General features: G+C 63.9%; 50 protein-coding genes (2 of these 50 cut by a window edge). 27 read left to right on the plus strand and 23 right to left on the minus strand.

Translation table 11 applies throughout. From position 1 onward, the window contains the following. A protein-coding gene (locus MOK15_RS17080; protein ID WP_242932921.1) for a penicillin acylase family protein crosses the window boundary here: on the plus strand, positions 1-2090 show its 3' portion. It extends 301 nt beyond the left edge of the window; 2090 of the gene's 2391 nt are visible here — the last part of the coding sequence; its start codon lies off the left edge, out of view; it ends in the stop codon at positions 2088-2090. Between the two features lie 9 nt (positions 2091-2099). On the opposite strand, the gene dacB is transcribed toward MOK15_RS17080, so the two are convergent. After that, the gene (gene dacB, locus MOK15_RS17085; protein WP_242932922.1) at positions 2100-3542 is read right to left on the minus strand and encodes a D-alanyl-D-alanine carboxypeptidase/D-alanyl-D-alanine-endopeptidase; all 1443 of its coding nucleotides are present in this window, start codon (positions 3540-3542) and stop codon (positions 2100-2102) included. Between the two features lie 52 nt (positions 3543-3594). Between dacB and MOK15_RS17090 the strand changes: the two genes are divergently transcribed. Further along, a complete protein-coding gene (locus MOK15_RS17090) occupies positions 3595-4869 on the plus strand; it encodes a serine hydrolase domain-containing protein (RefSeq protein ID WP_242932923.1) in 1275 nt (424 codons plus the stop codon). Here MOK15_RS17090 and MOK15_RS17095 read toward each other — a convergent pair. Genes MOK15_RS17095 through MOK15_RS17110 form a run of 4 tightly spaced genes read right to left on the minus strand, consistent with a single transcriptional unit; the run spans position 4866 to position 9022 of the window. Further along, on the minus strand, positions 4866-5882 hold the full coding sequence (locus MOK15_RS17095; protein WP_242932924.1) for a serine hydrolase domain-containing protein: 1017 nt from the start codon (positions 5880-5882) through the stop codon (positions 4866-4868). The two genes, MOK15_RS17090 and MOK15_RS17095, sit on opposite strands and share 4 nt — an antisense overlap. A 10-nt stretch (positions 5883-5892) precedes the next feature. Continuing rightward, a complete protein-coding gene (locus MOK15_RS17100) occupies positions 5893-7395 on the minus strand; it encodes a permease (RefSeq protein WP_242932925.1) in 1503 nt (500 codons plus the stop codon). Beyond that, positions 7395-8126 (minus strand): GntR family transcriptional regulator, encoded by a 732-nt coding sequence (locus tag MOK15_RS17105; protein WP_242932926.1) that lies wholly within the window; start codon positions 8124-8126, stop codon positions 7395-7397. Before MOK15_RS17105 ends, MOK15_RS17100 begins: the two co-directional genes overlap by 1 nt. Positions 8127-8131: 5 nt before the next feature. After that, entirely contained in the window at positions 8132-9022 is an 891-nt protein-coding gene (locus MOK15_RS17110; protein ID WP_242932927.1) for an N-acetylmuramic acid 6-phosphate etherase, read from the minus strand. Positions 9023-9242: 220 nt separating this feature from the next. On the opposite strand from MOK15_RS17110, the gene dld reads away from it, so the two are divergent. From dld to MOK15_RS17130, 4 genes are read left to right on the plus strand one after another with little or no spacing between them, the layout of a single operon-like run. Continuing rightward, a complete protein-coding gene (gene dld, locus MOK15_RS17115; RefSeq protein ID WP_242932928.1) occupies positions 9243-10943 on the plus strand; it encodes a D-lactate dehydrogenase in 1701 nt (566 codons plus the stop codon). After that, positions 10940-11803 (plus strand): BadF/BadG/BcrA/BcrD ATPase family protein, encoded by an 864-nt coding sequence (locus MOK15_RS17120; protein WP_242932929.1) that lies wholly within the window; start codon positions 10940-10942, stop codon positions 11801-11803. Before dld ends, MOK15_RS17120 begins: the two co-directional genes overlap by 4 nt. A 49-nt stretch (positions 11804-11852) precedes the next feature. Further along, a complete protein-coding gene (locus MOK15_RS17125) occupies positions 11853-12197 on the plus strand; it encodes an energy transducer TonB (RefSeq protein WP_242932930.1) in 345 nt (114 codons plus the stop codon). Then, complete coding sequence (locus MOK15_RS17130) at positions 12194-12886, plus strand: hypothetical protein (RefSeq protein ID WP_242932931.1); 693 nt, start codon at positions 12194-12196, stop codon at positions 12884-12886. Before MOK15_RS17125 ends, MOK15_RS17130 begins: the two co-directional genes overlap by 4 nt. 11 nt (positions 12887-12897) lie before the next feature. On the opposite strand, the gene MOK15_RS17135 is transcribed toward MOK15_RS17130, so the two are convergent. Further along, positions 12898-13749, minus strand: a complete 852-nt coding sequence (locus MOK15_RS17135; protein WP_242932932.1) for a hypothetical protein — start codon at positions 13747-13749, stop codon at positions 12898-12900. A 324-nt stretch (positions 13750-14073) separates the two neighbouring features. On the opposite strand from MOK15_RS17135, the gene MOK15_RS17140 reads away from it, so the two are divergent. Together MOK15_RS17140 and MOK15_RS17145 are read left to right on the plus strand one after the other, a co-directional pair. Next, on the plus strand, positions 14074-15270 hold the full coding sequence (locus MOK15_RS17140) for a carbohydrate porin (RefSeq protein ID WP_242932933.1): 1197 nt from the start codon (positions 14074-14076) through the stop codon (positions 15268-15270). Between the two features lie 271 nt (positions 15271-15541). Beyond that, positions 15542-17368, plus strand: a complete 1827-nt coding sequence (locus MOK15_RS17145; protein WP_278254350.1) for a rhamnogalacturonan lyase — start codon at positions 15542-15544, stop codon at positions 17366-17368. A 16-nt stretch (positions 17369-17384) separates the two neighbouring features. Here MOK15_RS17145 and MOK15_RS17150 read toward each other — a convergent pair whose 3' ends face one another. Then, positions 17385-18269 carry a LysR family transcriptional regulator gene (locus MOK15_RS17150; RefSeq protein ID WP_242932934.1) on the minus strand — a complete coding sequence of 295 codons (885 nt, stop codon included), beginning with the start codon at positions 18267-18269 and terminating at the stop codon, positions 17385-17387. 99 nt (positions 18270-18368) lie between these two features. Between MOK15_RS17150 and MOK15_RS17155 the strand changes: the two genes are divergently transcribed. Beyond that, positions 18369-19868 carry a CoA-acylating methylmalonate-semialdehyde dehydrogenase gene (locus tag MOK15_RS17155; RefSeq protein ID WP_242932935.1) on the plus strand — a complete coding sequence of 500 codons (1500 nt, stop codon included), beginning with the start codon at positions 18369-18371 and terminating at the stop codon, positions 19866-19868. Positions 19869-19888: 20 nt separating this feature from the next. Here the strand turns inward: MOK15_RS17155 and MOK15_RS17160 are convergent, their stop codons facing one another. After that, complete coding sequence (locus tag MOK15_RS17160) at positions 19889-20524, minus strand: TetR/AcrR family transcriptional regulator (protein WP_242932936.1); 636 nt, start codon at positions 20522-20524, stop codon at positions 19889-19891. An 82-nt stretch (positions 20525-20606) separates the two neighbouring features. On the opposite strand from MOK15_RS17160, the gene MOK15_RS17165 reads away from it, so the two are divergent. From MOK15_RS17165 to MOK15_RS17190, 6 genes are read left to right on the plus strand one after another with little or no spacing between them, the layout of a single operon-like run. Beyond that, positions 20607-21731: an acyl-CoA dehydrogenase family protein gene (locus MOK15_RS17165; RefSeq protein WP_242932937.1), complete on the plus strand. Its 1125-nt coding sequence runs from the start codon at positions 20607-20609 to the stop codon at positions 21729-21731. A 28-nt stretch (positions 21732-21759) separates the two neighbouring features. Beyond that, a complete protein-coding gene (locus tag MOK15_RS17170) occupies positions 21760-22944 on the plus strand; it encodes an acetyl-CoA C-acyltransferase (RefSeq protein WP_242932938.1) in 1185 nt (394 codons plus the stop codon). 16 nt (positions 22945-22960) lie between these two features. After that, positions 22961-23722 carry an SDR family NAD(P)-dependent oxidoreductase gene (locus tag MOK15_RS17175; protein WP_242932939.1) on the plus strand — a complete coding sequence of 254 codons (762 nt, stop codon included), beginning with the start codon at positions 22961-22963 and terminating at the stop codon, positions 23720-23722. Next, a complete protein-coding gene (locus MOK15_RS17180) occupies positions 23719-24504 on the plus strand; it encodes an enoyl-CoA hydratase-related protein (protein ID WP_242932940.1) in 786 nt (261 codons plus the stop codon). The genes MOK15_RS17175 and MOK15_RS17180 overlap by 4 nt, the downstream gene beginning before the upstream one ends. 3 nt (positions 24505-24507) lie before the next feature. After that, positions 24508-25668 (plus strand): acetyl-CoA C-acetyltransferase, encoded by a 1161-nt coding sequence (locus MOK15_RS17185; protein WP_242932941.1) that lies wholly within the window; start codon positions 24508-24510, stop codon positions 25666-25668. Continuing rightward, positions 25668-26663 (plus strand): nitronate monooxygenase family protein, encoded by a 996-nt coding sequence (locus tag MOK15_RS17190; protein ID WP_242932942.1) that lies wholly within the window; start codon positions 25668-25670, stop codon positions 26661-26663. Before MOK15_RS17185 ends, MOK15_RS17190 begins: the two co-directional genes overlap by 1 nt. 56 nt (positions 26664-26719) lie before the next feature. Here the strand turns inward: MOK15_RS17190 and MOK15_RS17195 are convergent, their stop codons facing one another. Together MOK15_RS17195 and MOK15_RS17200 are read right to left on the minus strand one after the other, a co-directional pair. Continuing rightward, positions 26720-27940, minus strand: a complete 1221-nt coding sequence (locus MOK15_RS17195) for a cytochrome P450 (protein WP_242932943.1) — start codon at positions 27938-27940, stop codon at positions 26720-26722. 11 nt (positions 27941-27951) lie between these two features. Next, on the minus strand, positions 27952-28275 hold the full coding sequence (locus MOK15_RS17200; protein ID WP_242932944.1) for a 2Fe-2S iron-sulfur cluster-binding protein: 324 nt from the start codon (positions 28273-28275) through the stop codon (positions 27952-27954). 96 nt (positions 28276-28371) lie between these two features. On the opposite strand from MOK15_RS17200, the gene MOK15_RS17205 reads away from it, so the two are divergent. Further along, positions 28372-29013, plus strand: coding sequence for a TetR family transcriptional regulator (locus MOK15_RS17205; protein WP_242932945.1), 642 nt, complete (start codon positions 28372-28374; stop codon positions 29011-29013). 3 nt (positions 29014-29016) lie between these two features. On the opposite strand, the gene MOK15_RS17210 is transcribed toward MOK15_RS17205, so the two are convergent. Further along, positions 29017-29799 carry an SDR family oxidoreductase gene (locus MOK15_RS17210; RefSeq protein WP_242932946.1) on the minus strand — a complete coding sequence of 261 codons (783 nt, stop codon included), beginning with the start codon at positions 29797-29799 and terminating at the stop codon, positions 29017-29019. A gap of 165 nt (positions 29800-29964) precedes the next feature. Between MOK15_RS17210 and MOK15_RS17215 the strand changes: the two genes are divergently transcribed. Next, positions 29965-30873: an SDR family NAD(P)-dependent oxidoreductase gene (locus MOK15_RS17215; protein ID WP_242932947.1), complete on the plus strand. Its 909-nt coding sequence runs from the start codon at positions 29965-29967 to the stop codon at positions 30871-30873. A 20-nt stretch (positions 30874-30893) separates the two neighbouring features. Here MOK15_RS17215 and MOK15_RS17220 read toward each other — a convergent pair whose 3' ends face one another. The 5 genes from MOK15_RS17220 to MOK15_RS17240 form a co-directional block, all read right to left on the minus strand. After that, positions 30894-32501, minus strand: a complete 1608-nt coding sequence (locus MOK15_RS17220) for an AMP-binding protein (RefSeq protein ID WP_242932948.1) — start codon at positions 32499-32501, stop codon at positions 30894-30896. A gap of 32 nt (positions 32502-32533) precedes the next feature. Continuing rightward, positions 32534-33082 carry a nuclear transport factor 2 family protein gene (locus MOK15_RS17225; protein ID WP_242932949.1) on the minus strand — a complete coding sequence of 183 codons (549 nt, stop codon included), beginning with the start codon at positions 33080-33082 and terminating at the stop codon, positions 32534-32536. Beyond that, positions 33072-33965 carry an SDR family NAD(P)-dependent oxidoreductase gene (locus MOK15_RS17230; protein WP_242932950.1) on the minus strand — a complete coding sequence of 298 codons (894 nt, stop codon included), beginning with the start codon at positions 33963-33965 and terminating at the stop codon, positions 33072-33074. The genes MOK15_RS17225 and MOK15_RS17230 overlap by 11 nt, the downstream gene beginning before the upstream one ends. Further along, a complete protein-coding gene (locus tag MOK15_RS17235) occupies positions 33965-34495 on the minus strand; it encodes a nuclear transport factor 2 family protein (protein WP_242932951.1) in 531 nt (176 codons plus the stop codon). The genes MOK15_RS17230 and MOK15_RS17235 overlap by 1 nt, the downstream gene beginning before the upstream one ends. Positions 34496-35694: 1199 nt before the next feature. Beyond that, positions 35695-36165 (minus strand): Lrp/AsnC family transcriptional regulator, encoded by a 471-nt coding sequence (locus tag MOK15_RS17240; RefSeq protein WP_242932952.1) that lies wholly within the window; start codon positions 36163-36165, stop codon positions 35695-35697. 166 nt (positions 36166-36331) lie between these two features. Here MOK15_RS17240 and MOK15_RS17245 point away from each other — a divergent pair, with 166 nt between their 5' ends. The 4 genes from MOK15_RS17245 (at position 36332) to MOK15_RS17260 (ending at position 40318) form a co-directional block, all read left to right on the plus strand. Next, on the plus strand, positions 36332-37075 hold the full coding sequence (locus tag MOK15_RS17245) for an amino acid racemase (RefSeq protein WP_242932953.1): 744 nt from the start codon (positions 36332-36334) through the stop codon (positions 37073-37075). Positions 37076-37094: 19 nt separating this feature from the next. Then, positions 37095-37535: an Rrf2 family transcriptional regulator gene (locus tag MOK15_RS17250; protein ID WP_242932954.1), complete on the plus strand. Its 441-nt coding sequence runs from the start codon at positions 37095-37097 to the stop codon at positions 37533-37535. A 325-nt stretch (positions 37536-37860) separates the two neighbouring features. Then, positions 37861-39111 (plus strand): FAD-binding oxidoreductase, encoded by a 1251-nt coding sequence (locus MOK15_RS17255; protein WP_242932955.1) that lies wholly within the window; start codon positions 37861-37863, stop codon positions 39109-39111. A 4-nt stretch (positions 39112-39115) separates the two neighbouring features. Further along, positions 39116-40318: a Xaa-Pro peptidase family protein gene (locus tag MOK15_RS17260; protein ID WP_242932956.1), complete on the plus strand. Its 1203-nt coding sequence runs from the start codon at positions 39116-39118 to the stop codon at positions 40316-40318. Positions 40319-40330: 12 nt separating this feature from the next. Here MOK15_RS17260 and MOK15_RS17265 read toward each other — a convergent pair whose 3' ends face one another. Both MOK15_RS17265 and MOK15_RS17270 read right to left on the minus strand, forming a co-directional pair. Beyond that, complete coding sequence (locus MOK15_RS17265) at positions 40331-41923, minus strand: family 43 glycosylhydrolase (RefSeq protein ID WP_242932957.1); 1593 nt, start codon at positions 41921-41923, stop codon at positions 40331-40333. Between the two features lie 57 nt (positions 41924-41980). Next, positions 41981-44782 carry a TonB-dependent receptor gene (locus tag MOK15_RS17270; RefSeq protein WP_242932958.1) on the minus strand — a complete coding sequence of 934 codons (2802 nt, stop codon included), beginning with the start codon at positions 44780-44782 and terminating at the stop codon, positions 41981-41983. A gap of 607 nt (positions 44783-45389) precedes the next feature. Here MOK15_RS17270 and MOK15_RS17275 point away from each other — a divergent pair. Then, complete coding sequence (locus tag MOK15_RS17275; RefSeq protein ID WP_242932959.1) at positions 45390-46784, plus strand: pectate lyase; 1395 nt, start codon at positions 45390-45392, stop codon at positions 46782-46784. Then, positions 46781-47179: a cupin domain-containing protein gene (locus tag MOK15_RS17280; RefSeq protein ID WP_242932960.1), complete on the plus strand. Its 399-nt coding sequence runs from the start codon at positions 46781-46783 to the stop codon at positions 47177-47179. Before MOK15_RS17275 ends, MOK15_RS17280 begins: the two co-directional genes overlap by 4 nt. 32 nt (positions 47180-47211) lie before the next feature. On the opposite strand, the gene MOK15_RS17285 is transcribed toward MOK15_RS17280, so the two are convergent. From MOK15_RS17285 to MOK15_RS17300, 4 genes are all read right to left on the minus strand, one after another. Next, positions 47212-48762 carry a carboxylesterase/lipase family protein gene (locus MOK15_RS17285; protein WP_242932961.1) on the minus strand — a complete coding sequence of 517 codons (1551 nt, stop codon included), beginning with the start codon at positions 48760-48762 and terminating at the stop codon, positions 47212-47214. 60 nt (positions 48763-48822) lie between these two features. Beyond that, the gene (kduD, locus tag MOK15_RS17290) at positions 48823-49578 is read right to left on the minus strand and encodes a 2-dehydro-3-deoxy-D-gluconate 5-dehydrogenase KduD (RefSeq protein WP_242931934.1); all 756 of its coding nucleotides are present in this window, start codon (positions 49576-49578) and stop codon (positions 48823-48825) included. A 181-nt stretch (positions 49579-49759) separates the two neighbouring features. Continuing rightward, positions 49760-50593 carry a 5-dehydro-4-deoxy-D-glucuronate isomerase gene (gene kduI, locus MOK15_RS17295; RefSeq protein ID WP_242931935.1) on the minus strand — a complete coding sequence of 278 codons (834 nt, stop codon included), beginning with the start codon at positions 50591-50593 and terminating at the stop codon, positions 49760-49762. A gap of 62 nt (positions 50594-50655) precedes the next feature. Then, complete coding sequence (locus MOK15_RS17300; RefSeq protein ID WP_242932962.1) at positions 50656-51708, minus strand: LacI family DNA-binding transcriptional regulator; 1053 nt, start codon at positions 51706-51708, stop codon at positions 50656-50658. A gap of 131 nt (positions 51709-51839) precedes the next feature. Between MOK15_RS17300 and MOK15_RS17305 the strand changes: the two genes are divergently transcribed. The 3 genes from MOK15_RS17305 to MOK15_RS17315 all read left to right on the plus strand — a co-directional run bounded on the left by MOK15_RS17305 (position 51840) and on the right by MOK15_RS17315 (position 54727). Continuing rightward, positions 51840-52625 (plus strand): fumarylacetoacetate hydrolase family protein, encoded by a 786-nt coding sequence (locus MOK15_RS17305; RefSeq protein WP_242933773.1) that lies wholly within the window; start codon positions 51840-51842, stop codon positions 52623-52625. Positions 52626-52657: 32 nt separating this feature from the next. Beyond that, entirely contained in the window at positions 52658-53926 is a 1269-nt protein-coding gene (locus tag MOK15_RS17310; RefSeq protein WP_242933774.1) for an MFS transporter, read from the plus strand. A gap of 225 nt (positions 53927-54151) precedes the next feature. Next, entirely contained in the window at positions 54152-54727 is a 576-nt protein-coding gene (locus MOK15_RS17315; RefSeq protein ID WP_242932963.1) for a hypothetical protein, read from the plus strand. Between the two features lie 39 nt (positions 54728-54766). Here the strand turns inward: MOK15_RS17315 and MOK15_RS17320 are convergent, their stop codons facing one another. Further along, positions 54767-55675 carry an SDR family NAD(P)-dependent oxidoreductase gene (locus MOK15_RS17320; protein WP_242932964.1) on the minus strand — a complete coding sequence of 303 codons (909 nt, stop codon included), beginning with the start codon at positions 55673-55675 and terminating at the stop codon, positions 54767-54769. Between the two features lie 132 nt (positions 55676-55807). Between MOK15_RS17320 and MOK15_RS17325 the strand changes: the two genes are divergently transcribed. Further along, on the plus strand, positions 55808-57054 hold the 5' portion of the coding sequence (locus MOK15_RS17325; RefSeq protein ID WP_242932965.1) for an MFS transporter. Its footprint extends 187 nt past the window's final position; the window shows 1247 of its 1434 coding nt (coding positions 1-1247); it begins with the start codon at positions 55808-55810; its stop codon lies beyond the right edge, outside the window.

A 57054-nucleotide genomic window follows, 5' to 3' on the forward strand; every position in this document is an offset into this window, starting at 1 on the left:
GCTTCGTGGCGGCGGACAGGGCGGCGCGGCTGTTCCTCTATCGCGGGGACATCGATGCGGAGCTGACGGCGCTGCCCGCCGGCGTGCTGGAATGTGCGCAGGGCTATGTCGCCGGGGTCAATGCGCGTATTGCCGAACTGGCCGTCAATCCGGCGCAAATGCCGCTGGAATATGGGATATTGAAGATCGCGCCGCTGCGCTGGGACGTGCGCGACCTGGTGCGCAATCGCGGTATCGGCATGGGCGACGCGGATGACGAGGTGCGCCGCGCGCAGATGCAGGCGCGCGGGCTGCTGGATGTCGATCAGTTGATGGCGCCCTTGCGCCCCGCCTGGTCCTTCACCGTGCCGGAGGGCCTGGACTGCGCGGCGGTGAGCGAGGCGGACCTTGGCATATTGAACCCGACCGCCCGGCCCGTGCCCTTCGACGCGATCCAGGAAGCGTCGCTTGATCGCGCGGAGCGGCGCGCCGACCGTTTCGCACAGGGCAGCAATGCCTGGACCATAGCCGCATCGCGCAGTGCGACCGGACGACCGATCCTGGCCAACGACCCGCATCTGGGGATCGGCGGGAACAGCCCGCGCCACATGATCCATCTGACCGCGCCGGGGCTGGACGTGATCGGCGCGGGCGCGCCGGGCCTGCCGGGGATCATGCAGGGGCATACCGACCGCTTCGCCTTCGGCCGTACCAATTTCCATATCGACCAGACCGACCTGTTCATCCTGCGCACATCGAAGGACGATCCGGAGCTTTACTGGCACAAGGGCCAATGGAAGCGGTTCGAGACGGTTGAGGAGGAGATCGCCGTCAAGGACGGGCCGGCGCAGCGCGTCACCCTGCGCTATGCGCAGGGGCGGCCCATCGTCGCGCAGGATACCGCGCGGCAGCGGGCGAGCGCTTTCGCCACGACCAGCATGTTGCCGGGCGCGAATATGCGCTTCGCCATCATCGCGATCAACCTGGCCAGGGACTGGGCGTCGCTGCGCGAGGCGTTCCGCATTCATGTGTCGCCGACCAATTTCCATTATGCCGATATTGACGGCAATACCGGTTGGCAGACGATTGGCTTCACGCCGAAGCGGCCCAAGCATGATGGCCTGTTTCCCGCGCCGGGCGACGGCGATTTCGACTGGACCGGCATCCTGCCCGTGGAGGAAATGCCCCATGTCTACAACCCGAAGGAAGGCTGGTTCGCGTCCGCCAACCAGATGAACCTGCCCGCCGATTATCCTTATAAGGAGAAGGTCATCAGCTTCGACTGGAGCGATCCCTTCCGTTACGATCGCATTTCCGAGGTGTTGCGCAGCCAGCCGAAACACAGGCTGGAAGACAGCATCGCGCTCCAGCACGATGTCCAGTCGTTGCCGGCGCGGGCCTTGCTCAAGCTGATCCCAGCCAAGCTGTCGGCCGATGCCGCCCCGGCGGCGGCATTGCTGCGACGCTGGGATTGCGGAATCGGGGCGGACAGCGCGGCGGCTTTGCTCTATGAAATGATATTGCCGGAATTGCAGGCCGGCTTCCGCGATCTGGTCGTGCCCCCCGCCGCACGGGCGTTCATCCCGTCGGTCAATCTGTTCGAGATGCTGCGCATCCTGGCGACGCCGGACAAGCGGCTGGGCGCTGATCCCGTCGCGGCGCGCGACGCGCTGGTCGACCGGGCGCTGGCGGCGGGGTGGAAGAAGGCGCTGGAGCAGGGGGGAGCCGATCCGGCGCAATGGCGCTGGGGCGATCTGCATCGGGTGACGATCGCCCATCCCCTGTCGTCGTTGCCGGGGATCGCGGCGGCTTTTCCCAAGATTGAAGGCGGCCGGTCGGGCGGTGACGGTTATACGCCGATGGCGCGCGGCTTCAACGCGAAGCGCGGCTATCAGGTGTCGCATGGCGCCAGCTATCTGCTGGTCGCGGACGTGGGCGCCTGGGACAATAGCCGCTTCCTGCTGCTGCCCGGCCAGTCGAACGACCCGCGATCGCCGCGCTATCGCGATTTCTACCCGCGCTGGCTGGCGGGGGCGATGCAACCGCTCTGGTTCAGCCCGGAGGCGGTGGAGCGGCACGCGGCCGAGCGGACGGTGCTGATGCCGGGGTAAGAGGGGCGGTTACAGCGCCTCCGCGATCGCCACGAGCGCGCGGTCGACCGCTGCGCTGGCCCGTGCGTCAGTGCCGTCGGGCATGTCGTTGGCAAGGGCGGAGAAGACGAGGGTCCGGCCGCTCTTCGCCACTAGATAGCCCGACAGGGCGCGCGCGGCATTGAGTGAACCGGTCTTGGCGAAGAGCCTGCCTTCCAGAGCCGTACCCTTGAAACGGCCCCGCAGCGTGCCGTCCTGCCCCGCGATCGGCAGCGTCTCGCGCCAGGCTGTACCCCAGGGTTGGCGCGCGATCCATGTCAGCAGGGTAACGGCCGCGCGCGGCGTGATGCGGTTGTAGGAGGACATGCCCGAACCGTCGGCGAAGCTGTAGCTGCCTTCGACAAGGCCCGCCTGCGTCATCAGCCGGCGCAGCGTAGCCTGCCCGTCGGCAATGGAGCCGCTGCCGCCCGCGTGCGACAGGCGGCGCAGCATCAGGTCGGCGTGGAGGTTTTGGCTCTGCTTGTTGATGATGCGCATGTCGTCGGCGAGCGGCAGGGCGGGCAATTCCGCCAGCATGTCCGGTGCGGGCGGCTGGGCGGCGGGAGCGCCTTTGCGGGTCGTGGGATCGTCCGCCGGGGCGAGTGGGCGGTGGCGCGCGGTCACGTCGCCCTTCACCGTCACGCCGCGCGCGCGGAGCAGGTCGCGCAGCCGCCAGGCGGCATAATGGGCCGGATCGTCGATGCTGAAATGGAGCGTCGCGGGTGGCGCGTCGGTCCCGATCGTGCCGGTCAGGCGGATGAGGCGGCTGCCCGGCGCGCGGTCGGCGACGATCGCCTCCCCCTTGCCGGGGATAGTCCGGATGCGGTTGTCGATCGCATAATAAGCGGAGGCGGCGACCTTGGGGCTGACACCGTTCGCGCCGGGCGCCACCACGGCGGTCATCTCATTATCGTCCAGCGTCAGCGCCGAAATACCGGTGCCATAACGCGACTGGATATTGTTCCAGCTCATCCCCGGTCCCCAGCGCTCATCAGGAAACCAGCTATCGTCGCCCACCACATTTCTGACATGGCGGGTTCGCGCCGCAACCGCATCGGCCAGCGTCTGGAGGCAGTCGGTCGCGCAACCCTCCGCACTCGACAGTCGCGCGTCGCCGCGCCCGTAGAGGATGACGTCGCCCTGATCGAGCCGCACCCCAGTACCCTTCGCCGCGTGATCAAGCGCGGGAAGATCGGCATAGGCGGTGGCGGTGGTGAACATCTTGGTGTTGGACGCGGGGATGAAACGCTGGTCGGGAGCGATGGCGAGTATCGGATCGCCTTCCAGCGTGGCTACGAACAGGCCGTAGCGGGTGTTGGCCGGTCCTTCGGCAAGAGCCTGTTCGACGGCGTGCATCAATGGAGGAACGCCTGCCTCCGGCGCTGCGGCGGCGGGGTGAGCGGCAAGGGCGAGCAGGACCAGGACGAAGCGCATGGACTAAAGCATAGACCGGAAAAAGACCGGTGTGACAGGGGTATCGATATATATGGTCCATAACCTGCGGCAATGTGCCGGGCTTGCGGTGGGGATGGTGGTGCGATTAGCCTGCTGCGCCATGTTGTCGTTGATCCTTTCGCTCGCCGCCGCTTCGGCGACGCTGTCCGTCCCAATCCGCGAACCCGTCGCCATGGTGCGTGTGACCTTCGACCGGAATGGCGTGACGGACAGCCGGGTCAAGGGGCTGGCCGATCGCGCGACAGGGCGGGCGGTGCGGGATGATGACCCGGTGCGCATCGCTTCTATATCCAAGCTGGTGGTGGCGATCGGCGTGATGCGGCTGGTGGAAGCGGGGACGCTCGACCTGGATCGCGACGTGTCCGACTGGCTGGGCTACAGGCTGCGCCATCCCGCTTTCCCCGATCGGCCGATCACGCTGCGGCTGCTATTGTCGCACCGGTCGGGGCTGACTGATCGGATCGACTATGTTCTGCCATTGGACGCGGACATGCGCATGGTGCTGGAAAATCCTGCAGCCTGGGATGCGGACCATGCGCCTGGCGACTGGTTCGCCTATACGAATTTCAACTTTCCCGTCGTCGCGGCGGTCATGGAGCGGGCGACGGGTGAACGGTTCGACCGGCTGATGGATCGGCTGGTGCTCAAGCCGCTGAAGCTCGACGCCTGTTACAGCTGGACCGGCTGTTCCGATCGAACCGCAGCCCGTGCGGTGGTTCTCTATCGCGACGGGCAATCGGTGCGGGACGACAATAAGGGCGCGAAGCCCATTTGCGCGGTGACGCCGGCGAGCGACGGAAGCTGCGACCTGTCGGTCTGGGTCGCGGGGCGCAATGGCGCGATCTTTTCGCCGCAGGGGGGCTTGCGCATTTCAGCGCGAGGATTGGCGACGATCGGGCGCCTGCTATTGGGACGGGGCGCGGTCGATGGTCGGCGATTGCTGAGCGAGAAGAGCGTCGATGCGCTGATGACGCCGCTCTGGACCTTCAGCGGCACGGACGCACCCAATGGTCTAACCGGGGAGGCTGATACGGGGGAGACGCATAGCGGTTTCACCTGCCGCTATGGGCTGGCGATTGCTTTCCTCGCCACTCCGGCCCAGGGCTGCGCCGATGATCCTTTCGGCGAGGGGGTGCGGCGCATGGGCCACGCCGGCGACGCCTATGGGCTGAAGTCGGGCCTGTGGATCGATCCGGCCAACGGCACGGGTATCGCCTATTTCGCGACGGATGTGGCGGCAGGGCGCGGGGCTGTCAGTGCCTATACGTCGGCCGAAGAGGGACTGGCACAGGGACGGTTGCCTTAACCCCCATCCCAGCCCCGGATCACCGCTTCGCCCACGGCGGGGCGCAGGATGAAGATGCCGCTGTCGGCATGGCGCGTGGGGTGGACACGGTTGGTGAGCAGGGTCCAGGCCAGGCCGCGATCGAAATCGATCCACAGGCCCGTGCCGGTAAAGCCCGTATGGCCGATCGTTTCGGCCGAACAGGCGTCGCCGCCCGACCATCCGGCAAAGGCGCGCTCCCAGCCGCAGGTGCGATGCCCGGTCTGGGCCGTTCGCGCTTCCGCCAGCATCGCCGGGGACAGAATCGATCCGTCGAGCATCGCGCGGGCAAAGCCCAATACGCCGTCGACGGTGCCGAACAGGCCTGCATGGCCCGGTGCACCGCCCAGGGCAAAGGCATTTTCGTCGTGCACCTCACCCTTCATCACGCGGCCGCGCCAGGTGCAGGCTTCGGTTGCTACCGCCGGGCCGGGCGGCGGCCCGTAGGACAAACCATCGCCCAAAGGCCAGGCGGACAGCGGCGCACCAGTGATGCGCTCGATCGCGATGCCCAGCAGGATGAAGTTGATGTCGGAATAGACCGGTGGACCGTGGCGCCATTCGCGTTGCAGCACGAAGGCGCGCAGCCGGGCGGGGTCGTCGCCATAGGTGTAGATCGGCTCGACCGCAGGCAGGAAAGTCCGGTGCGTCAGGCAATCGCGGAAGGTCAGCTTGCGCTCCGCTGCGTTCGCCACATCATATTGGCGCAGGTCGGGAATGGCGTCGGTCAGCGGCCGGTCGAGGTCGATCCGGCCCTGCTGCGCCAGTTGCAGGATCATGGTGGTGGTGGCGATCACCTTCGATACAGAGGCAAGGTCGAACCAATGGTCGCGGGTCAGCGCCTCACGCTTCGGCACGATCGCGGCCGATCCGGCGAAGCGCACGGCGCTGCGGCCGTCGGCGCTCACCACGCCCAGCGTCGCGCCGGGGATGCGGCCGCTGTCCACCGCCGCTGCCGCCGGGACGAAGGCGGCTTCGCAAATCTGCTCGATCATGTCGGTCCCCTTACGCGGTCCTGGGCCGGACGCACATGACGACCGGCAGGAAGAAGATGGCGGCGAAGCTTAATGCGCCGGACAGGAGGAAAAAGCCATCATAGCCGATCTGCTTCTGGATCGCGCCCGCCGCCCCGCCGATCAGGCGCGGCAGGAGGAAGGCGAAGCCGGACAGGAAGGCATATTGGGCGCCGGGATAGCGCGGGCTGACCAGCATGGAGAGATAGACGACGAACACCGCGCCCTCCAGCCCATGGCCGAACTGGTCGACCCCGGCCGCGACATAGAGGACGAAGGCGGACGGTTCGGCATACCAGAGCCAGACGAACACCCAATTGCCGATCGCCGAGGCGCAGGCGCCGATGACAAGCGCAACCGTCATCGGAAGTCGCGCCGCGGACCATCCGCCGAGCGCGACGCCCGCTATCGAACAGGTGAGGGCGACCACGCCATCGGCCATGCTGATCTGTTCCAGACTGTAGCCCGCCGCATTCCAGAGCGGATGGGAAAGGGTCAGCGTCAGCACATCGCCCATGCGGTAGAAGGAGACGAAGGCCAGCACCGGCAGAACGGCATAGCCATAGCGCCAGAAAATCTCGACATAAGGGGCGATGAAGCTGCCCATTTTGGCGGGTGCGTCGCTGGGCAGGCGGCGGATGCGGGGCAGGGCGATGGCAAGCGCCACGAAGGGCAGCAGCGCCACGGCCAGCACGATCGGCGTGACATTGGTCTTGGCGGAAAAGCCCGCGCCCTGGACGGCGGAGAGCAGCGCCCAGCCAATGAGCGCAGTGGCTATCCCGGTCGAGAGCAGGACGCAGAGGCTGACGGCAAGACCGCTGATGAGCGCACTCATGCGGCCTCGCATACCTTCCTGTTCCGGCCGCATGGCGGCGAGCATGGGGAAGGGGAGGAAGGCGGCGATGGCGATGGCGAGATAGGCCCAGGTCCAGTCGGCCCAGGCGGCGACCAGCACCGCGCCGCTGCCCGCCGCGACCATGGCGCTGCGATAACCCCACAGGTTCGCGGCGACGATCGGTCCCTGCTGCGCCTGCGTCGGCGCCAGTTCGATGCGCCAGCCGTCCGCCGCCACCTCCAGCGTCGTCGTCCAGAAAGCGAGCAGGATCGCGAACAGCGCGGTCAGCGGCAGGCTCTGATCGTTGGAAGTGAAGGCCATGGCGACCATCGACAGGAAGATGCCGAGCTGGGAGAGCATGATCCAGCCGCGCCGGCGTCCCCAGAAGCGGGAGAAGCCGGGCACGCTGTAGCGGTCCAGCAAGGGCGCCCAGACGAATTTGAAGGTCGGCAGCAGCGCGATCCAGGCGAAGAAGCCGATGATGACGATGTCGATGCCGTGCCGGGCCAGACGCAGCGTCAGCACCGCGTTGAACATGTAGAAGGGCAGGCCCGCCGAAAAGCCGAGCAGCAGATAGAGGCCCAAGGTCCGCATCGGCGGGCGGCTGGCGGACGGCGTTTCGTTCAGGTCCGGCGCGTCGGCGGCGATCGTGGAGGCCATCAACCGATTTCCTTGAGTTCGGTCACGAAATCATAGCGGTCGCCACGATAGACGGAGCGGGTGAATTCGACCGTGCGGCCGCTGGCGATGCGGGTCAGCCGCTCGATCCGCAACACTTCGCTATTCTGCCGGACGCTGAGCAAGCCAGCTTCGGTCGGGGTGGCGAGCGAGGCGCGGACGCGCTGCGTGCCGGATGTGGGACGAAAGCCGCTGCGGCCCATCGCATCATAGAGGGAGTCGCCGATCGTCGTGAGGTCGGGCAGGCAATCGGCGGGGATCACCGCATGTTCGATCGCCAGCGGCTCCCCGCCCGACAGCCGCACGCGGCCCAGTCGCGCCACGCGCGCGGAGGGAGAAATGGCGAGCGCCAGGGCTTCCTCGTCGGTCGGCTGGGCGTAGTTTTTCATCATCCAGATGACGCCGGGATCTTCGCCGCGCGACCGGGCGTCGCTGGTGAAGCTGGAAAGGATGGAGGCGGGCGCCTCGATCCGCCGTGCGACGAAGGTGCCCGATCCCTGCTTGCGGAACAGCACGCCCTCCTCGATCAACTGCTCGATCGCCTTGCGTACGGTGACGCGGGAAATACCCGCCATTTCGCTAAGGTCGCGTTCCGACGGCAGGGCGTTGCCGGGGGTGATGCCCCCGCTGTCGATATGGTCGCGCAGGTTGCGCGCCAGTTGCAGATAGAGCGGCGTCCCGTCCAGGCTGCGCGCGACCAGTTTCTCCCGCATCTCCCCTATCCCCCCTTGCGCACGGCCCGCATCGCGTCCGGCAGTTTCTGGCCATGGGCGTCCAGCAGATGCCGTGCCTCGTCTGCCGCCACGCCCATGGCGACGAGCACCGCCTGCTTGATGTCCTGCCCGGCTGCATCCAGCGCCTGCGCTGCGGTTCCCAGGTCCACGCCCGCAATGTCGCGCACCATGGCCTGCCCGCGCAAGCGCAGCTTTTCATTGGATATGCGCATGTTGACCATGAGGCCGCGATAGACCAGCCCCATGCGCAGCATGACGGCGGTCGACAACATGTTGAGCATTGCCTTCTGCGCGGTGCCGGCCTTCATCCGGGTGGAGCCGGCCACGATCTCCGTGCCGGTTTCCGCGACCAGTCCGTGATCGGCGGCGGCGAGCAGGGCGGTGCCGTCATTATTGGCGACGCCGATGGTGAGCGCGCCCGCTTCGCGCGCAGCGGTGATGGCGGCGACGGTGTAGGGGGTGCGGCCGCTGGCGGCGACGCCGATCACTATGTCATGGGGCCCGATCCCCGCCGCCGCGATTTCGGCGCGTGCGGCGTCGACATCATCCTCCGCGCCTTCGGCCGCCTCGGTCAGCGCGGCAAGGCCGCCCGCCATCAGGAAGAGCAGTCGTTCCCGCGGCCAGTTATAGGTGGGATACAGTTCCACCCCATCCTGCACCGCGATGCGTCCGGAAGTGCCGGCGCCGACATAGACCAGCCGGCCCTGTGAGCCGAGGCGCGCGGCGGCGGCTTCGGCGGCCTGTGCGATCCGGCCGGTCTGCGATCCGATGGCGGCGATGGCGGCCATCTGCCCTTCGACCATCGCCTCGACGGCCCTGACGGTCGGCCACTGGTCGATATCGACATAGCGCGGATCGATGGCTTCGGTACTCATGGATACTCCGTGGCCGGGCATTGACGCGGGGGGCGCAATCGGTTCAGCTTCGGACTGGAAGGATATGATGCGCGCAGCCCGTTGCTCGTTCATGTGGTATTATTCTTTCGACGTTTTGATGCAACCAAATTAATTCCAATTGTCCTTCCTTCGCCATTTGGTATTGTTTCGGCATGATCGATCATCCAGACGAGCGCGTCGCCACCATCATGGCGCGCGAATGAGCGACCTGCTCGCCAGTCTCCGCACGATCGTCGGGTCGCGCCATGTGCTGACCGGCGCGCGGGCGACGGCGCGCTATCGCCATGGCTATCGCACCGGATCGGGTCAGGCGCTGGCGGTGGTGCAGCCGGGCAGTCTGGTCGAGCAATGGCGCGTGGCCCAGGCCTGCGTCGCTGCCGACATATCGATCATCATGCAGGCGTCGAACACCGGCCTGACCGGCGGATCGACGCCCGACGGCGATGATTATCCCGGCGGCTGCGTCATCATCAGCACCACGCGCATTACTGGACTGCACCTGATTCGGGACGGACGCCAGGCGATCTGCCTGCCGGGCACCACGCTCTACGCGCTGGAAAGGGCATTGGCGCCGCTGGGCCGCGAGCCTCATTCGGTGATCGGCTCCTCCTGCTTTGGCGCGTCGGTGGTGGGCGGTGTGTGCAACAATTCGGGCGGGTCGCTGGTGCAGCGCGGGCCGGCCTTCACCCAACTCAGCCTCTACGGCGTCGTGGGTGCGGACGGGGTGCTGCGGTTGGTCAACCATTTGGGCGTTGCGCTGGGCGACGATCCCGAAATGATGCTGCACAAGCTGGAATTTAGTGATTTTACGGAAGACGACATAGACGCAGCGGCGGATCGCTGGGCACATGACCGCGCCTATGCCAGCCATGTGCGCGACATCGACAGCGCGACGCCCGCCCGCTTCAACGCGGACAGCCGCTGCCTGTTCGAAGCGGCGGGAAGCGCGGATAAGCTGATCGTCTTCGCCGTGCGGCTGGACAGCTTTGCCAAGGAGGAAGGCGCCACCACCTTCTATATCGGCACCAATGATCCGGGTCGGCTGACGGCGCTTCGTCGTGCCATCCTGGGGGATTTCGCCGTCCTGCCGATCGCCGGCGAATATATGCATCGCGATGCGTTCGACATCGCCGACCGCTATGGCAAGGACATGTTCGTCGCGATCGAGCGGCTGGGCACCGACAGGCTGCCGGGGCTGTTCGCGCTCAAGGCGCGGGTGGATGCGCTGCCTTTGCTGGGCGACGGGTTCAGCGACCGGGTGATGCAGCGCATCGGCCGCTTGCTGCCCGATCATCTGCCCGCCGAGATGCGCCATTACAGGGATCGCTTCGAACATCATCTGCTGCTCAAGATGCCGCAGGCGGCACTGGTGGAAACGCGCGCGCTGTTGTTGGATATATTCTCCGCCGACGATGGCGACTATTTCGAATGCACACCCGCGCTGGCCGCCAAGGCTTTTCTCCATCGCTTCGTCGCGGCCGGGGCAGCGGTACGTTATCGCGCGGTGCATCGGGATGCGGTCGAAGATATCGTCCCGCTCGACGTCGCCTTGCCGCGCAATGCGTTGGACTGGCAGGAGGCGCTGCCGCCCGCACTGACGGCGCAGACCGTCCATCGCCTCTATTATGGTCATTTTCTCTGCCATGTCTTCCATCAGGATTATATCCTGCGCAAGGGTGTCGATCCGATCGATTTCGAGCATCGCATCTGGGCGCTGCTGGACACGCGCGGAGCGGAATATCCGGCCGAGCATAATGTCGACCATCTCTACCGGGCCAAGCCCGCTCTGGAGGGATTCTACCGGGGGATCGATCCGCGCAACCAGTGCAATCCGGGCATCGGCCAAACGACGCGGCAGCGCTTCTGGGGCGACGGGCACGAAGGGGAGCTACTCCGGTGAGCTATTATCTGGGCATCGACGCTGGGGGCAGCCATTGCCGCGTAAGACTGATCGCAGCCGATGGCGCGGTGATCGGTACAGGAGAGGGGGGTCCCGCCAATGCCCGGATCGGGCTGGAGCCGCTCCATGCAACATTGCGTGCCGTGTCGGAACAGGCGATTGCCGAAGCCGGATTATCGGGTGAGCAGGTCGCTACGGTCCATGCGGGCATGGGCATCGCCGGCATTTCACGGCCCGGCGTGCGCGCCGCGCTCCGGAATTTTGCCTTCCCCTTCGCCTCGGTCGCCTACGAGACGGACGCCTTCATCGCCAATCTGGGCGCGCATGGCGGCGCGGACGGGGCGATCCTGATCCTGGGTACAGGGAGCATCGCGCAGGTGCGCGCGGGCGGCCGCGACTTCACCATCGGCGGTTATGGTTTCCCCATTTCCGATGAGGGGAGCGGGGCAGCGCTGGGCCTGAGCGCCATGCGTCATGCACTGCGCGCGCTTGACGGGCGGACGCAGGCGACACCGCTGAGCCGCGCCGTGACCGAGCGGTTCGGCCATGAAACGGCGCAGGCCGTCGCCTGGATGGATAAGGCCACACCCAGGGACTATGGCAGCTTCGCCCCGCAAGTGATGGACTATGCCGAAGCGGGCGACGCCATCGCCCGATCGATCGTGGAGGATGCGGTCCAGCATATCGAGCGCTTCATCGAGACGATCTTCGAACGCGGGGCGAGTCGCTGCACCCTGGTCGGAGGTCTCGCGCCCCGGATGCAGCCCTGGCTGCGCGCGCGCACCGTCGCGCGGCTCAGTCCGATGCTGGGCGATGCGTTGGACGGCGCGCTCTATCTGGCGGGCTATCGTCTCAGTTGATATAACTGGTTCGCCGGGCATATGATTGAGATAGGATGATAAAATAGCGATGCGACGCCTTGTCGCGATTCTGGTCGCGTCCCTTGCCGCAACGGCCTCCGCTCAGCCTTCACCCGAATGGCAGGCGGCGGCCGTCGCGCATATCTTGCGCTATAACCGCTATCCCGTCCTCGCGCAGCGCGAGGGTGTTGAGGGGACCGTGCGTGTCCGCCTGTGCGTCCGGCGCGACGGTAGGCTTGTCTCCGTCGCATTGGAGAAAACGTCGGGTTCTTCGATCCTGGACGACGCTGCCATTCAGGCCGTGCGGGCGGCCAATCCCCTGCCAGCCCTGTCCGCGGATGCCGCCGCGGAAAGCTATTTCATCCTTCCCGTCACATACAGGATTGCCGAATGAATCTACCGCTGAAGCTGTACTGGTCGATGTCCGCCCTCGCCATTCTTCTGGCGTCTCCGGCCCTGGCCTATGCGCAGGCGGGCAATGTAGAAGCGACCGACGAGGAGACCATGGCGTTGACTCCCGAAACGCTGAGCGATGCGTTGTCCTGTCGCTCGCATGAGGCGGCCATGGCCTTCGCTTCGGCCCTGTTCCTTGATGACAAGGCGCCGGACTGGATGCACGAGGCTGAGGAGGAGAAGGATGTAGAAGGCATGATCGGCCTCTACGCCTACAGGCTTTCGCATCCGGCTTCGCTCCGGGGGGAGGCGGTCGATCGCGTCTATTTCATGAAGGATTGGGTGGTGGCGCTATGGCCGCGCGCCAGGGCGCTGGCGTTTATCCAGGCCCAGAATCTGGAGCGGGCGCCGATTAAGATGACGGAGCAATATTATCGCTTCGTCGATCCGGAAAGCGGCCCCATGCTCGGTGCGTTCGAACCGACCGGGAACGCCACCGCCGCGATGCTGGCGCGGGCTTTCGGGGCGGAACTGCCTCCTACACCGCCCAGTGAGAGCCTGTTCGTCGGGTGCAATTACGCGCCTGCTTCAGAGGCGAATTTCCTCGAAGCAGCCGGTCAGACCGAAGAGATGATGAACGGCGCCGCACGCGACATCGGCAACGCTGCCGCACCCGATCAACCGCGATAGGGACGGATGGTCTATGGTTGCGTCACCTGGGGCTGGTAGCGCGCGAAAATTCTGGCGTGGTCGAGCCATGCATCATTCTTCTTCTGCTTTGCGATCCCGTCCAGCGATGTCGGGCGATCGAGCATCAGGTCGAGTTCGAAATGGCCGGACGGATGCGGGAAGTCGCGCGTGAAGCGGATCAGCGCCTGACGGCTTTCCGCATCCAGCGCTGATGTGGGCAGTTTTTTCAAGCGGCGCTCCGCCTCCTTCTGCTGGCGGGGAAATTCGACGGCCGGGTCTTTGTCGTCCGGAATGAAGGCGATGAGGCTCGGCATGATCATGCTTTCGAGCAGGGAACGGTTGTCGAGCACGAACCGCAGCCTGGAGACCCGGAGACCGATCAGGTCGGAGGGGTCGCGAACATTGTCTCCCTGAAATTCCGCATCGGCCGCAAAGCTGACATGGCCAAGCCAGGGGCTTTCCAGCGCCACCTCGCGAAGGCTGAGCGTCTTTGCCGCGACATCGAACGCGAAATCGAGACGCGCGTCGAAAGGCTTTTGTGTGAGGGCCATCTGGTAGCGGGCGTGGCTGTTGTCGATCTCGTAGGAAAAGCGGATGCCCTTGGCTTCCACGCGCAGATGAGGGGGGAGCGGCGACAGCTTGCCATCCCACTGGTCGAGCCCCGCCACGGTCAATTGCTCGACTGTCCATGCCTGCCTCGTGCCGGTCTTGATCCGCATATTGCTGAACAGGCATTGGCCGTCGATCGAACGGACCTTGCTCTGCGGCGTCATGGCATTTTTGAGCAACCCTTCCGACAATTGCCTGCAGCTTGGCGGCTTGGGCGGCGTGGCCGTCCCGACCGTAGCCATGGTCGCGATCAACAAACAGGGTATGATCGAAACGCGCACTAAACGTGCTGGTTGCATAGTTTTTCCTCGTCGGGGCATTGCGCTGGTAGACGAGGAAACGCCTTTCTTTCAACCTCTTTACCCCTGCCTTGCGATCCTGAAGATTTCACAGCCGGTGTGTTGCGGCGTTTCCTGCCGAAACGGTCCCCCGTTTCGATCAATCATGACGCTATGTGTCCATCATCCATGCTTTATCGAGCATCGATCCCTCTAGTCTTTGCCAGTCATGATCTCGAAGCTTCGTTCCGTCCCTGCCCGTCTTCCGATGGCCCGTCTTCCGATGGAAAGTGGGCGCCTGTGATCCTCGCCGGGTTACTGCTCGCGGGCGCGGGGCTTCCGGCTGCCGAAGCGGCGAGCGTTGGCCCGATCACGCCGGTCCGTCCCCATTCGCATATCCACGCCGGACAGCAGACGCCGGGCGAAGGGCCGATCGTGTTTGACCTGACCTATAGCAGCGACACGATGGGCGTAGTGTCTGGCGGGGTGAAGCGGCGCGTGCGCTATCTCGACAATCTCGACCTGGTGCTGGAGGTCGATCTGGAGGATCTGGTCGGTTGGCAAGGGGCTGAAATGCACGTTTATGGCCTGTACAATAACGGCCGGTCCATGTCGCAGGTCGTGGGCGACGCGCAGATGGTCAGCGAGATCGAGGCCAATGGCAGGGCGGTCAAGCTCTACGAAGCCTGGATCGACCAGATGCTGGCGCCCAACCTGTCGCTGCGGGCGGGCATCTACGACCTCAATTCCGAGTTCGACGTGCTGGAAACCGCAACCCTGTTTGTCGGCGGCGCGCACGGCATGGGCAGCGACATCGGCATGTCGGGCCGCAACGGTCCCTCCATTTTCCCGGCCACGGGTCTGGCCGCGCGCGCTTTGTATCGCCCGGCGAAGGGATGGACGATCCGTGCGGCCATTCTTGACGGTATGCCAGGTAATCCGGAGCATCCGTCCCGTACCAGCATCCGGCTGGGCGGCGGCGAGGGCGCGCTGTTGATCGGTGAAGTGGAAGCGCCCATCGCTGACGGCCGCCTCCTGCTTGGCCATTGGCGCTATACATCCTCCTTCGATCGCTTCGAGGGGACGCATGGCGGCGGCAATGCCGGCTATTATCTGCGCGGCGAAAAGACATTGATCGAGGATGGCGATAGGCGGGTCGACGGCTTCTTCCGCCTCGGCACCGCAGCCAAACATTATAATATGTTCGACCGGTTTGTTAGCGCGGGGTTTAAACTGGGTGGCTGGATCGACGGTCGGCCGGAGGATGAGATCGGCTTCGCCATGATCGGCGCCTTCACCTCACCCGAATATCGTCGCGCCAATGACGCAGGACGATCCGAGATAGTGGCGGAGGCAACCTATCGCGCCCCGCTGACCCCTTGGCTCACGATCCAGCCCGACCTGCAATATGTCCGCAATCCATCCGCCGATCCGTCGATCGACGATGCCTGGGTGATCGGGCTACGGGTCGAAATGGCCTTCCGCCTGATCGACTGACCTCAGTTGCCGCAGGCCGCACGTGCCCACGCAGCGGCGTCGGCACGTGCGACCGATGGGTGATTAACTACCTATATTATCCCATTTAATGGGATAATATAGGTATATATGGAACTATATTGCCGCCGCCCCGCCACCGCTCTATAGCGTCGGCAAAAGGTGAAGGGAGCGGGACATGCGGCTGGTCGGAATGTTGATGGGCTGGGGGAGCGTGACGGCTCTGGTGCTGGGAACAGTCGCGGCCCAGGCCGTGCCAGCCGGTTTGCGGCAGATGGAGAAGCTCGATCGCGCGCTGGTCGCGGTGCCGCTCGCCTCCGGTCAGGGGATGCATGTCAGTTGGCGCCTGCTCGCCACCGACCCGAACAATATCCGCTTCACCTTGTTGCGTGACGGCAAACCAATCAAGTCCATCGGCGCGAAGGACGCCACCAGCGTCACCGATCCCGCTGGCACCGCGCAAAGCCGATACCGCCTGCGCGATTCCGCTGGTAAGACGGTCGCAATGGCAACGCCCTGGATGGCGGGCTATCTGTCGATCCCGCTCGACAAGCCTGCCGACCGCGTGACACCCGATGGCGAACGTTACAGCTATTCGGCCAATGACGCGAGCGTGGGCGATCTGGACGGCGATGGCCGCTATGAGGTCATCGTCAAATGGTATCCTTCGATCGCCAAGGACAATGCTTTTGGCGGCTATACCGGCGAAACCCTGCTGGACGCCTATACGCTCGACGGCAAGCGGTTGTGGCGCATCGACCTTGGCCCCAATATCCGGTCGGGCGCCCATTATACCCAGTTCATGGTCTTCGACCTGGACGGCGACGGCCGCGCCGAAGTGGCGATGAAGACCGCCGACGGCACGATCGACGGCGCTGGCACCGTGATTGGCGATGGGCGGGCGGACTGGCGTGAGCATGAGGGCGAAACCCCACAGGCCGACCGCACCGGCGCCACCGTCCTGCCCGACGGGAGCAAGGTCGCCCAGCTCAAGGGCCGCATCCTGCGTGGTCCTGAATATCTGACTGTGTTCGACGGACTGACCGGCAAGGCGCTGGCCACCGCGCCCTATGCCCCATCGCGCGGTCCCAGCGGCGATAATCCGTCGCCGGAGGAGCGGGCCGCCACCTGGGGCGACGCCTATGGCAACCGGTCGGAACGCTATCTTGCCAGCGTCGCCTATCTCGACGGGCGGCGGCCCAGCCTGATCTTCGCGCGCGGCTATTATGCCCGCTCCACCATCGCCGCCTGGGACTGGCGCGACGGCAAGCTCAGCCAGCGCTGGCTGTTCGACAGCGCAGCGCCGGGCAATGCCGACTATGGCGGTCAGGGCAATCACCAGATGTCGGTGGCCGATGTCGATGGCGATGGTCGCGATGAAATCCTCTATGGCTCCATGGCTGTGGACGATGATGGCCGGGGGCTGTGGTCGGCGCGCCTCTTCCATGGCGATACCATGCATGTGTCCGACCTTGATCCCACGCGCCCCGGCCTGGAGAAATTCGGCGTGCATGAGGATATGCGCAGCAACGGCAATATCGGCGTCGCCATGCTCGATGCCCGCACCGGCGAACGGCTCTGGACCAAGCCTGCGAACAGCGATACCGGCCGTGGCATCGCCATGGACATCGATCCGCGCTATCCGGGCGCGGAATCCTGGGCATCCAACTCGCCGGACCTGTGGGATGCGAAGGGGAATGTCATTCCGGGCGGCCATCCCCGCGCCGCCAATTTCGGCATATGGTGGGACGGTGACGGGCTGCGTGAACCGCTGGACGGAACGCGCATCACCAAATGGGACTGGCGCAGCAGTCGGGAAATGCCGCTCTTTTCCCCCGAAGGCGTCGAATCGAACAACGGGACCAAGCAAAACCCAGCCCTCTCTGCCGATATTGTCGGTGACTGGCGTGAGGAACTGATCCTGCGCAGCGCCGACAGCAGCGAGTTGCGCATCTATACAACCCCCTGGCCGACGGCGATCCGCCTGCCCACGCTGATGCACGATCCGGTCTACCGCCTTGGGGTCGCCTGGCAGAACAGCGCCTATAACCAGCCGCCCCATCTGTCCTTTGCCATCCCCGTCGACATTCCGACGCAATGATCCGGGGCAGGATGGATCAGAGGCGATCCCGCGCGCCGCGCATTAGGTCGTCGATGAAATCGGCCACGGCGCGAATGCGAGGCAGGCGCTGCAGGTCGCTGTGCATGACCAGCCAGTAGCTGCGCGACACCTGCATGTCGCCGGGCATGATCTGCACCAGCCTGTCATCGTTCATCGTGGCAAAGACGTGGAGGAAGGCCAGCCCCATGCCGGCCGCCACAGCGGCCTGCTGCGCCGCGCTCGAACTGGCGCGGAAGCCGATGGTGGCGCCGGGCAGGAGCTGGTTGAGCGCGATCATTTCCGGGAAGCCGGCCAGTTCCTCAATATAGGACAGGAAGACATGCCCCTGCAGGTCGGCGCGCGTGGCCGGCACGCCATGCCGGTCCAGATAGGCGCGGGAGGCGAAGAGGCCCAGCCGATAATCGGCCAGCTTGCGCGTCACCAGCCGTCCCCTGGGCGGCGGCTTCAACATCACCGCCATGTCGGCTTCGCGCTTGGAGAGGCTGGTTGTCCGGCTTTCCGATGCCAGTTCGAGCGTCAGGCCGGGATGCCGGTCACGCAGCAAGGCTGAGCGCGGGGCGATCAAATGGCTGGCAAAGGCTTCGGGCGTCGCCAGCCGCACTGTCCCGTCGATCGCCCGGTCGCGATCCCGCACGCTGGCGGCGGCGGCCAGCAATTCGCTTTCGATCCGTTCGGCATGAGGCGTCAATGCGAAGGCGGCCTGGGTCGGCGTCACGCCGCGCGGTGAACGGTCGAACAGGCGCACGCCCAGCGCCGTCTCCAGATGACCGACGCGACGCGCCACCGTGCTATGGTCCAGCCCCACGCGCCGCGCCGCCGCCAGCATGTTGCCCTCGCGCAATATGGTCAGGAACAGGCGCAGGTCATCCGAATTCAGCATAGGTGTTTTTGCACAATGATTGTGGAATCATTACTGTACAGTTGCATGTCCTGATCGTCTAGGCCAGCCACCATGAAATCCGTGCGAGGAGAGACAGACATGCGGTCGATAAGCCATTTCATTCATGGGGAAGAGGTTCGCCTGTCCGGCGGACGCAACGCGGACATATTGGACCCGTCTACCGGCGCGGTGCAGGCGCAGGTGGAACTGGCGCGGGCGCTCGATCTTCAGCAGGTGGTGGATTCCGCGCGGGCGGCGCAACCGGGTTGGGCGGCGACGAACCCGCAGCGCCGCGCACGGGTGATGTTCCGGTTCAAGGAACTGATCGAACAATATATGGACGAACTCGCCCATCTTCTCTCGTCCGAACATGGCAAGGTGGTCGCCGATTCCAGGGGCGACATCCAGCGCGGGCTGGAAGTGGTCGAATATGCCTGCGGCATCCCCCATCTGCTCAAGGGCGAATATAGCGAAGGCGCCGGGCCGGGCATCGACGTCTGGTCGATGCGCCAGCCGATCGGCATCGCGGCGGGGATCACGCCCTTCAACTTTCCGGCGATGATCCCGCTCTGGATGGCCGCGCCCGCCATCGCTTGCGGCAACGCCTTCATCCTCAAGCCCTCGGAACGTGATCCGTCCGTACCTGTACGCCTTGCTGAACTGGCTATGGAAGCGGGGCTGCCGGCGGGCATCCTCAACGTCGTCCATGGCGACAAGGAGATTGTCGACGCGATCCTCGACCATCCGGATATCAAGGCGGTCAGTTTCGTCGGGTCGTCCGACATCGCCAACTATGTCTATGGGCGCGGCGCGCAGAACGGCAAGCGGGTCCAGTGCATGGGCGGCGCCAAGAATCACGGCATCGTCCTGCCCGACGCGGACATGGACCAGGCGGTCGCCGACATTATCGGCGCGGCCTATGGCAGCGCGGGCGAGCGCTGCATGGCGCTGCCGGTCGTGACCCCGGTGGGCGAAGCGACTGCGGAAATCCTGCGCGCCAAGCTGATCACCGCGATCGAGGGGTTGCGCGTGGGCATCTCGACCGATCCCGACGCGCATTATGGCCCCGTGGTTTCGGCGCAGCACAAGGCGCGGATCGAATCCTATATCCAGATGGCGGCCGACGAGGGGGCGGAAATCGTCATCGACGGACGCGGCTTCTCGCTCCAGGGCTATGAACAAGGCTTCTTCCTCGCCCCGACGCTGATCGACCGGGTGACGCCGCAGATGAAGAGCTACCAGGACGAGATTTTCGGCCCCGTGCTCCAGATACTGCGCGCCGAAACCTTCGAGGAAGCGCTCAGCCACCCGACCAATCATCAATATGGCAATGGCGTCGCCATCTTCACCCGCAACGGCGACTATGCGCGCAAGTTCGCGAGTCAGGTGGAAGTCGGCATGGTCGGCATCAACGTGCCGATCCCGGTGCCGGTCGCTTATCACAGCTTTGGCGGGTGGAAGCGGTCAGGCTTCGGCGACCTCGATCAATATGGCATGGACGGCGTGCGTTTCTACACCCGCACCAAGAAGATCACCCAACGCTGGCCGTCGGGCGGCGCGGTGGTCGATCAGAGCTTCGTCATCCCAACCATGAAGTGAGCGCATGGACCGCGCTCCAGCTACGGCCGGGGCGCGAGACCGCCGATCAGTATCTGGACCAGTGAATCGGCGATCGCATCGACCGCCATCGGCCCGGCCGGATCATGCCAGCGCGCGGGCCAGTTAAGTGCGCCCGCCAGGGCAAAGGCTGCCATCTTCACATCGACAGGGGCGATCGACCCGTCGGCCACGGCGTCCGCGATCAGGCCGCGCAGCGCCAGGTCAATGTCCCGCTTGCCCGCGCGAAACAGCGCCGCGCCCTCACGCGAGAGGGATTCGTCCCCCGTTCGCACCACGCAGCGGCCGAAATCATCCATGTTGATCTGGGCATAATGGCGCAGGAATTTCCGCAACCGGTCAAGGCCGCTGCCCGGCTCGCTCTTCGCTGCCTCGGCTGCCAGCCGTAGCGGTTCCAGCCCGCGCGTCACGCATTCGATCAGCACCTGCTCCTTATTGCCCAGATAATGATAGATGGTCGGCTTGCTGATCCCCAGCGACGCTGCGACATCGTCCAGCGAAGTGGCGTGATAACCGCGCGCATTGAACATCCGTACCGCCGCGCGCAGCACCGCTTCGCGCTTCTCCTCGCGATCCCTGATCTTTTCCTCGCGCGTCCGGAAAGGGGAGGGGATTTCGGAAGCTGAACCGATGGGCAATGAAAACTCCTTCCTCCTCCTATTGACAAGAAACCTATCCATAAGCAATCTACTCATCAGTATATAAATGACGAGTGGGTTTATGCTGACGGATATTCAGCTCTCCATCCGGGACATGGTGAGAGGATTTGCGCAGGATCGGATTCGTCCGGACAGCGCCCGGTTCGAAGCGGAAGGCGGCTATCCGCCTGCCTTGTTCGAGGAGATGGGTGGGCTTGGCCTGTGGGGCATGACCGCGCCCGAATCCTATGGCGGTGCGGCCGTCGACTCGGTCTCCTATGCCCTGGCGCTCATGGAAATCGCGGCGGCCGATGGCGCCCTGTCGACCATCGTTTCCATCCAGAACAGCATCATGGTTGGCGGCCTGCTCAAGGACGGCAATGATGCGCAGAGGCAGCGATTTCTCCCTGATCTGATCGGCGGCTGCACCATCGGCGCCTTCGCGCTCACCGAAGCCGACGCCGGGTCGGACGCCGCCGCCATCCGCACCCGCGCAATCAAGGTGGACGGCGGCTGGCGGCTCGACGGGGCCAAGCAGTTCATCACTTCCGGCAGGATTGGCGGGCTGGTGATGGTGATCGCCGTCACCGACCCCGAAGCGGGGAAGAAGGGGCTGTCCGCCTTCCTCGTGCCGACCGACCGGCCCGGCTATGTCGTCGACAAGATCGAGCATAAAATGGGGCAGGGCGCGTCGGACACCTGCGCGCTGCGCTTCGAGGATATGTTCGTCGAGGATGACCTGCTGCTGGGCGATCCGGGGCAGGGCTATCGCATCGCCCTGGCGAATCTGGAGACCGGACGGATCGGCATCGCCGCGCAATGCGTTGGCATGGCGCAGGCCGCGCTGGAGATCGCGATCGGCTATGCCAAGGATCGCCGCTCCATGGGCAAGGCCATTATCGATCATCAGGCGGTCGGCTTCCGCCTTGCCGACCTCGCCACCCGGCTGGAGGCTGCGCGACAGCTCGTTCTCTCCGCCGCCGCCCTGCGCGATGCCGGGCAGCCCGCCCTGACGCAGGCGTCGATGGCCAAGCTCTTTGCCTCCGAGGCCGCCGAAGCGGTGGTGTCGGGCGCGATGCAGACGCTGGGCGGCTATGGTTATCTTGAGGAATTCGGCATCGCCAAAATCTACCGCGATGTGCGTGTCTGCCAGATTTATGAAGGCACATCGGACATTCAGCGCATGGTGATCGCGCGCAGTCTTTGAAAGAAATTTGGCTTTGAAGGAAACAGCTATGCGGAATGATCCAGTCGTCATTGCGGGCTATGCCCGGACCCCCATGGGTGGCTTTCAGGGCGCGCTCTCCCCGCTCAAGGCCACCGATCTCGGATCGGCAGCGGTAAAGGCCGCCGTGGAGCGCGCAAAGCTGTCGGCCGATGCGGTCGATCGCATCTATATGGGTTGCGTCCTGCCCGCCGGGCTGGGCCAGGCGCCCGCGCGGCAGGCGGCGCTGGGCGCGGGCCTTGGCCTCAACACGGAAGCCACCACCGTCAACAAGATGTGCGGATCAGGGATGCAGGCGGCGATCATGGCGCATGAGGCGCTGAGCGCCGGGTCTGTCGATGTCGTGGTCGCGGGCGGCATGGAAAGCATGACCAATGCCCCCTATGCCCTGCCCAAGCATCGCGGCGGCGCGCGTATCGGCCATGATCGGATCATCGACACGATGATGATGGACGGGCTGGAAGACGCCTATGAACCGGGCAAGGCAATGGGCGTCTTCGCCGAGGAAGCGGTGCGCGACTATCAGTTCACCCGTGCCGACCAGGATGACTATGCCATCCGATCGCTGAGCCGCGCCAATGACGCGATCGCCAGTGGCGCCTTTACGCGGGAAATCACGCCGGTTACGGTATCGGGCCGAGGCGGCGACACCGTCATCGACACCGACGAACAGCCCGGCAAGGCTCGCCCTGACAAGATCCCGTCATTGAAGCCCGCCTTCGTCAAGGACGGCACCATCACCGCGGCCAATGCCTCCTCCATTTCGGACGGCGCCGCCGCGCTGGTGATGACGCGCCAGAGCGTCGCGGAAAAGCTGGGCCTGCCGGTGATCGCCAGGGTCGTCGCCACCGCCGCCCATGCCCATGAACCGGCCAAGTTCACCACCGCCCCGGTGCCAGCGATCCGCAAGCTGCTGGACAAGGCCGGCTGGTCGGTAGCCGATGTCGACCTGTTCGAAGTCAATGAAGCCTTTGCCGTGGTGGCGATGATTGCGGCCAAGGATCTTGGCATCCCGGCGGAAAAGCTCAACGTCAATGGCGGCGCGACCGCGCTGGGCCATCCGATCGGCGCATCGGGCGCGCGGATCGTGGCGACACTGCTGGGCGCGCTGGAACATCGCGGCCTCAAGCGCGGCGTCGCCAGCCTCTGCATTGGCGGGGGCGAAGCGACGGCGATGGCGGTCGAACTGGTCTGATTGGAGTAGGCAAGACATGGATATCAAAGGGGTAGCCGCTATCGTCACCGGCGGCGCATCGGGCCTGGGCAAGGCGACGGCGCAGATGTTGGCTGCCAATGGCGCGAAGGTCACGATCTTCGACCTGAATGAGGAAGCGGGGAAGGCTGCGGCGGCCGAAATCGGCGGTGCCTTCGTCAGCGTCAATGTTGCCGATGACGCCAGCGTCACAGCGGGGCTGGATGCGGCGGAACAGGCGCATGGCGTGGCGCGCATCCTGATCAACTGCGCAGGCATCGCCCCGGCAGTGAAGACGGTGGGCAAGGAAAATGCGCCGCACCCGCTCGACACCTTCGCCAAGACGGTGACGGTCAACCTGATCGGCACCTTCAATGTCATTTCCAAGTTCGCGGCTCGCGCGGCTGCGGCAGAGGAGGTCGACGGCGAGCGCGGTGTCATCGTCAACACCGCCTCGGTGGCGGCCTATGACGGCCAGATCGGGCAAGCGGCCTATAGTGCGTCGAAGGGCGGCGTCGTCGGTATGACTCTGCCGATCGCCCGCGATCTGGCCCAACATAAGATCCGGGTGATGACCATCGCGCCGGGCATCTTCCTGACCCCCATGTTGGAAGCCTTCCCGCAAAATGTGCAGGATGCGCTGGGCGCGCAGGTGCCGCATCCCAGCCGCCTGGGCAAGCCGGCCGAATATGCGCAACTGGTGGAATCCATCGTCCGCAACCCGATGCTGAACGGCGAAGTCATTCGCCTTGATGGCGCCATCCGCATGGCGCCCCGGTGAGTGACGGTCTGACCCTGGCGGTCGAGGATGGGATCGCCCGGATCACGCTCGACCGTCCGGAGGCGGGCAACGCCATCACCCTGCCGCTGGCGCAGGCGTTGCTGGCGGCGGCGATCCGGTGCGAAAGTGATCCGGCGGTTCGCTGCATCCTGCTGACCGGCAAGGGACGGCTCTTCTGTGCCGGGGGCGACGTTCAGTTGATCGCCGGGGCAGGCGAACGACGGGCCGAAGTGCTGAGCGAACTGATCGCCACCTTTCACGCAGCCGTCCAGCGACTGGCGCGTGCGTCCAAACCGCTGGTGACTCTGGTCAACGGCCCTGCCGCCGGGGCGGGGTTTAGCCTCGCCATATTGGGTGATGTGGTGATCGGCGCGCGATCGGCGCATTTCACCGCAGCCTATGGCGCGATCGGCCTGACACCCGATGGTGGTCTGAGCTGGCTGCTGCCGCGCCTTGTCGGACTGCGCAAGGCGCAGGACATCATCCTCACCAATCGGCGCATCAAGGCGGAGGAGGCGGAGGCGATCGGCCTCGTCACCCGCATCGTCGATGATGAGACGTTGGCGGAGGAGGGGACGCGCGTCGCCCATGCGCTGGCCGATGGCCCGGTGGACGCGCTCTGTGCTGCCCGTGCCCTGCTCTACGACAGCTTCGAAACCGGTCTGGAAACCCAGCTCGACCGGGAACTGCGCGCCATGGCCGCAGCCGGTGCGGGGACCGAAAGCGCGGAAGGATTGGCGGCGCTGCTTGAAAAGCGCGCGCCCGATTTCAGGGGAGTTTGATCAATGGCCGAAGCCTATATTGTCGAAGCCGTCCGCACGCCCGGTGGCAAGCGCAAGGGCGCGCTTGCCGGCACCCATCCGGCCGATATCGGCGCTGTGGTGCTGAACGCATTGGTGGACCGCACGGGGATCGATCCTGCCGTGATCGAAGATGTGATCCTCGGTTGCGTCACCCAGGCGGGCGAGCAGGCCTTCGCCTTCGGCCGCAATGTCGTGCTGGCGTCGAAACTGCCGCAGAGCGTACCCGCCGTCACCATCGACCGCCAGTGCGGATCGTCGCAGCAGGCGCTCCACTTCGCCGCGCAGGCGGTGATGTCCGGCACGCAGGATCTGGTGATCGCGGCAGGCGTCGAAAGCATGACCCGCGTGCCAATGATGTCGAACTTCACTCTCCACGCACAGGCAGGCGTGGGGGAAGGGCCATGGCCGCGCAGCATCCAACAGCGTTTCGGCGTGGCTGAGTTCAGCCAGTTTCATGGCGCGCAGGCGATCGCCGACAAATATGGCTTCACCCGTGAGGATATGGATGCCTACGCCCTGCGCAGTCATCAGAAGGCGGCGGCGGCCATTGCTTCGGGCGCCTTTGCTTGCGAAATCGTTTCGGTCGAAACATTGGAAGGCAGCTTCTCGCAGGACGAAGGCGTGCGCGCCGACGGTTCGATGGAGGCGCTGGCCAGCCTCAAGACGCTGGCCGAGGGCGGCACCATCACGGCGGGCAATGCCAGCCAGATGACCGATGGCGCGTCGGGCGTGCTGGTGGCGAGCGAGGCGGCGGTCAAGCGCTTCAACCTGACCCCGCTGGCCCGCATCCATAATCTGACGGTGACGGCGGGTGATCCGGTCATCATGCTGGAAGAACCGATCCCGGCGACGGAGAAGGCACTGGCGCGGGCCGGGCTGAAACTGGACGATATCGACCTGTTCGAAGTCAACGAAGCCTTCGCCGCTATCCCCATGGCCTGGCTGAAGGCGCTGGGCGCGGACCCGGCAAAGCTCAATGTGAATGGCGGCGCCATTGCACTGGGCCACCCGCTCGGCGCCAGCGGAACGAAGCTGATGGCGACGCTGGTCCACGGTCTGCGCGCGCAGGGCAAGCGCTATGGCCTGCAAACCATGTGCGAGGGCGGGGGCATCGCCAACGTTACGATCGTGGAGGCGCTCTAATGGCTCTAAAAACACGCTTCACCGATCTGGTCGGGATCGAGCATCCAATCGTCCAGGGCGGCATGATGTGGGTCGGTCGCGCCGAACTGGCCGCCGCCGTGTCCAATGCGGGCGGGCTTGGTATATTGACCGCGCTCACCCAGCCGACACCCGACGATCTGCGCCGCGAAATCGACCGCTGCCGAACGATGACGGACAATCCCTTCGGCGTGAACCTCACCATCCTGCCTTCCGTCAGTCCGCCGCCCTATGCCGACTATCGCAGGGCGATCATCGATAGCGGCATCACGGTGGTCGAGACCGCAGGGCACAAGCCGCAGGAACATGTCGACGATTTCAAGGCGCACGGGATCAAGGTGATCCACAAATGCACCGCCGTCCGCCACGCCTTGTCGGCAGAGCGCATGGGCGTCGATGCGATCTCCATCGACGGCTTCGAATGCGCAGGGCATCCGGGCGAGGATGACATACCGGGCCTGATCCTGATCCCGGCCGCGGCCGACAGGCTCAAAATCCCGATGATCGCGAGCGGTGGTTTCGGTGATGGGCGCGGCCTGGCGGCGGCGCTGGCGCTGGGCGCGGACGGCATCAACATGGGCACCCGCTTCTGCGCCACGGTCGAAGCGCCGATCCATCAGAATGTGAAGCAGTTCCTGGTCGACAATGATGAGCGCGCTACCAACCTGATCTTCCGCAAGTTCCACAATACGGGCCGCGTGGCGAAGAACAGCGTGTCCGATCAGGTGATAGAGATCAGCGCCCGCGACGGCGCGGTGTTCGAGGATATCCGGCCGTTCGTGTCGGGGCTAAAGGGTCGTCAGGCGCTGGAAAGCGGCGATCTGGACGCGGGGTTGGTCTGGGCCGGGCAGATTCAGGGGCTGATCCACGACATCCCGACCTGCCAGGACCTGATCGCCCGGATCGTCGCCGATGCGGAAGAAATCATCTCGGACAGGCTGACCGCCATGCTGCGCCGGGAAGAGATCGTCGCCTGATCAAAAAAACCGGGTGGGGTTGTTCGATAACCCCGCCCGCCATTTTCGTCGACCGCCTACCAGACCAAAGGCAATGTTTTAGGCCCCACCACGCCGCCCGGCCAATATTCGATGTTCGTGCCTGGCTGCACGTCAAAATCCGGGATGCGCCGCAGCCATTCCTGCAGGCCGATCTTGATTTCCAGCCGTGCCAGATGGGCGCCGATGCAGCTATGCACGCCGCCGGCAAAGGCCAGGATCGGCTTGCGCGGCCGGTTGAAGTCCACCTCGGTCGGATTCGGGAAGACATCCGGATCATAGTTGCAGGCCGGAAGGATGCTGGTGAACTTGTCGCCCGCCTTCATCTGAACCCCACGCATTTCGATATCCTGCGTCAGCGTCCGCCCTGAGAAGGTCACGGAAAAGACGCGCAGCAATTCCTCGACCTGGGCGTTGATCTGATCCGGATTGGCGATGATCTCGCGCCGCCGGTCGGGATTTTGCGCCAGCCACAGCCACATATTGTTCAACGTGGCGAACACCGTGTCCAGCCCGGCGATGAACAGGAAGAAGGTGAAGCCGAAAATCTCCCGCTCGGTCAGCGGTTCGCCGTCGGGCCGCGCCTGGATGATCTGGCTGATGACGCCATCGTCTGGCTTCGCGGTCTTTTCGACGATAACCTCCGCCAGATAGGCTTCGATCCCGCGCATGGCGAGGCCAGCGGACATCCGGTCCTGCGAGTGGAGCAGGTCCACCGCCCAGCCGACGAACGTGTCGCGCATATCCTGCGGCAGGCCCATCAGATCGAGGAAGATTGACACCGGCAGCGGACGCCCGAAATCGGTCGTGAACTCCGTGCTGCCCTTGTCGATGAACGTATCGATCAGGTCGTTGGCGAGGCCGCGCATATAGGTTTCCAGCCGCAACACACCCTTGGGCGAGAAAGTCGCGTCCAGGATCGCCCGATATTTGCGATGATGCGGCGGATCGATTTCCAGCGGGATGAAATAGAAATAATTATTGGGATCGCGCGGAAAGGGCGTCGCGCCCGCTGTCGTGAAATATTCCGGATGGCGCAGCGCGAAAAAGGCGTCTTCATGCTTGATCGTGACCCAGGCATTGCCGACCAGCGGATTGACGCTGTAAAAAATCGGCGGATGCGTGTCGTGCAGCTTCGCCATGAAGTCGTGCGGTGCGGCCAGAAAATCGGCGCCGGTCGTCAGGCCAATCTCCCGCACCAGTTCGGGCGGCACATGCGCCGGGATGTCGGCGGGGGTCAGGGTGTCGGTCGCAGCCATGGCCATGCTCCTCAATATTGCGTTTCGGGAAGGTGGACGATCAGCCCGTCGAGTCCGTCGTCGACGATGATCTGGCAGCTCAAACGGCTGGTCGGGCGCAGTTCTGACGCGGTGCATTCCAGCATCTCGCGTTCGGCCGGTTCGGCCTCCTCCAGCCGATCGGCCCAATCTTCATCAACATAGCAATGGCATGTCGCGCAGGCGAGGCCGCCGCCACATTCCCCCACAATGCCGTCGATGCCCGCATTGAGCGCGGCGCGCATCACGGTCTCGCCCACCGGCACGTCGATTACATGTTCGGTGCCACTTGCCTCTATGACGGTGACGGACGTCATCACTCTCTCCTTGCATTTTATCGAGAACATTGTTCTCAGCGCTGGTGCTACTAGCATGTGCTGCTAAATGCAAAGCGGTTTTGAAGGAGGTGCGTGATGGAGGCCATGATCGGGGAACAGGTCGGCACGCCCGCCCGCAGCCAGCAGATCGTCGCCGTTGCCCATGAACTGCTCGATGAGTCGGGGCTGGAGGGGCTGACCATCCGCGCGGTGCTGACCCGCAGCGGATTGGCGCGCCGCGCCTTCTATGATTGTTTTTCGGGCAAGGATGATCTGGTGCTGGCGGTTTTCGCCCATACACTGCGTCTGGCGGCCGATCATTTCGCGGCTGAAATCCGCGCCTTGCCCGATCCGATGGCGCGGCTGCACCATATCGTGGAGGCGATCGTGCTGGGACGCGTTGCTTCCGGCAGGTCGGCACAGGGGGGCAGGCGGCGCGGTGCGGCGCTCAGCCGTGAACATCTGCGTCTGGCGGAGTCGCGCCCGGCCGAGTTGCAGGCAGCGATCAGCCCGCTGATCGACCTGATCGCGCAGCAACTGTCGGACGGCATAGCGATCGGCCAGGTCCGCCCCGCGCCGCCTCAACGTCTGGCCGAACTTATCTACAATCTCGTGTCGACCACCGTGCACGGCCAGTTGCTGGCGGAAGAAATTACCCTGGCGGCAGCGGACGACCGGGCTGAATTACTGGCGCAGATATGGGCATTCTGCCGCCGCGCGGTGGCGGCAGACAAGTGATCGCTATCCGGCGTCGGCATCGATCCAAGTCGATGTGAGGGCGCGGGGTGACAGATATTTGGTCGATGTCCAGCCGCCGTCCACGACAATCGTCTGTCCGTTGATGAAGGCCGCGCCGGGCGAACAGAGAAAGGCGATCGTGCTCGCCACATCCTCCACCTCGCCCAGGCGCGGATAAGGCGTCGTCTCCACATTTACCCGCTTGAACATTTCATCCTCGAACCGGTGCCGCACCATGTCGGTCATGGTGACGCCCGGCGCCACGCAATTGGCGCGGATGCCCAGCGGCCCATAGTCGCAGGCGATATGCTTGGTCAGCGCGTCCAGTCCGCCCTTGGACGCCGAATAGGCCCCGCCGCGTCGTCCACCGATCACCGCATAGGTGGAGGTGACGTTCACGATACCGCAGCCCTCGCCCATATGGCCGATCACTTCCCGGCACAGGCGAAAGGGCGCCCGCAACATCAGTCCGATAAAGGCGTCGAGCGTCGCATCGTCGGTTTCGTGCAACGGCTTGGGGCTGCCCGCACCCGCATTGTTGACCAGGAAGTCGATCCGTCCGAACCGCGCCATCGCTAGCCCGACGATCCGTGCCGGCGCATCATCGTCGGTCACATCGACCGACAGGGTCGCCAGCCGATCCGGATCGGCGATCGCCTGCTCCAGCTGGGCGAGCTTGCCCGCGTCGCGGCCCACGCCGACGATCGCCATGCCCGCTTCATGCAGCATCTTCGCGGTGCACAGGCCGATGCCGCTGCCCGCCCCGGTGATGATCGCAACCTGCATTCCGCTCCCCAGTCGCCTTGTCCTGATCCGGTCATAGCCAATGTCGGGGCGGGGCGTGATCCTTCCGCCGTAAATGACGCGGGGGCGATGCCTGTTGGGGGGAGGCTTGCCGCCGCGCGCGCCGGGCGGCACCGATCAGCTTCCCATTGACGCGAGGAGCTGTCCATGTCGCTGTTGAGATATGATGATCGTGTGGCTGTCATCACCGGAGCGGGGCGCGGCCTGGGTCGGACCTATGCGCTGCTCCTCGCCGAACGCGGCGCGAAAGTGATCGTCAACGACCCGGGCGGCCAGATGAGCGGGGAGGGCGCGGACATCGGTCCGGCAGAAGACGTCGTGCGGGAAATCCGTGCCGCTGGAGGCGAGGCTGTGGCCTGCACCGCATCGGTGGCAACGCCTGAAGGCGGCCGTACGATCATCGAGAGCGCGCTGGACCATTATGGCCGGATCGACATCCTCGTCCATAATGCTGGCAATGTCCGCTATGGAACGCTCAAGGATTTGAGCCAGGAGGATTTCGACGCCGTACTCGACGTGCATCTGCGTGGTGCTTTCCATGTCGTGCGTCCCGCCTTCCCGCGCATGTGCGCGGCCGGTTACGGCCGGGTGGTGCTGACTTCCTCGATCGGTGGTCTCTACGGCAGTCAGGGGGTCGTAAACTATGGCATGGCGAAGGCTGGCATGATCGGCCTCAACAATGTCGTCGCGATCGAGGGTGCGGCCGAGGGCGTCAAGTCCAACATCATCGTCCCCGGCGCCGTCACGCGCATGGCCGAGGGGATCGACATATCGGCCTATCCGCCGATGGGACCGGACCTGGTCGCGCCGGTGGCTGGCTGGCTGGCGCATGAATGCTGTTCCGTCAGTGGTGAGATGCTGGTGTCCATCGCTGGCCGCGTTGCCCGCGCCTTCGTTGGCGAGAGCCGGGGTGTCTATCAGCCGGAATGGACGATCGAGGATGTCGCGCGGCAGAAGGATGGCATCTTCGACAGCGCAGACCCGCTCATCTTCGGTATGGACGGCCATGTCGATCATATCCGCTACAGCTTCGAGCGTGCTGCCCAGGGGCGCTGACGCTCCGATCGATCTTCGTGTCAGGCTGCGGTCAGGGCGGCCCGGATGGCGTGTTTCAGCACCTTGCCTGCGTCATTTTTCGGCAGCATGTCCCACAGGGCCACCGTTTCGGGATATTTGAACCGGGCGACCCCATGATCCGCCAGAAAGCCGCTGATCGACGGGATGTCGGGTGTTGCTCCGGCCTGCGGCACGACGACGGCGACCGCCCGTTCGCCGGTACGCGGATCGGGCACGCCGACGATCGCGATATCGGCGATATCGGGATGGCCGATCAGCAGATCCTCAATCTCCTTGGGTGAAATATTTTCGCCGTTGCGGATGATCAGATCCTTGATCCGACCGGTCACAACCAGATGGTCGCCATCCACCAGCGCACCCTGATCGCCTGTGCGGTAGAATCCCTCAGCGTCGAAAGCTGTCGTCTCATCCTCCGCATGGACATAGCCGACCATCATCTGCGGGCCGTGGGCGCGTATCTCTCCATCGGCCCCGATCCGCACCGTGGCTATGCCGGGCCGACCGTCGGTATCGGCCGCATGGGCCGTGTCGCCGCGGTCGATCACGCCAACGGTCGTCACTGGAACTTCCGTCGATCCATAGACGCGGCTGACGATCGCCCTGGCGAAATAACCGGCCGCATCGCGGATCAGGGCAGGGGGGACAGAGGCGCCGCCACAGATGAACAGCTTCAGGTCGGGCAACCGGGTTCCCGCGGCCTGCGCGGCGGTCAGCAGCGTTTGCAGGAAAGGCGTTGCGCCTGCCATATGGGTGCAGCGCGCTTCGACCATCTGCTGCACCGCTGCTTCGGGGTTCCATGCCTCCATCAGCAGCGCGGTGGTCCCCAGCATCACCGGCATTTCGAAGGCATAGATGGACCCGCCGATATGACTGATCGGGGAGGGGACGAGGAAACGGTCGCCCGGCTCCACCAGCCAATGGCGTCCGATCTGCCGGATCAGCGCGTTAAGCGAATTATGGCTGTGGAGTACGCCCTTGGGACGGCCGGTGGTGCCACTGGTATACATGACCATCCGCACATCGTCAGCGTCGAGTGCGGGGAGGGGCGCGTCCCCCGGTTCATCCAGCAACGCCGCATAGCTGCCCGCGACACCCGTTTCGCCGCGCAGGATGACGACTTCGGGCGGCTGCGCCAGTTCGCCATTCACGCGGGACATCATCGCGGCATAGTCATGCCCGCGAAAGATGGCGGGAATGAAGATCATCCGGCTGCGCACATCGGCCAGAATGAAGCGCAGATCATGGTCACGCAGCGAGGGCAGGATGGGGTTGGCGACCATGCCCGCCAGGGTCGATCCCATGTAGATGACCGCCGCTTCGCGCCAATTGGGCAGCATGAAGGAGATGACGCTGCCGGGCGTAAAGCGTTTCAGCAGCGCCTGGGCAAGGCGGTTCGCCTGGTCCAGCAGTGCGGCGGCCGACAATTGGCCCCTATCGTCCTGCACCAGAATCCGGTCGGGCGTGTCGGTCGCGGCGCGGCGCAGCGCGTCGATGCAGCTATCGTCCCGCCACCAGCCTTCGGCGCGTGCGCGATCGGCGAGCCGCTGGTCCCAGCGGATGTTCCATCCGCTGCTGGTGATGCGTCGGATGTTCGTGGCTTCGGTCATGTCGGACCCGTTCGTCTCAATGGAAAACCCCGTCAGGCGGGTGTCTGCGATGCCCGCCGGTTGACGAGCGGCCGCTGATAAGAGGGATCTTCCCGCCCGCGCGTGGACACGCCATTACCAGCGATATCCGGCACATCGGCATAGGGGATGGGTATGGCGGGCGGCAGCACGGACCATTCGATGACATTGATCCGAAGCGCGATTCTCCAGGCGTCGTCACGCCTTGCGAACCGATCGATATAGCGGCCTCCCGCCATGATCAGGCTTTCGTCGCGATTGCGGCCGATGAACTGATAATAGGTTTCGCTATGGGCGACATCGCCGTCCAGATCGATGCTGGTTTGCAGCAGGGCATGATGGGTCAATATCTGCGCCTGGTCATGCAGGGGCATGGCCCAATCCCAGCAAGCGGCGGCGCTGCCGACGAAGGGGCCAGCCGCAATCTCCGCATCGTCGTGGAAAGCGGACAGATAGATGTCGCGGTCGAACCGATCCATGCCGCGGGAGAAGCGGGCGAGGCATTCCGATATGGCCTGCCTGTCGATCAGGTCGCGCAGGCGCGGGTCCAGTTCATTTGCCACGATAATCGACCTCCGAAATGGGGCGCCAGATTGGGCTCCCCCGCGTCGCCCGAACCGACGGGACGATCGTGCCGTCAATGTCGGTGACGCCGTAATGCTGAGCCAGTTCGGCGGTGATATATTCGCCGCCCGATCGCTGCATGATGTCGGGGTCGGTAGCCATTGCCGCGATCACCCGGCCGGGATGCTCGACCGAGCTTCCTTTCTGCCCGGCGATGGATTGCGTCAGCCGGTCCTGCATCCGGGCCAGATTGTCCCGCGCCTTCTCGGTCAGGGTCAGGCCCTGCCACAGTGTCACCGACGCGACATTGTGCGGCGCCAGCTCGATCGCCATGTCGCGCGCCATGCGATCGACCGCCGACTTGGCGGTACCGAAGACCACGCCATAGGTGTAGGTTACGGCGGCAAAGCCCGAAATCGCGACGATCAGACCTGAGCCTTGGGGCGCCATGATGCGCGCGCCATGCCAGGCGGCGACGAAGTTGGAGCGGACCCCGACATCCCACATTTCCATATTGGACAACGGCTTTTCCCAGAAGGGTTTCGGCTCGATCAGATCGTCGGACAACAGGAAGGCATTGTTGACGAGGATGTCGAGGCGACCCTGCTCCTTGGCGATCCGATCAAACAGCGCCGCGACTGCGTCATCATCGCCATGGTCGCAGGCGACCGCAATGCCACTGCCGCCGCTGTCCCGTCCCCGATCGGTGCATTCTTCCGCCGTCTCGCCCACCGTACCGGGCAGATAATAGTCGCCCGGATTGACCGTGCGGCCCGTGACGTAGACGGTCGCGCCCTGTTCGGCGAGCACCAGCGCAATGCCGCGCCCGATGCCGCGGCTGGCCCCCGTCACCAGCGCGACCTTGCCCGACAGCGACCCCATCAGGCGGCGGCTTCGGCAAAGAAAGCGACGCTGGGATCATCTTGGGCACGCCCCGCATGACGATCCGCAGCGAAGGGCAGGCCCATCAGCCCCTTCGACCAGTCGGCCGCTTTGCCCCAGTCGCTGGACCAGTCGTACAGCATGATCCGATGGGCGATCCGCCATTCGCCGCTGCGCTCTTCCAGAACGTCCAGATAGCGGCCGCCAATCACCATGTCCTGGTCGCCGCCGCCCATGTCGACACGATGATAGGACAGGATATGGGTTTCGACCCTGGCCTTGTCGCCCGCCAGTTCGATATGGCTCTGGCCCAGCAGATGCTGCGTGTTGGCAATGGCGTCGGAACCGGGAACCACCCACGCCAGATAGTCCGGGAAATCGCCCGCCTGCACGCCATAGTCATAGCGTGCATCGGGCCACCAGCACGACCGGATCAACCCCGCGTCACGCCGATCCTCGCCGCGGGCCAGGCGAACCAGACAATCCCGTATCCGGGCGCGGGCCACAAAGGCCGCCACATCATCGTCCATCGCTCCATCTCCCGCCTGGCTTTCCGGTCAGACGATGACGCTAGCACAGCGAAGAGCGGCAAACAGTCCAAAGGGCCGCCGCCAATCCACATACCATGGCGGCGATATCATGGTTGATGGTGGGAGGCCGGGCCGTGGCGCTGATTTCGCATATTGCCTGTCGGCGCAGAGCAAAGCCTGTGAAGTTGCGAAGTTCACACCGTCGCGGGGCGCGGATTTCCGTGTCGACCCGATGGCCATGGCGCTTCGCAAAACGAGGAACAGGCCCGATGCGTCCGAGCGCAGCCAGATCGTCCGCGGACGCCCGTCCGCAACACGAACCGACGCCAGGGTGCCAAGGAGCGACAGTTCGATGTGGGCGCAGGCCGCGCAGCGGGCTGCGCTGCAAAAGCGCCGGCGCGCCAGCGCCGTCCGCATGACTGGCGCGGCGGCGGGGCGGCCCGGAACTTCTCGAACTTCCCGCATGTCGCGCATGAGGAGTTTGAGCCAAGTTTGCGGGCGACGGGCGCGGGTGCGCCGTCGGGCAAAGGGGGGCGGACGATGGGAAGGAGCCGGGCGCAAGGATAGCAGGTGCGGGGGTGTGTAGGACAGGCTGCTGGCCTCCGGCCCGCAACCTGTGCACCCTGCCGGTCCGCGCATATCCAATAAGCATCTGATATTTCTACGTTATTTCTATAGGAAGGATGCCATCACACCACACCCAAGTCACGCCGTAAGCGCACCCGTTGACAACAAAACTGCGCCCCGATGGATCTCGCATGACCCTGGAACCTGCGAGGCACTGTCTCACTCGGCACTGGGCCAGTTCAATGACACACGCCTACGCAACAGGGGGCCGGGATCAGATGCCCACGGCCATGTGAGAGGTAGGGCGCTCACCTCTGCTTAATGAACGCCCACTGTGACGGAGAGCGTCGTAGATCGGCTATTTGAGATGAGGTCAGACCATACGTCGCCTCAATATATTCGGCATCCATGCTCCAGCTCCTGTTCTACCTCCGGGCACAAACTCGGCGTAGGGCGCTTGTATGACATTCTGCAAGGCTACCCAATCAATGAATCACGAATGACCCAAATCCGCCAGAGTTTTTGCGGGTGTCCAGCTCGACAAAGCAAGCGCCATGCGGGCCTCATCCTCAGTGCTGCTCACTCAGTTTCGAGGCAGCGCGAATACATCGCGTCCCGGCCCGACCCAAAGCTCAGTCGTCGATCGGGATATCAAGCTTCGGGTTGAACTTGACACGATTGACGACAACGAGGCTGGTCATCGTCTCGATGATTGGATCGTTGTAAAATGTCCGCTCCAGAAACGCTTCGTAAGCTTCCATATCCTTGAGCTGCGCGATCACGATGAAGTCGGTGTCTCCTGTCACTAGATAGCATTGCGAAACTTCCGGCGTCGTCAGCATCTTGCGCTTGACTTTGTCAACGACGTTGGTGCCAGCGCGCGCAACCACGATTTCGATCACGACCGTGATCTGCTTGCCAAGCGCCTTAGGATTGATGAGCGAGATATCACCCTCGATGATTTTCTGATTACGCAGCGTTTTGACGCGGCGAAGGCAAGCCGGCGGCGAGATCCCGACCCGCTCTGCGAGCTCTAAATTAGTGATCTTGTTGTCATCCTGAAGGGCGGACAGGATCTTTCGATCAATTCGGTCGAGCGACATCGTCGGCATTCCAGCGTTCGCGTGTAGATTCCGCAATCATAGCTCGGACGAAATTTTTGGAAAGCTCCCTAGCGATAATTGCAATTCTTTGGAGCTCAGAACGAAATAATGTGCAGCATCGATCGTCGAGAGGCGGACATCTCTTAGAAGTGGGAACACTGGGTCTATGAAGCACGTCGGCATTCTGGCGCACAGCGCCGAAGGATCTGCACTCTGCTACCTGACTGCCTGTCATGAGGGCATCCGTCGGCTGGGGCCGCATCAGCATCCGGACATCACGTTGGCCGTGATCGCCATGGGCAAAAGTATGGCCGCCTGGGAGCGGTTCGATCTTCCGTCCATTCGTGCGACTCTGACGCAGACATTAAAGCGTCTGGATGCGGCGGGTTGCGATTTCTTTATCTGCCCGGACAACACCGCGCATCTTGCTCTTGAGGCGGGAAACACCTCATTGCCGCTGCCGGGGCTGCATATTGCAGAGGTCGTAGCGGATTACGCGCTTTCACGGAAGTTCAGATCGCTTGGTGTGCTTGGCACAAAATGGACGATGGACGGCTCGATATACCGTGATGCGTTCGATCGACGCGGGCTCAAATTTCACATCCCGGGCGAGGCGGATCGTGAACTCATAAACGCCACGATTTTCGAAGAATTGTGCGGTGGGATATTTCGTGAAGAAACTAAGGCCGACTATCAGCGCATCATTCGAGACCTTGCCCGCGCGGGGTGCGACGCGGTTGTACTTGGTTGCACTGAGATACCGCTGCTGATCACGCCGGAAGCCTCACCGCTACCGGTCCTCGACTCGACGCGCCTGCTGGCGCAGGCGGCTGTGGACGTCGCGCTAGGTGCGCGGGCGCAACCGTCATGGCGGGGAGGGAGGATCCGCAGCGTCGATGTAACGGCGTAAGGGCTCGGCCGGCCGTGGTGTGAGGGGCGGCTACCAGCTTGCCCGTGCGTCTTCCGAAATCTCACTGCTCGACATCGTGCAGGCCATTGAGGGTACGGAACCCTTGTTTCGCTGTACGGAAATCCGCAGGCGTGATCCGTGCCTGACGCCACGGGAGGCCTGTCGAACGGCATGTCCGATAGCGCGCGCCTTTTTTGGCCGCCGAGACAGCCTGGTGAGAGGTGCTGGCGCGCGTGCCCATCGCCGAGATGAATGCGGCTGCGGCAATGGAAGCATTTGGCGAGGCGCGGCTTGGGCAGTTTCAGGCGTGGATGACCGACGCCGCACGATGACCTATTCGTCTGAAGAAAGCGCCCGTAGATCGTCAATCGTCTTGATGGCGGCACGAAGCTCATCAATGCATCCTCCAATCCGAAGAATAAGCATGACGATACTCCGCCGCCGAAAGCTGAGATTGTGATCACCAGCAGAGCGTCATTTCCACCTTGGCTCCGCAACATATAAGTACGATAATATATCTTATGTTAAATAAATCCACATTCTCACATAGTAGCGTAGCTGTCCACCTTGTTGTTCGCATTCCGCCTCCGCCCTTGGTTTGATTGAGGCGATTGGGTCCGTGAATGCCATCGTGCATTGGATCAATCTGACCAATGAAGCACCGCAGTCTGATATCAGCAAGCCCGCACCAATGGCTTGCTATTTTCCTCCCGAAGCATCCTTGAAACCTATGATCGTATACGGTATCTTATTATCTCTCATCCAATGAAAAGACCCGATCCGCATTGACTCATCATGCCATCATCGTTGGCGGCGGCATTGTCGGCCTCGCTTGCGCCATCCGCTTGCAAGAGCGAGGAATTTCGACCCTCCTGATCGAGCGGGACAGTCCGTTACGCGGCGCTTCCTGGGGTAATGCCGGCCATGTGGCCGTGGAGCAGGTCAATCCGCTCGCCTCGATGGAGACGGTGCGCAGTTTCCCTCGCCGGCTATTCTGGCGTGGCGGCGCGTTGGCCTTGCCCTTGCGCGATGTGGCCCGATGGCTGCCTTTCTCCCTGCGCCTCCTTGCGGCGGCGCGGCCGACCCGGTTTGCGGCGGGCCAGACGGCGCTGAAGACGCTGTTGGCGGAAGCCATGCCCGCGTGGCGGCGGATCGATGCGCTGTGCGAGGGGCCAAAGCGTCTGATCGAGGACGGGCATTTCATCGTTTGGGAAAATGAGGCCCGCGCCCGCGCCGGACGTGCCGCCTGGTTGGGCGCGGACTGTGGCACCGCCCGTTTCCGCGACGCCACGCCCGATGAGCTGGCGATGCTGGCGCGGTTCATCCCACGCCCCATCGCCGGAGCCATATATTGCGAGGGCAGTGGCCATATCGCCGACCCGACCCGGTTGGAGGAGGATCTGCGCGCCGCTTTCCTCGCGGTGGGCGGCATGGCGATGCAGGGGTATGTGGAGGCGTTGCCATTCGCGGATGGGCGCGTTGCCGTGCAACTGACCGATGGTCGCCGGTTCGATGCCGATCATGTCGTCATTGCTACAGGCGCAGCGTCGGACGGTCTGCTCCGCCCGCTGGGCCACCATGTTCCGCTCATCGCCGAACGCGGCTATCATGTTCAGGCGCCGGTCTCGCAGGCCGACTGGCCGGTTGAAACGCCGCCGATCGTGTTCGAGGATCGCTCCATGATCGTGACGCGGTTCGAAAAGGATCTGCGGGCAGCAAGCATCGTTGAATTTTCCAGCCTGCGATCGCCGCCCGATCCGCGCAAATGGCGTCGGCTCCGCCGCCATGTCGCGGCGCTGGGCCTGCCGATCGGCCGGGATGCCGCACGCTGGATCGGCGCGCGCCCGACCCTGCCCGACTATCTGCCCGCCATCGGCCGGAGTGACCGGGCGACGAACCTGCTCTATGCCTTCGGGCACCAGCATCTGGGGCTGACCTTGGGACCAATCAGCGGGGAAATCATCGCGGCGCTTGTCACGGGCGCCGCCCCGCCAGTCGATCCCACCCCCTTTTCGCTCCGTCGTTTCGAAGGATGAATGCATGACTCAGCAGATTGGCGGTTCCGACGCCGCCACCGAACTTGCCGCGCTGAAACGCTGGAGCGATCCGGCTCCGGCCATTACCCCGATCGAATATCGGGCGCGCATGGACAAGGCGCGCGCACTGATGGCGGAAGAAGGACTGGACGCGCTCCTGATCGACGCGGGCGCCAGCCTTGCCTATTATGCGGGCGTGCCCTGGGGCGCGAGCGAGCGGCTGGTGGCGATGCTCCTGCCCGTCGCGGGCGAGCCGATCCTGATCTGCCCGCGTTTCGAGCGGGGGTCGCTGGAGGCCGATCTCAAGATCGCCGCCGCCGACCTGCGCTTGTGGGAGGAGGATGAAAGTCCCGCCGCCCTGGTCGCCGACGCGCTGCGCACGCTGGGCGTGGCGCGTCTGGGTATTGATCCCGCCATGGCCTTCCTGTTCGTCGAGCGCATCCGTCAGGTCGCGCCCGATGTGACCTTGGTCGCCGCATCGGGCGTGATCGACGGATGCCGCCGCTGTAAGACGCCCGCCGAACTGGCCCTGATGCAGCAGGCCAAGTCGATGACGTTGGAGGTGCATCGCCGTACCGCCCGCATCCTGCGCGCAGGCATCACCGCCACCGAGGTGAAGCGCTTCATCGAGGCCGCGCATCGCGCGCTGGGCGCATCGGGCAACAGCTTTTGCATCGTTCAGTTCGGGCGCTCCACCGCCTATCCGCATGGCCTGCCAGGCGAAAGCGTTCTGGCCGAAGGCGACATGGTGCTGATCGACACGGGCTGCACCATCGGCGGCTATCATTCGGATATCACCCGTTCCTATGTCTTTGGCGAAGCGGATGCGGAGCAGCGGCGCATCTGGAATCTGGAGCGTGAGGCGCAGCAGGCGGCGTTCGACGCAGTGCGGCCCGGCCTGCCCTGTGGCGCGATCGACGCCGCCGCACGCGCCGTGTTGGAGGGCGCCGGCCTTGGCCCCGACTATGCGCTGCCCGGCCTGCCGCATCGTACCGGCCACGGCATCGGCCTGTCGATCCATGAGGCGCCCTATCTGGTGCGCGGCGACAATACGCCGCTGGAGCCGGGTATGTGCTTTTCCAACGAGCCGATGATCGTCGTGCCCGACCGGTTCGGCGTCAGGCTGGAGGATCATTTCCATGTAACGGAAACGGGCGCCGCCTGGTTCACGCCTCCCTCGGTGGCGATCGACCAGCCCTTCGCCTGAACGAGGAGCCGGTCAGAGCGCGCGGAAGCGGAAATCGCGGAAGCGCGCCTCGCCCGGCCCGGCGGCATAGAGGCCCGGTCGCAGCATCAGGAATCCGCCGCGCACATTATGATGGTAGCCCGACACTTCCATGCCCCGGTCGAACCGGTTCCATGTCCGCCCGCCATCGGCCGACAGGTGATAGGAAATGATATGGTGGCGATTGGTCACTTTCATCGTCAGGCGGCGGCCATGCGGATTGGCGGGCCGCCCGCGCTCGATGCCATACTGATGCGTGACGAAACGCTTTTCGTCGAAGCCTAGTCCGCAATAGAGCTTGTCGTCGTAGAAGAGCAGCATCCCCGCCGTCCCGCCCGGCGCGATCTCGATATCGCACTGGAACTCATAGGCCGGATCGCCCGCGATCAGCAGCAGGGGGAATGAATCGACCGGCGCGCTGCCTCGCCCCTTCAGCACCAACGCGCCTTTCTCCACGCGCGCCCGGCTCGCCTCGTCCGGCGCGGGGCGAAAGAAATTCCATTTTGCACCCAGCTCCAAGGTGCTGAAATCGTCCGACAACGCCATGCCATGCGGCACCGCCTGTCCGCCGCGCGGCTTGGGCAAGGGCTGCGACAGGTCGCCACCCGTCATGCGAAACCAGCCGTCCGCTGTCCATTCGACCGGATCGAGCAAGGTCTGCCGTCCCAATGTCCACAGGCCATTTTCATAGCCATGATAGACCGCCCACCAGCTCTTGTCCGGCCCTTCGACCAGGCTGGCATGGCCGCGTGACCACCAGCGTTCGTCCAGGCTTTGGGTTCGCACCAGCGGATTGCCCGGATGCTGTTCCCACGGGCCATGGATGGAGCGGGATCGCGCGGCGATCACCATATGCCCGGTCGGCGGCCCGGCCGTCCCGCCCACGGCGGTCAGCATGTAGAACCAGCCTCCATGACGATGGATCTTCGGCCCCTCGGGCGAAAATCCCTCCACATCCCATGTGTCGGGATAGCGCCAGGGGTCATAGACATGCTCGACCGCGCCGACCGTCGACAGTCCGTCATCGGACAGGCGGATACGATCGCCGCCCGATAGGAACAGCCATCGGCTGCCATCCTCTCCTACCGCATGGCAGGGATCGATATGGTCGTGCAGCTTGAGGTCGATCGGCTCGCTCCATGGCCCGTCGATAGTGTCGGCATGGATGACGAAGATGCTGTTCGGTTCGGCCTTCACCGGGATGTAGATGAAATAGCGGCCCTTATGTTTTTCCAGGCTCACCGCCCAGACCGATCCGATATTCCTATGCAGCGCAGCGCCGCGCGGCCGCCAGTTGATAAGGTCGCGGCTGTGCCAGATGGTGATGCCGGGATAGCTGTCGAAGGTGGAGAAGGTCATGTAATAATCCGCGCCGTCCTTCAGGATGGCGGGATCGGACCGGTCGCCGGAGATCAACGGATTGAGAAAGCGTCCGTCGCCCAGATCGGCGATGCGCTGATTGTCGAACCCGCGCTTCCAGTCGGCCGGAATGGCTGCCGGTGCTGCGATCGCCGTCTGTCCACTTCCTAGCGCGAAGGCGCTTCCGGCCAAGGCGGCGGTCATGGCGTCGCGGCGGCTGATCGTCATGGTGTCTCCTTCATGATAAGGCCGGGCCGTCCGCACAGGGGCGGCCCGGCCGAGCCATTACAGCTTGAACCGCGCGCCCACCTGAATGGTGCGGCCGAAATGCAATTGCTCATAGTTCCGATTGGCGTCCAGGTCGGTGTAGCGGTCGCGATAATCGTCCGTCAGGTTGATGCCCTCCAGCGACAACTCGATCCAGTCGGTCAGCTTGTAGCGAACCGACGCGTCGACATTGACCGTGCTGTTATAGCCTTCGAACACGTTACCCGTGCCGCTATTCTGGTCGATATATTTGCTGCGATAGCTGGCCGACACGCGGGCGGAGAATTTCTCGTCCTCATAATAGAGCGTACCGTTGAACGCCCGCTTCGACAGGCCGAACAGCGTGGCGTTGCGTACCGCCGCGATATTGCCGCCGCCCGGCACCACCGCCGGTCCCGACACTGTATAGTTGGCGCTCGAATCCACGAAGGTGGCGTTCACTATGCCGCCGAAATGCGACAGAAAACCGGGCAGGAAGGTGAAAGGCGCCTGCACCGACAACTCTATCCCCTTCAGGCTGGCGCCGCTGCCGTTGACGATCGTGCTGATCGCCCAGCCTTCGGCGCGCTCGGGCTGGATCGCGGCGGGCGAACTGGGCGGGATCACCGACAGCGGCAAACCGGTCGCGGCGAAGGTGCCGGTGATCGTCTGGCTGATCGGGAAGCTCTGCACATCCTTCTTGAACGCCGCGACCGAAAAGATCGACTGTGGCGCGAAATACCATTCAACCGCCAGGTCGTATGCCGTTGCCCGGAACGGGTTGAGGAAAGGATTGCCGAAGCTGACGCGATAGTTGAAGCCATCGACAGAACCGCCCGGCGTCAGATTGCCCAGGCTAGGCCGGGTCATCACATCCGCCACCGATGCGCGAATGATAATGTCGCGATGTGGGAACAGGGCAACGTTTACCGCCGGCAACCAGTCTTCATAAGAGCGCGACACGCCGACCCATTGGCCGTTGTTAAGGCCGGTCGAACTCTGGTCGGTCTTCACATAGCGGATACCGGCATTGGCGGCATATTCCAGGCCGAAAATCTCGCCCTTGGCGTCGAACTGGATATAGCCGCCGGTGGTTTTTTCAACCACGCCACGGGTGTTACCCGCATCAACCGTCAGCGCACGCTCATATAATTTGGTATAGTCTGTCCCTGTCGCCAGATTGGGGACCAGCCACTGCGTCGTCGTACCCGCCGGTGCGCCCGCCCCCTTCAAGGTAAACAGTTCCGACAACGCCGACGTTACCGGCAAGCCATAGATGGCGGACGGCCCGAAGGCACTGCTGGGCGAACAGTTCACTGTGCCCAGCACCCGGTCGACGCCGCCATTCCCGCACACGATCGTGTCGCGGGTAAAGCCTTCGGTATCGAAAGAGAAGCGGCGATAAACTGCGCCCGTTTTCACGGTAAATCCGTCGGTCACGTCCCATTCGGTGCGCAACTGTGCCGTGCGGAACTTGTTGATGGTCGAGGACGGCCGGTCGCGGATTTCAGCAAGCTGGAAATTGGCCGGATCGGTGACGCTGGTACCGAATGTCAGCACCGGGCGGCGCATATTGCTATAATCATAGCTATAGCCTTGCGCGTCGCGATCATCGAAGACCAAAGTGGTTTCGACCGGGATCGACGCGTCGGACTTGGAGAAGCCGCCTAGCAGGGTGAAGCGGAAGCTGTCGCTCACATCCTGGTCCCAGGTGCCGCCCAACTGGTAGAATTTGGTCTGCGACTTGCGCAGATAATGTTCGGTACGCACCCAGGCGTCGTTCAGCGTCGCCGAAACCATATTGTTGTTGCTGTCATAGACCGGGTTCACCACGTCGATCGACCGCTCATTGGAACGCAGCAGCACTTCGCCCCATTTCTCCTCGCGCGTCTCGCGGAAGCGGGAGAAGAGGCCGTCGATCGAAACCTTGGTTGCGTCCGACGGTGCCCACTGGATCGATCCGGTGATACCCAAACGCTCGCGTTCCTGCGCGATCTCGCCATAGCGCGGAATGCGCGGGTGAAAGGCGAGCGCTGCTTTGTCGCATGCCGCCGACCGGCCGACAGTATAGACGCCCCCACTATTGGCGACACCGGTGCTGTCCGTTGCACTCCTTGTGAAACAGGGCGCGCCATCGACGCTGTCGAACCGCGCCTGCGACCAGCGCACCGTGTTATTGCCCATCTGCTTGGTGTCGAGTTTCGAATAGGCCGCCGACAGCGCCACGCCCCATTGACCGTCGGGTGACTTCCACGACAGCAGACCCGCCAGACGCGGCCCCATTTTCTTGCTGAGGTCGTTATAGGAGCCGGTCGCGGAACCCACGAAGGTAAAACCGTCCTTCCCCGCCAGCGGATTGCCGGTGTTGAGGTCGACCACCGCGCCCAGGGAGCCTTCGTCCAGAGATGCCTCGGCGGTCTTGTGTACTACCAGCGAACTGAATAGTTCCGACGCGAAGACGTTGAAATCAAAGGCGCGGTCGCGGTTCGAACTGGCGCCATCGGTCGAGGTCGCGACCGTCTCCAATCCGTTCACACGAACGCGGGTGAATTGCGCGCCCAGGCCACGTACCGTGATGGCGCGCCCTTCGCCGCCGTCGCGCTGGATCGAGATGCCCGGAATGCGCTGGAGCGATTCAGCGAGGTTCTGGTCAGGAAACTTGGCGATATCCTCCGCCACGATCGCGTCGACCGATCCTACAGACTGGCGTTTCAGATTGATGGCCGCGCCCAGCGACTGGCGGAAACCGGTCACCACAATGTCGGCAACTTCCGCATTATCCGCGCTTTGTGCAGCGGCGGTATCCTGCGCCAGAGCCGGGCTGGTCAGCGCCATGGCCATGACTGCGAAGGATGCCCCCGCCAACCGTCGCGGCGTTGCCAATTTAGCCTGTTGATTCTGCACTTTCATCCACTCCCTTCCCATGTTTCCACCCTGCTGCCGTGCGCAGGCGGTTTCCGGGCAATCCCGGTCGGAAAGAGCGCGCCTCCCTTTGGCTGCAACCTCCCTCGCCTCGCGCGCCGCCAGCTATGGCTGGTCGTCAGGCACGCTTCGGAAACCGGTGTCATAAATGCGCTCGCCGCGAAAGCCTGTCAATATGGCGCGGCGCCAGTCGCTCTTCCTTCACATAATTTCAGGAGTAATGTTTTGAATTATAATGAATTATTTTGCTATCATCCAGCAATATCAGCACATCGACAGGCTCCACCTATGTGCAGCCATCCGTGCCAATCGCGGCAGACGCGCCCGCCGCAGACTCTCCTCCGATCACGCAAATCCCGTCCTTTACGGACAAGGGGGTCGATCGGTACGTGCAGGAACCGATCGACCCTCACCCGCATCCCCTTCATGCGGGGCCGCCATCGTTTGAATGGACACCGGTGTCAGAAATTGTTGCAACGTCCGGCTGGGGATGTCAAGAAAGCGGTTGAGAGGAGAATAAAAACTGATGGCTCGCCCCCTATTGCCACTGCTGATTGCCGCCCTGGCTTTTTCCGCCCCTGCTCACGCCGCCCCGGCCAAGGCTGACGGCGCGCAACTCGCCTTCCCCGGCGCGGTCGGCTGGGCCGCGACGACGCCTGGAGGACGTGGTGGGCGCATCATCCGCGTCACCACCCTCGCCCCCGATGGCCCCGGCAGCTTCAAGGCCGCGGTCGAAGCGAAAGGCCCGCGCATCATCGTGTTCGAGGTCGCGGGCATCATCGACATGGGCCGCCAGACGCTGAAGATCAGCGAACCCTATGTCACCATAGCCGGCCAGACCGCCCCTTCCCCCGGCATCACCCTCATCAAGACCGGCATCGATATCGCCACCCACGACGTGGTCATCCGCCACATTCGCGTGCGCACCGGTGTCGACGGCCAACCCAAGCTGAGCGGCTGGGAAGCGGATGCCATGTCCACGGTCGCGGCCCATCATGTCATCATCGACCATTGCACCTTCACCTGGGCGATCGATGAGAATATGTCGGCTTCCGGCCCGCGCTTCGAAGGAAAGACGCCGGAGGAATGGCGCCAGCACACCAGCCACGCCATCACCTTCTCTTACAATATCGCGGCCGAAGGTCTTGCCAACGCCAGCCATCCCAAGGGCGAGCATAGCAAGGGATCGCTGATCCACGACAATGCCAGCGAGATCCTGATCTACCGCAATCTCTACGCTCATAATGTCGAGCGCAATCCGCTGGTGAAGGGTGGCGGCCAGGTCGAACTGATCAACAATATCCTCTATGATCCGGGCGAACGCGCGGTCCATTATAATCTCATGGCGCTCGAATGGGGCGACCATCCCTATCAAACCGGCAAGATTTCGGCGGTCGGCAATGTTCTGCGGGGCGGCGTGTCGACTGCCGCCGGCTTGCCCTTTTTGACGCTCGGCGGCGACGGCAACCTCGACTATCATGGCAAGGACAATATCGCCGTCGACAAATTCGGTCAGCCGCTTCCCATGTTTGGCCGCTATGGCGAAACCCGCGCCAAATTGAACGAACTTGATGCCCCACCCGTCTGGTGGCCCGGCACCCAGATCTTGCCCGTGCGGGAGGTTGAAACCCATGTTCTCGCTCATGCCGGGGCTCGCCCGTGGGACCGCGACGCCGACGACCTGCGCGTCCTCTTCTTCGTCGCCGAAGGGCGTGGCGAAATCATCGATGACGAGAAGGAAGTCGGCGGTTATCCAAAGATGGCCGAAACCCACGCGCCCTTTGTCGCGGCCGACTGGAATCTGGATACGATGGAGCCAAAATCGGGCCGCTATCCAGGCCAGAAAGCGGAGATTGCCGAACATCTGTCCGATCGTGACAAGATGATGCGCCAAGGCGAAAATGCGGGAGAGAAGAAATGAACCTTGCTCTGCTCCTTGTCGCCGCAGCGACCACGTCCAGCGCGCCGCCCATGGCGATAATCGATGAAAACAGCGTGCGCCGTGAGGAGCCGACGCCTCACGGCCAGATCGGTATGAGCACGGCCTATCGCATCAGCGACGCCGTGCCCCAGCCCCGTCGCATGGAATTTCGCAAGCGCATCCTGCATGTCGGCTCCGCAATCGGCCTCCATCCCATCGCCCATGATGAGGTTTACTATGTCCTCTCCGGCGTCGGTGAAGTGACATCGGACGGCGAAACCCGCCCCCTGACAGCCGGCATGACGGCCTATCTCTATGACGGCGCGGTTGTCGGTATCAAGCAGATGGGCGCGGAGCCGCTGGCGCTGATTATCTCATACCCAGTAAAGCCGTAGCGTCCCGATCTTTCATGCGAACGGATTTCCTGTCAGCTTCCCGGCTGGATATAGGGCACGCGCGCGAATAATTCCCGCTCCCATCCTCTTGGATCGTCCGTCACCCGGCTTTCCACGTCGAACAGCATCGTCGCCCGGCGGTCCAGCCGATATTGTGGCCAGATAGCCATCTGCGGATCATTGGGATCGCCGCGCCGGGCAAAGGCCAGAAAGCGCGTCATCACGGCATCGGACGCCGCCCGGGCGCCCTCCCCCGTTCCGGTGAAGGCGCCCAGTGCATCCAGCGTGCCGAAGGCAAGCGCGATATCCATGGTGTGCGGCGCCCCTCGCTTCGGCTGGGTCGGCGACTGGAAATCGACCTGATAGACCCAGGTCGGGGCGTCCGCCCGTGCGCGCGCCTCCGCCTCGATCACCTGCCCTGGCCAGCTCCGCCCTGCTGTCGTCGCAGCATAGAAGATGCGCTCTGCCGACCAGTCCGGATATTGCGTTCGATATTGGGCAACGATCCATTCGGGCGACAGGTCCATGCGCAACTGGCGAGCCATCCGCTCGGGCAGGTTGCTCCAGTCCAGCCCACGCAGCAGCGGCCCGTCCGGATCGATGAAGGCCCGGGTTTCGTCCAGCGTGTTGCCCAACATCATGGGGATGGCGTTGCCCTGCGGCGCGGCGTCGGGCCAGAAGGGATGCCGGTCCAGCCACCGCATATCGAGCACCGGCCCCATATAGACGCCACCACCCAATATCGGATCTTCCGCGTCCAATCCCTCGATCAACCGCTCGACAGGCATGGTCAGAAGCGGATCGAGATTGGACGGTGATGCCCCCAGCTTCGCCAGATAGGCGGCGGTGCGGCGCGACGCATTGATCGGCCCGCTCGCCGTTACTTGCTGTCCGCTCATGGTGATGGCGCGGTGGAACAGCCCCCTGGCGGCGGGCATGGCCATCATCGTTGCGATCTTGGCCCCGCCGCCCGACTGGCCGAAGACCAGCACATTGTTCGGGTCGCCGCCGAAAGCCGCAATATTGTCCCGCACCCAGCGCAGCGCCAGGATCAGGTCCAACTGCCCCGCATTGCCGCTGTCGGCAAAGCGCGGATCGATCCGTGCGAGATAGAGATAGCCCAGCGCGTTCAGTCGATGATTGACCGTCACCACCACCACATCGCGGCCGGCAAGGTGCCGCCCGTCATTCAGCGGATCGACCACGCTGCCGTTCGAATAGGCGCCGCCATGGATGTAGAGCATGACCGGCCGCCGAGCCTCCGGCTCCAGACCCGGCGTCCAGATGTTGAGGAACAGGCAATCCTCGCTGGTCGTGTCCTGCGGGGCTTTTTGCGGGCAGGACGGCGCGAAAGCGGTCGCGGGAACGACATCTCGCCAGGGTTTCGGCGCAACCGGCGCGCGAAACCGCCGGGACGCCGTATCCTGCCCATAGCGCACCCCGCGAAACAACAGCAGCCCCGCCTCCCGCATTCCGCGAATAGGCCCGTTCCGGGTCACGACCACCGGATCGCCCTTCGCCGCCCAGGCGGGCGACGATATGAGGGCCAGTCCCGCTCCAATGAAGGTTCGCCTGTCGGGCATAGCGCCGCTCCTGTTGAGTGCGGGAGGGTTTTGGCCCTCCTCTGGCTTATGGCCTCTGCCTTACCGCGCGAGCCACCCGCCATCGACGGGCAGGGTGTGACCGTGGATATAGGTGGCGGCGTTGGAGGCGAGGAAGACGGCTGCGCCGCCGATGTCGCCTGGGTCGCCCCATCGGCCGGCCGGGATGCGTTCCTGGATCTGGCGGTTGCGGGTCTCGTCGGCCTGGAGGGCGGCGGTGTTGTTGGTGGCGATATAGCCCGGCGCGATCGCGTTGACGTTGACGCCCCTGGCCGCCCACTCGTTCGCCAGCAGCTTGGTCAGGCCCGCCACGCCGCTCTTCGACGCGGTGTAGCTGGGTACGCGGATGCCGCCCTGGAAGGACAGCAGGGAGGCGATGTTGATGATCTTGCCCGAACCTTGGCGCAGCATGTGCCGCCCCGCCGCCTGGCAGAGGAAGAAGACGGTCTTGAGATTGGTGTCGATCACCGCGTCCCAGTCCGCCTCGGTAAAGTCCACGCTGTCGGCGCGGCGGATGATCCCGGCATTGTTAATGAGGATATCGAGCCGTCCGAACGTCGCCAGCGTCTCATCCACGACGCGCTGGACCGGTTCGATGCTGGAGAGGTCGGCCGAGACGATCTGTGCCTTCCTCCCAAGCGCGCGGACCTGATCGACGCTATCCTGCGCGGGCGTGCGGCCCACTGCGGCGATATCCGCGCCCGCCGCGGCCAGCGACAGCGCGATCGCCTGGCCAATGCCGGTATTGGCGCCGGTGACGATCGCCACCTTTCCAGTGAGGTCGAAGGGGGTGGTCATCTTGCTTCTCTCCAAGAACATGCCTGTTGTGCATCCTCCCCTGGTAGGGGAGGTGGCAGGGCGAAGGCCTGACGGAGGGGTGTCACCCTATCGATAGGGGGGACACCCCTCCACCACTTCGTGGTCCCCTTCAGCAGAGTCACGTGCCTCTGCTGAACCTTACAGGGGAGGATTAAAGGCTTCAGCGCAACTGGCAGATGTCGAGGACATTCATGTCGGTATAATCCAGATTCTCGCCGCCCATCGCCCAGATGAAGGCGTAGCTCTTGGTGCCCGATCCCATATGCACCGACCAGGGGGGCGAGATCACCGCTTCCTCATTCTCGATGACGATGTGACGCATGGCGTCCGGCTCGCCCATATAATGGAAGACGCGGTCGCCGCCCTGAAGGTCGAAATAGAGATAGATCTCGCTGCGCCGGTCGTGGAGGTGCGGGGGCATGGTGTTCCACACGCTGCCGGTCTCCAGCACAGTGAGGCCCATCAGCAGTTGCGCGCTCTCGCACACGCCGGGGATGACGAGCTGGTAGATGGTGCGGTGGTTACTGTTGCTGAGGTCGCCGCGCTCCAGCGGATTGGCCTCACCCAGCGTGATCTTCTTGATCGGGAACGCCTTATGCGCGGGCAGCGAGGCGATGTAGAAGCGCGCCTCGGCCCCTTCGAAGATCACCTCCTTCGTGCCCATGGGCACATAGAGGCATTCCTTGTTGCCGATCTCATAGCGCGCGCCATCGACGATGATCGCGCCCGGCCCGCCGATATTGACGATCCCCGCCTCGCGCCGCTCCAGGAAGGGATGACCCGCCGCCGACGCCGGCTCGCTCTGGTCGGGCAGCCTGATGCTGCCGCCCGCCGGCACCGCGCCGCCGATCACGAAACGCTCATTGTGCGAATAGTTCAGCACGACCTGCCCATCCACGAACATGCCGCCCACCAGATAACGATCCCGCAAACTCTCATTGTCCACGCAATCCATCATCTCTGGATGCGTCGCATGATAGGTCTTCTCAAACATGATGGCTCCTCGTCATTCCATATGAAATTTAATGGACACCGGTGTCATATTTCGGCGCCCTATCAACTGTTGGCGGGTGGTGCAACCGATCCACGGCGAATGAGCGTGGAACTGAACATGGACGGCTCCTTGACGTCTGCTCCCTCACCGATCGCGGTGCCGATCAGCTTGAGCGCGGCGGCGCGTCCCATGGCCACGATCGGCCAGCGCACCGTGCTGAGCGGCGGCCACACCCTTGTCGTGACCGGCGTATCGTCGAAACCGATGATCGACAATTCCTCCGGCACAGCAATTCCTCGCAGGCGCGCTGCATAAAGGACGCCGGCGGCCATCTCGTCATTGCTGGCGAAGATGGCGGTGGGCCGCGGCGACAGGTCGAACAGGCTTTCGGAGGCCGACAGCCCGGATTCGAACGTATATTGTCCGTCCGCCACCAAGCTCCGTGGCAGGCTGATGCCGGCTTCGGTCAACGCCATTTCGAAGCCTTCGCGCCGCTCCTGTGCGGAACGAAAACCATGTGGCCCGGCAATCAGGCCGATGCGCCGATGCCCCTGCGCAATCAGGTGACGCACCGCGTCGGCGACTGCTTCCCGGTCGTTCGATGCGACCATATGTTCCGCATCGTCGAGCATCGCCGACCCCATGCGCACATAGCGGCAGCCCTGCTCGTCCAACATGCGCGCCAGCGCGTCATTCTCCGACATGGGCGGCAGCACGACGACGCCGAACAGGCGCTGCCGCGTCACGAAGCCGCGAATATCGTCCATCACATGGTTGGATCCGCGATCGACCGGGCGAATCACCAATTCGAACTCGGTTCCATGCAACGCTTCAAGAATGCCGCGCTGCATCGACAACACCATCTGCGCATTGGGATTGTCATAGACTAACCCGATCAGGAAGTTGCGCCCCAGCGCCAGCGCCCGCGCCTGCGGATTGGGCACATAGCCGGTTTCCCGGATGATCGCCTCCACCTTGTCGCGGGTTTCCTCATTCAGCAGCGGCGAGCGGTTGATGACCCGGCTGACCGTTTTTTTCGACACGCCTGCCATTCGCGCTATGTCGTTGATGGTCAACTTGGGGGCTGGCCCCTCATCCTGCTTCTGTTTTGCCATGCCGTCTTATAGCCCAGTTGGCCCGAAGCGCCAGCAGGGCCTGTAGAGATGGCTTGTCAATGACACCGGTTTCCTTTACCTCCGCCTCACATGATAAAAGAAAGGATTATTGCGTGAGCGCAGGCAGCAGCATGGCGGAGGCCATCGCGGAACGCTTTCTATCAGCCCGCAAGGCAGCGCTTGGCCTGGCTGACTATCCGGGCACGGCGCCAACCACGCTGACGGAGGCTTATGCGATCCAGGCCGCCGCCCTGGCCCGGATGGAGGACAGGGTGGCAGGCTGGAAGGTCGGTCGTATCCTGCCGCCGCTTTCCGACCAATATGGCAGCGACCGGCTGGCCGGCCCGATCTTCGCCAGCACGGTGGTCACGATCGCACCCGATGCCCGCGGTTTCGTCTTTGCTGACGGATTTGGCGCGATCGAAGCGGAATTTCTCTTCCGGATCGGCAAGGTCCCGCCTGCGGGCCAGCGGGCGTTCACCCTGGAAGAGGCCGCCGATCATGTCGATGCCGTGCATATCGGCGTGGAGATCGCCAGTTCGCCCTTCATTGGCATCAACACCATGGGTCCGGCCGTCACTGTTTCCGATTTCGGCAATAATAATGGCCTGCTGATTGGGCCGGCCATTCCGGACTGGCGCAACGGCGCCTATGCCGAGCAGCAAGTGACGACGCGGATCGATGGCGCGCAGATCGGCGCCGGCGCGGCGTCGGCCTTTTCCCATGGTGCGATCGGCTCCGTTCGGTTCCTGCTGGAAAATCTTGTCGCGCGGGAGATTGCCATCCAACCCGGCTGGTGGATATCGACAGGCGCTGTCACCGGTGTACATGCTGTACGACCGGGACAGGAGGTGGAGATGGATTTCGGGTCGCTCGGAACGCTTCACTGCAGGATCGATACGCAAGAGCCGCGCTGAAGCGGCCGATTTTTCAGAAACGGAGCTGGATGATGAAGGAAGCTGGGATGCAGGCACCGCCGGTCGGGCGATATCGCTGGGTGGTGGTCGGCCTGCTCTTCGCGGCGACGGCAATCAACTATGTCGACCGGCAGATGATCGGCGTGTTGAAGCCTACGCTGGCCAAGGAAATGGCCTGGTCGGAAACCGACTATGCCAATATCGTCTTCTGGTTCCAGGCGGCCTATGCGGTCGGCTATCTCGGCTTCGGCCGGATCGTGGACGTGATCGGCGCGCGGCTGGGCTATGCCGTCGCGGTGGTGATCTGGACCATCGCCCACATGGCCCATGGCGGCGTCCATGGCGTCACCCAGTTCGCGATGGCTCGCTTCGGCCTGGGTGTCGGTGAATCGGGCAATTTCCCGGCGGGCATCAAGGCGGTGACCGAGTGGTTCCCGCAGAAGGAGCGCGCCTTCGCCATCGGGCTGTTCAATGCCGGCGCCAATGTCGGCGCGATCGTGACGCCCCTGCTCGTGCCCTGGTTGACCATTGCCTATGGATGGCGCGTCGCTTTCTATGCGACGGGCATATTCGGCATTGTCTGGCTGATTGCCTGGCTCGCGCTCTATCGCCGGCCGGAGGAACATCCCAAAGTGACGGCCGGGGAACTCGCCTATATCCAGCAGGACCCTGCCGATCCGGTGGAGAAGATCGGCTGGGGGCGGATCGTCAGCGTCAAGGAGACCTGGGCCTTCGCCATCGGCAAATTCTGTATCGACCCGATCTGGTGGTTCTTTCTCTTCTGGTTGCCCGGCTATCTCGGCACCCGCTATGGCCTTGACCTCATCAGCTTCGGACCGCCCCTGGTGGCCATCTATCTTCTGTCCGACGGCGGCAGCGTCTTTGGTGGCTGGTTGTCGGGCCGGCTCATGAAGGCAGGCAAGAGCGTCAATGCCGCGCGCAAACTGACCATGCTCATCTGCGCCTGCGCGGTGCTTCCCATCTTCTTCGCCCAGTCGATCGACAACCTCTGGGTCGCCGTACTGGTTATCGGTATCGCAACGGCAGCACATCAGGCCTTCTCGGCCAATCTCTACACCTTGCCATCGGATCTTTTCCCGCGTGGCGCGGTGGGGTCCGTGGTCGGGATCGGCGGCACGATGGGCGCGGTAGGCGGCATGGTGATGGCAAAATATGCCGGCTATGTCCTTGATAGTATCGGTAGTTACACGCCACTCTTCGCAGTCGCCGGCAGCGCGTATTTCGTAGCCTTGGCGGCGGTGCATCTGCTCTCGCCGCGACTGGAGCGAGTCAGCGTCTGAGCTGTTGGGAACACTTCGTTCCGTCATTCCTGGCAGAATTAAAGGGCGGTCCAGCAACGGACCGCCCTTTTGCATGATCGGCCATGCTGGCTGCGGACGCCCCGCCCTCCGGTAAAGTTTCCGGCATGACACTTTACCGGAGGGTAAAGTGTCACAGCCGACAAAAGTGCGACTCGCAGGAAAAAGTGGATTCACATAGCGTCCGCTCTGTGCTTGATTCACGATATGTTTCATGCGTCCATCCCCTCCCGCGGTCCTGGCGGCAGCGATATTTCCTTGCTGCTCGACCAGCTTTCGCATTGCTGCTCGCGCCCGCGCTATGCCTTCATGCTGCTGACGCTGATCGCGGATGTGGCGCGGCCTGACGGTAGCGCGGGGCCGCTGGTGCGAGCGGGCGAGGGTCTTGTTCCTTTGCGTGATTGGCTGTGCGATGCGTTGACGCCGATGGGACATCGCGATCCCCGTCGCATGGCGCTGGTCGAGCGGGTGCGGGAGGAACTGGGCAAGGAGGGGCGGTTGTCAAATGAAGCCGCCGCAGACGCCATATTGGTGCAGGATGAAGTGCGTGCGCGGGTGCGGGCGTCGGGCAAGACCAATCTCAGCCGGGCGGCCTCTGAACTGGTGAAGGCCGGATTGCTGAAACGCCATTATCAGGGCTATCGCATCGACCATCTCAACCGGGGCGCACAACGCCAAGCGGTCTATACGCTGAGCGGCCGGGCAAGGGCGCTTGTCGGTGCACCCGTGCCGACGCAACGCCCTGCCGTTCGTCCACGGCAGGGCGACCTGTTTGCGTCTTGAGTTATTATGTGAGGTGACGTTCGGAAGGACCGGCGTGGATTAGCGGGTCGCGCGCGTCAATGCCTCGCGCCGGGCTTTGGCATAATTCTCCCTCCGCATCCGCTCGAAGCCGACGCGCTGGTCGAAACCAGCATCTTCCGGATAGTCGCGAAAATCGGCCAATATCTCATCGAACACCGTCGTCAGTTCATCGCGAAATTCGGGATGCGGGAAGATATGGAAGCGGTTCTCGCGCATCGCCGTCAATGTCCGGGCGGCGATTATATCGGGTTCCATTCCGAACTGGTGCAATTGCGCCAATCGGTCCACCGCCGCGCCATCGACGGGCTTCGCGCCCGCGCTCAGCGCTGCGGGGCGAACCTCATCGCTGGCGTAGATGTGGCTCTTCACCAGGCCGGGGCAGAGTACGGACACCCCAATGCCATGGGGGGCAAGACTGTAGCGCAAGGATTCGCTCATGCCCCGCACCGCGAATTTGGTGGTGTTGTAGATGCCGGGCGCCCCGCCGCACAGGAAGCTCGCCATCGACGCCGTGTTGACGATATGGCCGCCCTGCCCCACAGCCTTCATGCGAGGCGCAAAGGTCATGACACCATTGATGACGCCATGCAGATTGACGCCCATCACCCAGTCCCAATCGTCATAGCTGGATTCGTCGATGGTCTGGAACAGGTTGATGCCGGCATTGTTGAAGACCAGGCTGACCGGCCCCAGCGCGGCTTCCGCACGGTCGGCCGCTTCGGCGAAACCCTGCCGAGACGCGACATCGAGGCGGACAGCTATGACATGCTGATTGTCGAGCATTTTGAGGGCGGCGGCCAGCGCATCTTCGCGAATATCGGCGATCGCCACCTTGCAACCTTCCGCCAGCAAGGCGCGCGCCAGGCCCAGGCCAATCCCATTGGCGCCGCCAGTCACAAAGGCGGTGCGGCCATCAAATTCCAGCATCCCATTCTCCTTCGCCGATCGCTGTAATGACCGTGCATTTTTCTCTCGCCATATTCGTATATATCACATACAAATTCGCCAAGCTGAAATTTCACCCCTGTGAACAAAGGGGGAGGTGGAGAGGAGAAGGTCATGGCCCTGGCGCCTGCGCCGATTGTAACCGACAGCCTGCGGGATGGACGGGATGATGATGAAGGCTTGCTGCCTGACATGGCCCGTCCGGCAGCCCCGGACTATTCGATGCGTGCCGCCTATTGGGCGCTGTTCGTCATTATCCTGGCGACCTTCATCACCTTTTTCGAGCAGGTCGTGTTCGCCATGCTGGCGGAGCGGATCAAGGCGGATTTCGGCCTGTCGGATTCGCAGCTAGGCTTCCTTGCCGGACCGGCGAGCATCATCTGCTATCTGTTCGTCGGTATCCCGTTGGCGCGCCTGGCCGACATTTTTCCGCGTAAATATGTGCTGGCAGGCGGCGTCACCGCGCTTGGCATCATTACTTCGCTGGGTGGGGTCGCGCAGAATTTCGGCCAGTTCGTCGGCACCCGCGTCTTCCTGGCGGCGGGGGGATCGGCCCATGCGCCCGCCTCCTATTCGCTACTGGCCGACGCCTTCCCGCCGCGTATCCTGACCCGCGCCTTCGCTCTGCTGCAATTCGGCTTTATCGGCGGCACGACACTGGGTCCGGCGATCGGCGGAATGCTGATCGCGACGGCGGCGGGATGGGCGCCGACCCAGCATGGCGGGCTTACCATATTGGGCTGGCAATGGTTGATGATCTGGCTGGGATTGCCTGCGCTGGGCGTCGCCTTGCTGTTCCTGACGGTCAAGGAACCGCCGCGCCAGATATCCGCGGCGGGCATGGATACGCCACCGGTGCGCGCTTCGATCGGTCGCCGTATCCTGACATTCACCGGCCTCGACGCTGCCAAGGCGATCCATGCCAAGCGCCGCGTCTATTATCCGCTCTTCGCGGGTCTTGCGCTGAGTGCGATCGAAGTGTTCGGCCTGCAATTCTGGCGCGTTCCCTTCATGATCCGGACCTTCGGCTGGAACGAGGCGCAGATCGGCGCGGTGATGGGATCGATGACCCTGGTCGCGTCGCTTCTGGGCCTTTTGCTCGGTGGCATCTTCGTCGAATGGCTGGCCAAGCGTCATGCCGACGCCAATGTCCGCGCGGCAGCGATCTTCTTCGGCTGCGTGACGGTCTGCGCCATCCTCGCCCCATTGATGCCCAATGGCTATGCCTCGCTCGGCGTCGCCAGCATCGGCGCGATGTTCGGCATAGCCGGCGCCGTGCCGCAAAATGCCGCGATCCAGCGCGTCGCGCCCAATGCCATGCGCGGCCAGGTGACGGCCATCTACCTCTTCATGTTCACCTT

It is taken from the genome of Sphingobium sp. BYY-5, from assembly GCF_022758885.1.
GTDB lineage: Bacteria > Pseudomonadota > Alphaproteobacteria > Sphingomonadales > Sphingomonadaceae > Sphingobium.

Coding starts and splice junctions, on each gene's coding strand:
- MOK15_RS17305 (WP_242933773.1), top strand. CDS start 51,840: ATGGCGGAGGCCATCGCGGAACGCTTTCTATCAGCCCGCAAGGCAGCG.
- MOK15_RS17110 (WP_242932927.1), bottom strand. CDS start 9,022: ATGAGTACCGAAGCCATCGATCCGCGCTATGTCGATATCGACCAGTGG.
- MOK15_RS17130 (WP_242932931.1), top strand. CDS start 12,194: ATGAATCTACCGCTGAAGCTGTACTGGTCGATGTCCGCCCTCGCCATT.
- MOK15_RS17185 (WP_242932941.1), top strand. CDS start 24,508: ATGGCCGAAGCCTATATTGTCGAAGCCGTCCGCACGCCCGGTGGCAAG.
- MOK15_RS17205 (WP_242932945.1), top strand. CDS start 28,372: ATGGAGGCCATGATCGGGGAACAGGTCGGCACGCCCGCCCGCAGCCAG.
- MOK15_RS17310 (WP_242933774.1), top strand. CDS start 52,658: ATGAAGGAAGCTGGGATGCAGGCACCGCCGGTCGGGCGATATCGCTGG.
- MOK15_RS17095 (WP_242932924.1), bottom strand. CDS start 5,882: ATGATCGAGCAGATTTGCGAAGCCGCCTTCGTCCCGGCGGCAGCGGCG.
- MOK15_RS17175 (WP_242932939.1), top strand. CDS start 22,961: ATGGATATCAAAGGGGTAGCCGCTATCGTCACCGGCGGCGCATCGGGC.
- MOK15_RS17300 (WP_242932962.1), bottom strand. CDS start 51,708: ATGGCAAAACAGAAGCAGGATGAGGGGCCAGCCCCCAAGTTGACCATC.
- MOK15_RS17280 (WP_242932960.1), top strand. CDS start 46,781: ATGAACCTTGCTCTGCTCCTTGTCGCCGCAGCGACCACGTCCAGCGCG.
- MOK15_RS17285 (WP_242932961.1), bottom strand. CDS start 48,762: ATGCCCGACAGGCGAACCTTCATTGGAGCGGGACTGGCCCTCATATCG.
- MOK15_RS17195 (WP_242932943.1), bottom strand. CDS start 27,940: ATGGCTGCGACCGACACCCTGACCCCCGCCGACATCCCGGCGCATGTG.
- MOK15_RS17100 (WP_242932925.1), bottom strand. CDS start 7,395: ATGGCCTCCACGATCGCCGCCGACGCGCCGGACCTGAACGAAACGCCG.
- MOK15_RS17210 (WP_242932946.1), bottom strand. CDS start 29,799: ATGCAGGTTGCGATCATCACCGGGGCGGGCAGCGGCATCGGCCTGTGC.
- MOK15_RS17170 (WP_242932938.1), top strand. CDS start 21,760: ATGCGGAATGATCCAGTCGTCATTGCGGGCTATGCCCGGACCCCCATG.
- MOK15_RS17190 (WP_242932942.1), top strand. CDS start 25,668: ATGGCTCTAAAAACACGCTTCACCGATCTGGTCGGGATCGAGCATCCA.
- dld (WP_242932928.1), top strand. CDS start 9,243: ATGAGCGACCTGCTCGCCAGTCTCCGCACGATCGTCGGGTCGCGCCAT.
- MOK15_RS17260 (WP_242932956.1), top strand. CDS start 39,116: ATGACTCAGCAGATTGGCGGTTCCGACGCCGCCACCGAACTTGCCGCG.
- MOK15_RS17245 (WP_242932953.1), top strand. CDS start 36,332: ATGAAGCACGTCGGCATTCTGGCGCACAGCGCCGAAGGATCTGCACTC.
- MOK15_RS17235 (WP_242932951.1), bottom strand. CDS start 34,495: ATGGACGATGATGTGGCGGCCTTTGTGGCCCGCGCCCGGATACGGGAT.
- MOK15_RS17265 (WP_242932957.1), bottom strand. CDS start 41,923: ATGACGATCAGCCGCCGCGACGCCATGACCGCCGCCTTGGCCGGAAGC.
- MOK15_RS17155 (WP_242932935.1), top strand. CDS start 18,369: ATGCGGTCGATAAGCCATTTCATTCATGGGGAAGAGGTTCGCCTGTCC.
- MOK15_RS17270 (WP_242932958.1), bottom strand. CDS start 44,782: ATGGCCATGGCGCTGACCAGCCCGGCTCTGGCGCAGGATACCGCCGCT.
- MOK15_RS17105 (WP_242932926.1), bottom strand. CDS start 8,126: ATGCGGGAGAAACTGGTCGCGCGCAGCCTGGACGGGACGCCGCTCTAT.
- MOK15_RS17200 (WP_242932944.1), bottom strand. CDS start 28,275: ATGACGTCCGTCACCGTCATAGAGGCAAGTGGCACCGAACATGTAATC.
- MOK15_RS17240 (WP_242932952.1), bottom strand. CDS start 36,165: ATGTCGCTCGACCGAATTGATCGAAAGATCCTGTCCGCCCTTCAGGAT.
- MOK15_RS17220 (WP_242932948.1), bottom strand. CDS start 32,501: ATGACCGAAGCCACGAACATCCGACGCATCACCAGCAGCGGATGGAAC.
- kduD (WP_242931934.1), bottom strand. CDS start 49,578: ATGACCACCCCCTTCGACCTCACTGGAAAGGTGGCGATCGTCACCGGC.
- MOK15_RS17090 (WP_242932923.1), top strand. CDS start 3,595: ATGGTCCATAACCTGCGGCAATGTGCCGGGCTTGCGGTGGGGATGGTG.
- MOK15_RS17320 (WP_242932964.1), bottom strand. CDS start 55,675: ATGCTGGAATTTGATGGCCGCACCGCCTTTGTGACTGGCGGCGCCAAT.
- kduI (WP_242931935.1), bottom strand. CDS start 50,593: ATGTTTGAGAAGACCTATCATGCGACGCATCCAGAGATGATGGATTGC.
- MOK15_RS17275 (WP_242932959.1), top strand. CDS start 45,390: ATGGCTCGCCCCCTATTGCCACTGCTGATTGCCGCCCTGGCTTTTTCC.
- MOK15_RS17165 (WP_242932937.1), top strand. CDS start 20,607: ATGCTGACGGATATTCAGCTCTCCATCCGGGACATGGTGAGAGGATTT.
- MOK15_RS17125 (WP_242932930.1), top strand. CDS start 11,853: ATGCGACGCCTTGTCGCGATTCTGGTCGCGTCCCTTGCCGCAACGGCC.
- MOK15_RS17150 (WP_242932934.1), bottom strand. CDS start 18,269: ATGCTGAATTCGGATGACCTGCGCCTGTTCCTGACCATATTGCGCGAG.
- MOK15_RS17215 (WP_242932947.1), top strand. CDS start 29,965: ATGTCGCTGTTGAGATATGATGATCGTGTGGCTGTCATCACCGGAGCG.
- MOK15_RS17315 (WP_242932963.1), top strand. CDS start 54,152: ATGTTTCATGCGTCCATCCCCTCCCGCGGTCCTGGCGGCAGCGATATT.
- MOK15_RS17145 (WP_278254350.1), top strand. CDS start 15,542: ATGGAGAAGCTCGATCGCGCGCTGGTCGCGGTGCCGCTCGCCTCCGGT.
- dacB (WP_242932922.1), bottom strand. CDS start 3,542: ATGCGCTTCGTCCTGGTCCTGCTCGCCCTTGCCGCTCACCCCGCCGCC.
- MOK15_RS17230 (WP_242932950.1), bottom strand. CDS start 33,965: ATGGGGTCGCTGTCGGGCAAGGTCGCGCTGGTGACGGGGGCCAGCCGC.